Below are 57,671 nucleotides of genomic sequence, written 5' to 3'. Positions count from 1 at the left end.
GTGCTGGCTGTTTTGGCGCGCGCCCTCTCCAAGGAGAACTTCCGCGAGTCGCTGCGCCGAGCTCACGACGCCGAAGTGATTTCAGAACTGATCAACTCCACCCCGGTGTTCTCCGAGCACTAGCTCGTTTAGCAAAGGTGTTCAGCGGGCGTTTAGGGTTGTTCCGAGATCAGGACGGCGCGGGTGTCCGGCTCAAGAGCGCTAAAAATATGCGCCAGATCGCCAGGGTAGCTGAGGTAATCGCCTGGAAATAACTCCACCGGGTTATCGACCGGCCCAACCATGGCCCTGCCACTGCTGAGAATAACGTGTTCCACGACGCCGGCGTTATGCGGCTCGGATTGCCGGTCCTTACCGGGTTGGGCGAGTAGCTGATAAATATCTCGGCGGGTATTGGGTGGGCTGGACGATAGTACGGTGGCTAAATAGTTGGCCTTTTCCGAGCTGACCACAGCGCCTTCACCGGCGCGAATCAGCCGAATCTGCGGTCGGGGCGAGTCGATCATATCGGCGAAGGTGATGCCTAGGGCGACGCTGAGCGCCCAGAGCGTCTCAACGCTCGGATTGCCCTGACCGGACTCGAGTTGGGAGAGCGTCGATTTGGAGATTTTTGCTCGCCTAGCCAATTCGGTCAAGGAAATATTGGCACGATGCCGTTCGCGTTGCAGGCTATTGGCAATCATGGCCAGCAACTGCGCGCTCTGTGGCTCAGCCATTGATCTGCAGTCCTCTCCAGCGTTCGATATAGAAGTCGATCGTTCTGTTTGACGAACATTACGATATGTTCCATTATATTAGACATGCGTTCGATAAGACGAACCCTCGGTTCAATCTGGCAGAACTACCAACAACACCGCAGTCTGGTGCGGGATATCGCTTTGGTGTGCCTGGCTGACACTTTAGTGGGAGCTTCTTTCGGTGCGATTGCGGTGAGTTCGGGACTTCCTTTCTGGCTACCCATATTGCTCTCAGTGGTGGTTTTCGCCGGAGCATCGCAGTTTATTTTCATCGCTCTGGTGGCCTCGGGTGGTAACCCTTTTGCGGCTCTGCTGGCCGGCGTCTTGGTCAATCTTCGACATATTCCGCTGGGCTTGGCGGTGGCCGATGTACTGGGCGAGAAGCGATCTCACCAGCTCTGGGGAGCCTATCTGATGGCGGATGAGACGGTAGCTTTTAGCATGGCGCAAAATACTCTGCAGCGCCGACGGGTGGCTTATTGGACCTGCGGCATTGGGCTCTTCCTGTGCTGGAATCTGGGTACTTTGCTGGGTGTCTATGCTGGCGGATTCATCAGCGATACTTCGGTCTTCGGCCTCGATGCGGCGTTCCCAGCGGTGCTTTTAGCGTTGCTCTTGCCCTCGCTCAAGGATTCTGCGCTGTTGCGGGCCGCCCTGCTGGGTGGTTTGATTGCTGTGTTGAGCGCGCCAGTCTTGCCCGTGGGGTTGCCGGTTTTGCTCGGATTAGCCGGAATGTTTACCGCCTGGCCGCGCAAAGAAACACCGAATACAACGACGCAATCCAGTGAGGGTCGTAATGGCGAAGCGGGGTTGCTGCCATGATCGGTCTGGTTTTGGCAACCGTGTTCTTGGGCCTTGCCACCTTTGCCTTCCGCTTCGGCGGGGTGGCGCTGCGCCAACGAATGAAGCTTTCGGCACGAGTTGAACGCTTGATGACCGTCGCCGTCGTGGTGCTCTTTGGCGGTCTGGTGCTCACAAGTGCGTTTGTAGAGGGGCATGGCTTTGCCGGTTTTGCCCGCCCTGCGGGTGTGTTGCTGGCTGGTATTTTAGCCTGGCGTAAGGCACCCTTCGTGTTGGTGGTGCTGGCCGCTGCGCTGACTGCGGCTGGGCTTCGACTGCTCGGGGTGCCCTGATCCCGATGGAGTCCGTGAGCTGACTACTCAGTCCGCCAGGAGTTCCACAGCGCGGCGTAAGAGCCGTTCAGCGCCAGCAGTTCGTCGTGCGAGCCGAGTTCGGTGATCCTGCCGCCTTCCACCACCGCGACCCGGTCGGCGTCGTGCGCGGTGTGCAACCGGTGCGCGATCGCCACGACGGTGCGTCCGCTGAGCACCGCGTTCAACGAACGCTCCAGATCGCGGGCCGCTTGCGGGTCGATCAAGGAGGTCGCCTCGTCTAGTACCAGGGTGTGCGGATCGGCGAGCACCAGTCTGGCCAAGGCGATTTCCTGGGCTTGCGCGGGAGTCAGCGCGAAAGCTCCGGAGCCCACCTCGGTCTCCAATCCTTCGGGTAAACCTCGTGCCCATTCCAAGGCTCCGACGTCGGCCAGTGCGGCCTCAACCTCGGCGAGTGTTGCATCCGCTCGGCCGAGTCGCACATTGTCCGTCACCGAGCCGACGAAGACGTGATGCTCCTGGGTGACCAGCACCACCTCGGTGCGCAGCTGATCGAGGGGCCGGTCCACTAAGGGAACGCCGCCGACGGTGACGCTGCCCGCGGTGGGCGGATGGATCCCGGCGATCAGCCTGCCCAGAGTGGATTTACCCGCGCCGGAGGGGCCGACCACGGCGAGTCGCTCGCCGCGGCGCAAGCTCAGATCCACGCCGTGTAGCACATCATGGCCGGCGCGGTAGGCGTAGCGCGCCCCGGAGACCACGATATCGTCGTTCTCCGGCACCGCGTCCGTGGTGGTCCTATCCGGTGGAACCTCTTTGATGCCGGTGATCCGGGCTAACGAAGCGGTGCCGACCTGAAGCTCATCGAGCCACATGATCAGGGTGTTCACCGGATCCACCATCTGCACCGCATAGAGTGCGACGGCGGCCACCACTCCGGCGCTGACGATTCCCTGCGAGGCGAGCCAGCCGCCCCAGACCAGGACCACGGCGACGGGCAGCCAGAAGGCGAATTCGGTGATCGGGAAAAGCCAGCTACGCAGCCACAGAGTGTAGCGCTCCGCGTTGAAGGCCCCTTTCAGTCCGGCATTGATCTTCGTGCGCCGCTGCTCGCCCAGACCCAGCGCATCGACCGTGAACGCGCCTTCCACGCTCTCCGAGATGGCTCCGTTGATCGTGGAATAGGCTTCCCGCTCGGAGGCATAGCCGACCGCTGATCTCTTCAGATACCAGCGGGTGACCGGGATCAGCAAGGGCAGCCCGACGAGCAGCGAGAGTGCTGCAATGGGCGAAACCACCACGGCCGCCACCAGGGTGAGCAGCAGGGTCACTGCCCCGACCAGGATCTGCGGCACCGCGAAGCGCACCGCGAAGGACACCGCCTCCACATCGTTGGTGGTGCGGGAGACCAGATCGCCGGTACCTGCTTTCTCCACGGTGGACAGCGGAAGTGAGGTGACCTGCTCCATGAACTCCTCACGCAGCTGCGCGAAGACCTTCTCGCCTTGAATCATGCTCGCGGTGACCGCAAATCTCTGCAGTACCGCTTGCAGCAGGACGAAGATCAGCAAGAGGACACCGATCAGCACCACATGCTCCATCGTGGTGCCCGCACTGATGTCGTCGATCAGGATCCGCAGCAGAGCCGGGCCCGCCAAACCGGCCACCGCGGCCAGCACGAAGAGCGTGACCATCTTCACCAGGGCGATCCGGTGCTGCTTGAGTAACCGCCTGGCTTCCGCCCGCACCTGCGTCTGGTTCGAGATGGGCAGCTTGGAATCACCCAGGCTGCTCGAATCCTGCAGTGGGGCGTTCTCGGCATTGAGCTGATCGACGTCGTCCACAGAATCGAGCCGATCTGTCATATTGTTATTCACCACGGATCACCACCCCTCGGTATTCAGCTAGCTGCAGCAGTTCGCGATGCGTTCCCCGAGCCGAGATCTTCCCGTCGACCATGAAGAGCACTTCATCGGCGACCCCGAGTAGCAACGGGCTGGCTGTAACCAGCAGTGTGGTCTTCCCGGCGCGAGCCTGGTGCAGATTGGCGGCGATACGGGCTTCGGTATGGGCATCCACCGCACTGGTCGGTTCCACGAGCAGCAAGGTCTCAGCATCGCTGAGCAAGGCCCGGCAGAGCGCCAGCCGCTGCCGCTGACCGCCGGAGAAACCACGGCCGCGTTCGGTGACCTGATGATCCAGGCCCTCGGGCAGGCCATCCAGAATATCCAGCGAACTGGTGTTCTCCAGAGTTCCTAGGATCCGCTGGTCGGAGTTCTTCGCCGCCGGGTCGAGCAACTCGCGCAGTGAGCCGGAGAACAACTGAGGGTCAGCTTCGCTCAGCACAATCCGCCTACGCAGCTCGGCCAATCGGATCTCACGGGTGTCAGTGCTGCCCCAGAACACCGGGTGCTCGGTGAGCACGGCGTCGTCGAAACGCCCCAATCGTTCGGCTAGCTCGGCTGAGGCTGCGGGAAGCTGGCTGACCAGGGCGGTCAGCCGCCCGGGGTGAAGCGTCGCTCCGCTCGCGCTGTCTCTGAGCACGGTGGGCTCCGAGGGGGCAGCCGTAATTCCGACGTCGTGGAAGGCCGGGGGAGTGGAGAGCACCGCGATGGTCTTGCGTGCACCGACGTAGCCGCGAATCGCGGCTGAGACCATCTCGGAGAGAATCCGGACCGGGGTCACTAAGAACACCGCGAAGCCGTAGAGCGAGATCAGCTCGCCAGTGCTGATCTCTCCGCGGAGCGCCATAGCGGCACCCAGCCAGGTGAAGAGCACGCTGAAACCGCCGGTGACCAGCAGCTGGGTGCCTTCCAGGGTGGCCACCGAACGAGCTACCTTGTTCCCGCTAAACCGGGTCTGCTGGGAGCGCTCACGATAGCGGGAGACGAAGATATGCTCACCGCCGATACCGCGTAGTACCCGCAGGCCGGCCACGGTATCCGCGCCGACCGCGGTCATCTTGCCCGCCATCTCGCGCTGCTCCCGCTGGCGGGCCTGGAGCGGGCGGATGATGAACAGCAAGAGCGCACAGCAGACCGGCACACCCAGCAGTACGGTGAGCCCGAGCCCCCAGGAGATCTGCCAGATCAGCAGGGAGACTAGCAGATAGGAGAGCAGTGCTCCGGAGAGCCTGGCGGTCAGATCGTAGATCTGGCCGATTCGGGTGGCATCTGAAGCCGCGGTATTAACCAGCTCTCCGGTGGAAATCGCCCGGGGCAGCGCAGCCCCGGTTCGGCTGATCTTATGCCCGATCAGCTGCACCGAACGGAAAGAGGCCTGCAACCAATTGGAGACCGCGATCCGGTGCCGCAGCACCGCGAAAACGGCCTGTAGGGCACCCAGTAGCACGATACCTGCGGCGCAGAGCAGCAGGGTGTTCCAGTTCCTCTCGTTGATGCCGTAGTCGATGGCCCAGCCGAGCACCAAGGGCATCAGGGCCTGAGCGAGCAGCCAGAGCGATCCGAAGAGCACACCGGCGGCCAGACTCGGGAGTTGTTGCAGCCCCAGCCAGGCTAAATAACGGACCGGAGAACGGACTTCCGTCGGATCCGCCATTGGATAGGGGTAGCTGCGCACAAAGATCAAGCCTAGTCTTCTGGGTGAGGAAAAGGGAGGCTCTCAGCCGCTCCGTTCGTTTTTCCATAGCCTGACGACGTACCGTTAAGAGGTGCTCAAAACAGCCCTGAAGCCCCGATGGATGGCCGCCCTGCTCTTGGCGCTCGTGGTATCCACGGTTTTCGTGCTGCTGAGTCAATGGCAATTTTCCCGGTCAACACAGAGCTCCGAGCCGCCCGCGGTGGCCACTGAGGAACTGAAACCTTTGCTTTCGGTGTTCGCCCCGGGGCAGCAGATGCCCGCCAGCGTGGCGGATCGCTTGGTGAGCCTGAACGGCCACTTCGATGCCTCCAAACAGGTTCTGGTCAAGAACCGCTTGCAGGACGGCGTCAGCGGGTACTGGGTGGTGACGGCTTTCGTGGTCGACGGCGCCCCGGTGCTCAAAGCTGGAGCGAGCGAATCCACGACCGTCATCCCGGTGGCCCGGGGCTGGCTGGCCGACCCCGGTCAGCTCGACAGCCCGCCCGTCGGGCAGCTCAAGCTGACCGGCAGATTGCTGCCTCCCGAGGCTCCCGTGCTGGACAAGGAACTCGCCGCCGGGCAGGTAGCTGCGCTGTCGACCGCCGAGTTGATCAACCTCTGGCAGGTCAATAGCTACTCCGGCTTCATCGTCTCCTTCACCGAGATCGGTCCGCAAGGAGACCTCGGTGCGCACGCGGTCGCCGGTGATCTCAAAGGGATCTCGGTGGGCCCGCAGCCCGTGGAACAGCCGGTCAACTGGCTCAATATCTTCTACGCCGTCGAGTGGGTAGTTTTCGCAGGCTTCTCCATCTTCATGTGGTGGCGCTTGGTCGCTGATGACTATCGCCGGGCCACTGAACCCGAGTTCTATGACGAAGAAACAGACGAAGAAACAACAGCGGAAGCAGAAGAGGTAAAACAGTGAGTTCAAGCAGTGCCGGAAAGCGGCGATTCGGCGGCACTGTCGCCCAGATTCGCTCCGCCCTGGGCTTCTACAAGGTCTTCGCCTACACCACTGGCGTGCTTTTGCTGCTGCTGACCGCCGAGTTGGTGATCCGTTACGGGTTCCAATCAGTGCTCATGGTGGGCGGCACCGATGCCACAACGGGCGCTTCCCATGGCTTCGGCTTCGCCTCGGTGGCTCAGGACGGCTCTTTTTCGGTGACCGGCGGTTTCAACCTCTCCACTGCAGTGCTGATCGTGCACGGCTGGATGTACGTCGTCTACCTGATTTCTGATTTCCGACTGTGGTCTCTGATGCGCTGGCCTTTCGGTAAGTTCATCCTGATCGCCCTGGGCGGGGTGGTGCCGTTCCTCTCCTTCTTCGTGGAGCGAGGGATCCACACGCAGACCCTGGCTGAGCTGGAAGCCAATCCGCAAGCCACTAAACGCTACTGATAAACGCTACCGAGTTCCGAGACGTTGCGAATTGCTTGCCGCGCCACGGGCTACTTAGCGCGACAGAGCCAGGATCTCAGCTCCCTCGCGGCGATCGCCGGCGTGCTCGGGCTCTCCCTCGACGCGGTGTCGGCTGAGATCAACCAGCTCGGATTCCGCCATGCCGGATCACGGTGCAGCTGAACGTCTGGCCTCCCAGTCTCCTAGCCTTGAGGTGGTTTCAAGCCCGCAACGGTGTTGCGAGCACCCGGGACCGAGGGCAGTGCTCGGTCAATCTTTGAGGGGATGGCTAGCGATCTAGATATCCAGCTATCTAGATTTGGGTAAGATTGACTGGTGACTACGACTCCGGCGACCGCCTCGCCCGCAGAGCCCCAGACCGCACACCGCCCCGTTCTTGTGGTGGATTATGGTGCACAATATGCTCAGCTGATCGCCCGTAGAGTGCGTGAAGCCAAGGTGTACTCCGAAATCGTGCCGCACACCCTGAGCACCGAAGCGCTGCTGGCCAAGAATCCGGCCGCGATCATTCTCTCCGGTGGGCCTTCGAGCGTCTATGCCGAAGGTGCTCCGTCAGTGGGAGCCGACCTCTTCGAAGCGGGTGTCCCGGTCTTCGGTATCTGTTACGGATTCCAAGCGATGGCCCGCGCGCTGGGGGGAACCGTGGCGCAGACCGGACTGCGCGAATACGGTGCCACCGATGCCACCAGCACCGGAGCGAGCCGTTCCATTTTGAGCGACATCCCGGAGCAGCAGAACGTCTGGATGAGCCACGGAGATTCGGTGCAGCAGGCTCCCGAAGGCTTTGAAGTGCTCGCCAGCACCGCGGGAGCCCCGGTCGCCGCTTTCGCGAATTCCGAGAAATGTCTCTTCGGGGTGCAGTGGCATCCTGAAGTCAAGCACTCGGCCTTCGGTCAGAAGGTCTTGGAGAACTTCCTGTTCAACGAGGCCAAGCTCGAGCCGAACTGGACCACGGGCAACGTCATCGAGGAGCAGGTCGCCCGGATCCAGCAGCAAGTCGGCAATGGCAAGGTGATCTGCGGACTCTCCGGCGGCGTCGACTCAGCGGTAGCCGCAGCCTTGGTGCAGCGCGCCGTGGGTGATCAGTTGACGTGCGTCTTCGTTGACCACGGCTTGCTCCGCGAGGGCGAAGCGGAACAGGTAGAGCGGGACTTCGTCGCCGCGACCGGCGTCAAACTCTATGTCGCCCGCGAAGCAGAGCGTTTCTTGGGAGCGCTGGAAGGGGTCTCCGACCCGGAGACCAAGCGCAAGATCATCGGTCGTGAGTTCATCCGAGCCTTCGAAGAGGCCGAAAAGGTGCTCATCGAACAAGCTGGCAGCGAAGGCGAGCAGATCAAATTCCTGGTGCAGGGCACGCTTTACCCCGACGTCGTGGAGTCGGGCGGCGGCGAAGGCGCTGCCAATATCAAGAGCCATCACAATGTGGGAGGCCTGCCGGAAGACCTGCAATTCGAACTGGTTGAGCCGCTGCGGGCGCTCTTCAAGGACGAGGTCCGTGCGGTGGGCGCTCAGCTCGGCCTCCCCGCGGAAATCGTCGGACGGCAGCCCTTCCCCGGCCCAGGTCTCGGCATCCGGATCGTCGGAGAGATCACCGCTGAACGGCTCGAACTGCTCAGAAAAGCCGATGCCATCGCCCGCGCCGAGCTCACCGCAGCCGGACTGGACAGCGAGGTGTGGCAGATGCCGGTTGTGCTGCTGGCCGACGTCCGCAGCGTGGGAGTGCAAGGGGACGGGCGCACTTACGGGCATCCCATTGTGCTGCGTCCAGTGTCCAGCGAAGATGCGATGACCGCTGACTGGTCCAGGCTGCCCTACGATCTGCTGGCCCGGATCTCCAACCGGATCACCAATGAGGTGGACGGCGTCAACCGGGTGGTGCTGGACGTCACGAGCAAGCCGCCGGGAACCATTGAATGGGAGTGAGAATGGCTTTCCAGCCGTTCAGCGAAGTCATAGACAATGATTTTCGCCTCCTTCAGTGTGCCGCACCGGGTATCGTGAACTAAGCGAGATAGCCTCGAAAACATGGCGGTATGGTCGAGATTGCAGCGTTCCACGCGGCAGAGCCCTTCAACGAACGATGCCGTGCGCGCCGAGGTGCCTGAGACGACGAGGGATGCACAGCAAGAACCCACCGTGAGCGAGAGCAAGGCTGCCCGAAAGCCGGGCAAATCAGAGAGCGCGAAAAACAAGGCAGAAAAGAAGGCCAAAGTGTCCGAGAAAGCGAGTCAGCCCGAGAGCTCAGAGCAATTGAATGCCTGGCTCGACGGACTGCAGCCTTCTGCGGAGAGCAATACCCTGCTCGCCTTCAACCCCGCCGGAATCGGCGCCGTCGATTTGACCCATGCGCATCCCTCAGGCCTGGCTCAGTTGCTGGCTGGCCGCAAGACCAGGCTCTCCACCCTGATCCGAGAAACCGTCCAGCTCAACCGCGCGATGCAATCCACCAGGTTGTTGCGGGCCAAGATTCAGGAACTCAACTCGGATCGTGGTCTCGACGTCGGCTATCTGGCAGCGGGTACCGTCAGCTGGGGGACCTCCGCTGCGGGAACCCACCGGCAGCTCAGCGCTCCGGTGATGCTCAGTTCAATCGCGCTCAGCGCTCGTCCCGGGCAGGACGACTACGAGCTGCAGCTCACCGGCCAAGCCAAGCTCAACCCCGCCCTGGTCAGGGTGCTGCAAAGTCAGTACGGAATTTCCTTTGACCCGCAGGCCGTCGCCAGGCTGGCTTACAACACGGCGCGCTTTGAACCCGCGCCGGTGCTGGAACATCTCCGCGTGCTCACCACCACCATCCCCGGGGTGACAGTGGATCATCAGCTATTGGTTGGCAGTTTCGCCGATTTAGCAGAGAACCTGGCCGATCCTGCGCTCCGGGCTGCCGAGGGCCTGGTCGCTGAGCTCTGGAAAGCCGTGGAGAGCGATCTTCCAGTGGAGGCTCCGGAGCCGGTGGACCCGCAGCGCTTCGAGCCCTTGGATGAACGAGATCCGCGCCAGGAATTCCTGGTGCTCGACGCCGACGCCGAGCAGCAGTTGGTTCTTGACGCCATTCGGGCCGGGGAATCCCTTGTGGTCGCTGCGCCGCCCGGAACCGGCCAGACGCAGACCGCCATGAACGCCATTGCCACCCTGGTCTATGACGGAAAGAACGTGCTGGTGGTGAGCGAACGCCGTGCCGCGCTCAACGAATTGGCGCAGCGCTTCGCGGGCCTGTCGCTGGATAGCATGTTGCTGCAGTTGAGCGCCCAGACCGGGGCACATCAACTGAAAGCTCAATTGGTGCGCGCCATTGTGCGTAATGAGAAGTCGGCTGAGCCGCGACTGGAGAACCTGCACTCCACGTTGACCACACACCGTCATCAGCTGCTCGACCATGTGGCTTCCTTGCATAATGTGCGTCAGCGCTGGGGATGCTCGCCGTATCAAGCCATGCAATCACTCGCCGAGCTGACCTCTATTCATCCGGCTCCGGCCACCACAGTGCGGCTCAAACGCAGTGTGCTGGATGCCATCAAGGATCGCGCAGAACTAGGCGGTCGCCTACGCCGGGCTGCTGAACTGGGCAGTTTCAGCAAATCCTCAACGGACAGCGCCTGGTACGGAGCGCGGCTGGTGACCCGCAAAGAAACCGAAGAAGCCCATGCGCTCGCGGTCTCATTGCTCAAAGATGTACCCGCTTTCGCGCAGAAGATGGATGAAGTCGCCGAATACGCCCAGATCACCCACGGCAGCAGCTTCGCGCAGTGGGGCGAGCAGCTGAATCTGCTGGTCGCCGTCCGGGAAAGCCTGGACAAATTCATGCCCGACATCTTCGATCGCCCGGTGACGGATCTGATTTCGGCCACTGCCACCGCGACCTGGCGGCGGGATCGTGATCTCGAGATGCCTTCGATGCAGCGTTCTCGGTTGCGCAGAGTGGCCAAAGAGTATGTTCGACCAGGGGTGCATATCGATGATCTGCATACTTCCTTGTTGTTGGTGCAGGAACAACGAGAAAAGTGGGCGGAGGTCACCACGAGTCAGCGGCACCCAGCGGTTCCCTCGGGGCTCGCTGAGCTGCGGAACCGCTACCAGGAACTGATGGCTGAATTGCTCAAGCTGGATGCGGTTCTAGAACGTACCGCGCAGGGCGGGGCATTGGAAACCACTGATCACCGTGAACTGGTGGCACGATTGGCCGCTCTGGCCGATGATCGGCAGACTCTGGAGAATTTACCTGAGCGAACCCTGCTGGAAGAGAACATGCGGGAACACGGGCTGGGTGATTTGCTGGACGATCTGGCGGCCCGTGAAGTAGCCCCTGCACAGACTCGGGCGGAACTGGAACTCGCCTGGTGGCAATCCGCGCTTGAAGCGATGATCAGCGGCGATGATTACCTGGCGATGTCCGACGGCGAGAGCCTGCGAAAACTCGAAGCTGAATATCGGCTGGCAGATCAAGCGCATATCGTCTCCGGGGCGTCGCGGTTGCGTTGGAAACTCGCTTCGAAGTGGCGTGAAGCGGTTTCCTCGCCCAATCGCTCCAGCGAATTCTTGAAGAATATGCTCAAGGACGGTCGGATCAGCCTCGATCTGTTGAGCACCCACGCCATTGACCTACTGGATCTGCTGGTGCCGGTCTGGACGGCCAGCCCGCATATCGCACCCACGGCACTGCCTGAGCAGATGCGTTTCGACACCGTGGTGCTGCTGGACGCTGAGTCGATTTCCTTGCAGGCTGCGCTGCCCGCGATCGCCCGGGCTAAGCAGGTGGTGGCCTTCGGCGACGATAATCTGCCAGCTCCGGTGCCGTTCACGGTTGCCGTGAGCGAAGTCGCCGAGGGGGAGGGGAAAGCGGATTCTCCAGAACTGAGTGCCTTTGCCGCCTTGCGTAAGATCAGGCCGACGCTGCACCTGAAACGTAATTACCGCAGCATCGATGAAGAGTTGAGCCGTCAGCTGAGCCAGGACTTCTACGAAGGGGCGCTGCAGTTCCTGCCCGATGGCAAGGCGGTTACCGGCCTGGATCGGGCGGTTCAGGTGGAGTATCTCGCCGACGGCACTGGGCTGCCGGGCAGCGATGGATCTGGAGTCGAGTCCGTGGCGGCCGAGGTGAATCGCGTGGTCGATCTGGTGTTCGAGAGCGCTCGGACGCACCCGAGGTCCTCGCTCGCGGTGATCACTGCGAGCGCGCGTCACGCTGCACGAGTGGCTGAGGCGATCCGGATCAATGTGGCCAATCATCCCGAACTTCAAGACTTCTTCAGTGCTGGTACCGAGCCTTTCAGGGTGGCGCACCTTGACCGCGCCGCTGGACTGAGCCGAGATCGGATTATTTTCTCCCTGGGCTTCGGCAGAACGCCACACGGGCGGGCTTTGCATCATTTCGGCTCGCTTTCGGCAAGCGGTGGGCGGGGCAAGTTTGCGCTCGCAATGACTCGGGCCAGGGAGCAGTTGATCGTTCTGAGTTGCTTCAGGCCCGAAGACCTGGACACCGGCAAGCTCAATCATGGTGCTCAAGACTTTTATCAGCTGCTGGAGCGAGAGCTCGGGGGCAAGGCGTCCCTGCACAACCCGGTCTCTCGTGGTGCAGCCGCCGAACGGACCCTCGAAGAGGATCCCTTGGTAGCGGATCTGGCGGATCGCCTGCGGGCCCGGGATGCCCGGGTCTGGTACAACTATGACGGCGTGATAGATATCGTCGCGGCTGCTGACCCCTTGCGTTATCTCGGCTTGCCCGATGAGGAGATTCCGACTCCGGTGGCGGTGGAATCAGACGGCTCTGCCAGCTACCGGCGGATGAGCGTTCGGGAGCGCAGCAGGCTGCGCCCGCAACTCTTGGAACGACGTGGCTGGCGGTATATGCCGTTGTGGACCATTGAGGTATTTACTGACCCTTCCAGTTGCGCTGATCGAATCGGCGGTTATCTCGGTTTGGAGCCCTCGTTGAGCACCGGAGACTTTCCTTCCCTGCACGGTAAAACCGGAGAGACCCTCGGACCCTCGTCCTCGGATCCCTTCGCACCGGAGATCTCAGTCACCGCGGGCCCGGAACAGCCGCTCAGTTCTGCGGACGCCGGAAAAGGCGCCAAGACCGCAGCCAAAGCAGTGGTCACCCCGAGTACTCCGGTGATTCCGCTGCGAGCGGCAGAGGACGAGCCGCAGAGCTGGGGAGACCGAGAAAACTCTGATCATGACGCTTGGCTTCGCGAACAGAAACCTCCCCACTGGGGCTAGGCTGTGCGGAGCTCAGCGGAGCACTCTAGCCGGTGACCAGAACCAGGGAGACCTTGCCGCGGCTGGCGGCAGTGGCAAGGGCTGTGCTTTGCTGGGCTGTCGCGCTGACTAGTACCAGGCCGTCGGTGGAATCGTCCTTATTCGTTAAAAGAGTCGACGGGGCATCAGCCTTGGCTGGAATCCAGAGCACTGGAATCGCTTGGGCCAGCAACTGGCCGCGCTGGTAGCCGCCGCTCGCGTCTTGAGGGCTCAGCAGCACATTGACGAGTTGGCCCGGTGCCAACCAGCGGGTCGTCGAAGGATCCGAGACGCGCAGTGGAACGGCCACATTACCCGGTGGGGCGCCGACTAAGAGCTTTTCCCCCACTAGTGAGGCATCGGTGAGAACCTGACCCCGTCTGACCGGGGCAGTCAGCTGACCACCACTAGCTTGTTCCACCCGGTTGAACGCCGAATCCGGCACCGCCTCAGGAGGTAGCCTGACTTCTGTGAGTTGCTCCGATTTCAGTACTGTTCCGCTGGGCAGATCCTGGTTCACCGTCAGAACCAGTTCGGTGAGCGGACTGACCGGGGTGAGTTCGCTCACCGCGATCGCCGCGGCCGTGCAGAAAAGCAATGCCGAGATGAGTCGGCGTCGTCTGCGGAGTAGACGAAGTGTTTTGATCAGCAAAGGCAGTGCAGCAGGGCGACTGAATTTCATCTGCTGAGATTAGATCGAGAGCTAGCGCCGAATCAGCTAAAAAGGCAATTCGAACCTGGATGTGCAGAAATCATGCACAGAGATATTGAGTTTCACTCCGCGGTGCAGGACGATTCATTCCGCCATGGGGAATGGTGCCGCGGGAACTACTTGGACGCTGGAGTGGAAGTCTTGGTTTCTGAAGCGGGCGCGCTGGGGCTTGTGGCGGGTGCCGCAGGAGTGCTGGCCGAACTGCCGGAACGGGAATCGGTGCTGTAGAAGCCCGAACCCTTGAAAGAGATACCCACTGAGTTGAACTTCTTGCGAAGCTGCCCACCACACTCAGGGCAGACCGTCAGGGAGCTATCGCTGAACGACTGCTGGATATCGAAATTGTGCCCACAGTCTTTGCAGGCATACGCATAGGTTGGCAACGTTGGATCCTCCGGACAGCTAAACGAGACTAGCTCACGTCTCGACTGATGATTCTAACACTCAAGACGACTGAAGAATTCCGGAGTGAGGACGTAATCCACCGCCTGATCGTGCTCTTCTTTCGGCAGAGAAGCTTCCGAGATGAATTCCTGAGGATAAACCACCGCGGCTGTGACTGGCCGGTCAAGGCCCGGCGTCCTTCGCTCAGTCGAAGAATCCAGGTTTTGCAGCGAGCCGAGGAACCTGTCGTAATAACCCCCGCCTTGTCCCATCCGGGTTCCGCCGCTGTCCACGGCCAAGGCGGGCAGCAGGATCAAGCCCACCGAGTTCATCACCTCGATTCCCCGGGGTTCGCCGACCGGCTCCCAGACGGGAGCGAAGCTGCTGCGCCGGAGCGGAACGCCTGGCTGCCAGGAAACCCAGCTCAGCTGGAAATCCGGTTCGCACACCGGCAGATAAATAGTGCGGCTCGAGAGTTCGAGGGCGGTGAGCAGCGGGATGACATCTGGTTCGTCACCGAGCGGCAGATACCCTGCAATCGCTTGACGCGCACCGGGGAGCTCTAGGGAATTGAAGAGCTCCAGGCCTGTGGTGCGCAATCCTTCAGCCGAAACCTGACTAGAAATAGCTGCAGATGAGGAGCGGGCGGCTCGTAAAAGCCTTCGTTGTGACGTTTTTTCCTTCGCCAATTTCCCAACTCCTTTAAAACAGAGTTCTCCAGTAATCTAAGACAATGACAAATGCGCAAAGAATCCGCAAGGCCGTTATTCCGGCCGCAGGTTTGGGGACCAGATTTTTGCCCGCAACTAAGGCCATGCCGAAGGAAATGCTCCCCGTGGTCGATAAACCAGCAATTCAGTACGTGGTTCAAGAAGCGGTGGACGCCGGCCTTGAAGACGTGCTGATGATTACCGGCCGCAATAAGCGTGCCCTGGAAGACCACTTCGACCGGGTGCCCAATATCGAACGTCTCCTGGAAGAGAAAGGCGACGAAGAGCGCCTGGAGGCTGTGCAGCACGCCACCGACCTCGGTGAAATTCATTACGTCCGTCAGGGCGATCCCAAAGGCCTGGGGCACGCGGTGCTGCGCGCCAAAACCCACGTCGGCAATGAGCCCTTCGCGGTGCTGCTCGGTGATGACCTGATTGACGAGCGTGACGAACTGCTCAGCACCATGCTGGAAGTGCAGGAAAAGACTGGCGGCTCAGTGGTCGCTTTGATTGAAGTAGAGCCTTCCAAGATCAGTGCTTACGGCTGCGTCGATATGGAAGCCATCGACGGCGAGGATTTCGTCCGGGTCCGCGAACTGGTGGAAAAGCCGGCTGTGGAAGATGCTCCTTCAAATCTTGCGGTGATCGGCCGCTATGTTTTGCACCCGCGGGTCTTTGAAGTGCTGGAGAGCACCGCGCCCGGCCGGGGCAACGAAATCCAGCTCACCGATGCGCTTCAGACCCTGGCGACGGCCGACGGCGAAGGCTCCGGGGTGTACGGCGTGGTCTTCACCGGACGTCGCTACGACACCGGAGACAAATTGAGCTACCTCAAAGCAGTTGTCACTCTGGGCTGCGAAAATGACGAACTCGGTGCCGATCTGCGTGGCTGGCTCAAGGAGTTTGTCGTAGGACAGGGCAAGTAGGTCGTGTGGGGGGTCGCTAGCTGGCCGGTGACGTTGGAATATGGCCCTGTCATCCTGCGACCCCTTAAAAACCGAGACAAGCAGAGCTGGCAGGAAGTCCGGGCCCGCAACAGGGATTGGTTGCAGCCCTGGGATGCCACGAATCCGCAGCCGAGTCTTGGCCTTCCCAGCTTCAGAGAGATGGTGCGTTCGCTCAACGAACAGGCCAGAGCCGGCAGTGCGCTGCCTTTCGCGATCACCGTCAGGGACGACGACGGCGTCGCCCGCTTTGCCGGTCAGCTCACGGTGAGCAATATCATCTGGGGCTCCGCCATGATGGCCACCGCTGGATACTGGGTGGACCGGGCCAGAGCCGGGCAGGGCATCGTGCCGGCGGCCTTGGCGATGGCTACGGATCACTGCTTCCAGAGCCTGGGCCTGCATCGGATGGAAATCAATATCCGCCCGGAGAACGGTCCGAGTCTGCGGGTGGCTGAGAAGCTCGGCTTCCGCGATGAAGGAATCAGGAAGAGGTATCTGCACATCAACGGCGACTGGGCCGATCATCGTTCTTTCGCGCTGACCGCAGAGGAAGTGCCCGGCGGTTTATTATCGCGTCTGGGGTACTGAGGGCCCTCAAGGTGCCGGTGTGAGGTAGATTCAAGCCGACACACCGCCGCTAATGCGGGGCCGGGGCGAACCTGGATTTTAAAGTTGAGATGTGAACATCCCACTCAATACATCAGTTTTCTTAGCGATCCTGGTCGCTCTGTGGCTGATCTGGGTGGGACCTTATGTTTTACGGCTGCGAAAAGCACGAGTCGCGGTGGCGAGCGAGAGCGTCGTCCAGCGTTTGAAAGACGCCGGCTCATCGACAGTGCTGATGGAATCCAATATTGCCCAGCCTCGGGAGGCTGCTATGACTGCAACGGTTCAAGCTACGTCGGGTTCTTCGGAGCAGGCGGCACAGCGGCCTGATCGTTTCAAGATCCGTTACGAGCGGCTGGCTATTGCCCTGCTTGGTGTGCTGGCTGTTGTGGCGGCCGTCGTCACCATGGTGCTGCGCGCCTTTGGCTTGGTCTCGCTGTGGGTTCCCGTGATCTCGGCAGTGGTTTTCCTGCTGAGTGTCGTGGCGCTTCGCTTCCTGGCTTTGCAGGACCGCAAGAAGCGGCTGGAGCGGGTGTTCCAGCAGGCCATGGGCAATCAGCCGATCGTGGCGTCTAAGCCTTTGCCGGAAGCCAGTGAGCCCGAAGCTCCCGCCAAGGAGACCAAGCTTTTCGATGCGCAGCCCGCAGCCGATGCGCAGCAGAACGTCGAACCCAAGAAGCTGAGTGCCGCCCAATTGCGGCAGGCCGCGATCGCTGTTTCCCAGGGCGCGGATGTCAAAGACGATGGCAGCTGGGAGCCGGTAGCGGTGCCTAAGCCGGTCTATGTTGAAGCGGCCAAGGCTGAACGTCCGGCTCCTGCACCCTTGGATCTGCCAGAAGCTCCGAAGGCCAGCGCTAAGACCTCTATCAAGCAAAGCGAGGCAGGGATTGCCGGAGCTGCCGCGAAGCCCGAACAGGCCGCTGGGCTCAGCAACCTCGATGGTGTCTTGCAGCGCCGTCGCGCCTAATGCTGATCGCCATCGCTGGGGGTACCGGAACCGCTGGCCGGGCTGTAGTTGCCGAGGCGCTGAGCCGTGGGCATCAGGTGAGAGTGATCTCCCGCCATCGACCGGAAGCCTTGCTCCCCGGGGTGAGCCATGCGATCGCCGACGCCAATGACGGCGGCGGTTTAGTTGATGCGGTTGCGGGTACTGATGCCCTGATCGATACTCTGGATGCCAAGTTCGGTAAGGCTCTCAGAGCGCTGCCAGCGGCTTCGGGGCGATTGAGGGAAGCGGCTGTTCAGGCGGGGATGAGCAGAACCGTATTGCTTTCGATCCTGAACTGCGAGCAGTCCGACTACGGTTATTATCGGGCGCAAGCTGCCAGAGCTGCGCTCTACTCTGATCCGCGGCAGCCAGGCTCCGTGGTTTACGCCACCCAGTTCCACAACCTGATCGGGTCCATCCTGGGTGCGCTTCCCGGCGTCATACCGGTGTTCTCAGGGGTTTCCTTTCAGCCGATCTCGGTAGAATCCGTGGCGCGAGCGCTCGTGGATGCTGCTGAATCGGGAGCGGCTGAAACCAGGGTCGCCGGGCCAGAGGTGCTCAGCATGGCAGAGCTCTCCGAGCAGTGGAAAGCAGCGGGGCATCGCGGAGCGCGGCTGAAGATGCCTTTACCGGGCGCTTTTGGCGAATTCCTCAGAGCTGGGAAGAACCTGGAGTTGGGCTCAACGGTGCCGGGGGAGCGCTTTGCCGAATGGGCCGCGCGCTCTGGAGCAGGGCACTAATCCTCTGAGATCGACGCGCTCAGAGCTGGGCCGCCGCATCTGCCTCGTCGAGTAAGCGCTCACCGAGCGGGCTCGGGTTCCAGGCGATTTCCCAGCGGTAACCAGTGGGGTCGCTGAAATACCCGGAGTAGCCGCCCCAGGCTCGAGCGGTGCCCGGAACGAGTAACGTCCCGCCAGCATTCACTGCGGTTCTCAGCACGGAATCCACAGCCTGTGCGCTGCGGCAATTGTGCGCCAGAGTCAGCGGAGCCTGGCCCAGCTTCACCGGACCCACCTCTGCCTCGAACTCGGTGACGTCCCAGAAGGAGAGCATGACGCCGGGAGCCACCTGGAGCATCAGAACCGTTTCGTCCTGATAGCTGGCTTCCCAGCCGAGCGCGGCGAGGTAGAACTCTTTGGTGGCTGTCAGATCTGCCACCGCCAGGGTGACGAAAGTGATTCGCTGATCCATTCGCTCAGATTAGCGTGAGCCGAGGGCGAATCGCTGTTTTGAACTGTCTCCCAGGGTGGCGTAGGCTAGCAGCTTGGAATGAATTTATCCGGGGCATTGGCGCAGTTGGTAGCGCGCTTCGTTCGCATCGAAGAGGTCAGGAGTTCGAATCTCCTATGCTCCACCGTTTTGACGTAGTCGAACCCCTGGTGTGGGTGTTTCTTGATTTTCGCGATGGCGAATGGTTCTGTTGAGCAGAGGATCGCTTCCTCGTTGGTCTAGGTGCCCTATCTTATAGAGTCTGGTTTGCCAGGTGTTTCCTGTGGTGTTGGTTCTCCGGTAGAGCCTTTGGCGGTCGATATCGATCAGAATTGCTCTGATGCAGGCTTGGTAGTGATCGAGCCTGGTGAGTCGATGGTCTACTTTCCTACTGTTTTCCTACTGTCTATTCGCATCCTCGCTCGGTGCGAGATTGCTCCGGTTTCTGTTGGTGCGGGGTTTAGGCCGCTATAGACTCGGTCTGGTTGTTTGTTTCATACTCGGTGGGTATGAGTTTCCTCGGCCGCCCTTGCCGTCGTCGGTGATGGTAGGTTGTTTCGATCCAGGTCGTGATGGCAAGTCATAGATCCTGTCGGCTACGCGATAAGAACCGCTTAGGCAGATTTGTATTTGATAGGCCCATAGATGATTGACAAGTGACTTTACAAAAGTAAAAATTGTATCGAGTGAGTCATGAGATATAGCTCTCATGGTCTGGATGCCTGTAGCCGGACTCTTTTAAAGAGTGGAGGCATACTCACTTTAGGTAATATTTATCCGATAAAAATAAGAAGGTGGGTTCTTATATGATCTCCGTAAAGCGCAAGTTTGCTCGCATCTCAACTGTGTCTGTTCTCGTAGGTGGAGCTTTCGCCGCATCACTGTTTCTTGCTCCTACCGCTCAGGCGGCAGGTCCTGATTTCTCTAATGTCAAGAGCGGTGTTACTACCACTGAGAAGTTCACCAATGCAATTGATGTGCACGCTATGTGTAGTGGTCTCTGAGACCTACTAATCGGTTGTTTTAATTACCACCGACAAGCCCTTCTTCATTTCGATCACAGTGGTCTATCTCCAAATTTTCAGAAAGCGCGGGGCAGATTCGTAAGTTAGGTTGTCGAGGTGGGCGATATTGAAGTTGGGCTTGTCGGCGGTTCATCGGAGCATGGGGGCCACCGAGCTAGCGGATTTCTGCGCTGGCTCTGGCTCCGCGATCACACCGTAGACCGCGGGGCAGCCAACGGACATAATTGGGTAAGTCCGCAAGCAACTCGAATAACACTTGAGGCGGAGCTGCGACCTCAGCTGTGTAGAGCTTGTGCCATTGGGAGACGGTCATTCTGCTATCTTGCTGGATGCTGTAGACAGCCACCAATGGTGTGAGAGCACCGCATCATCTGCCGAATAGCCGCTGGCGTGGGCCCGCCCTTATTTATGTGCCCACCACGCCGCGGGAGCCTGTTCCGGCGTCTGGTAGGACTTGAAAAGGGTGCAGACCCGTGGTCCGGTCACCAGGATCTCGTTGAACTCCGGTCGCCGGGCCACGGCGTTGAGCAGCCCCATGTCCCCGACGCCCAGATTTCCAACGGAGCGACCCCCGCCGCCACGACCTCTCACACCGTCCGTTGCCGTGGGCAGTCGAGGGGTTATCTCCTCGGCCATCGCCCCGAGGAAGCGCAGCATGGTGGTCCGGTCGCCGCCGATCAGACCCGCGTTGAGCAGTCGCTGCTGGCCGTGATCGTCCAAGATCTTCTGAATGAACGGAGCCGGATGGTTCTGCCGCATCCACGGGGTATCGAGGATTTCCGGCTCGTAGCCGAGGTAGAGCCTGCCGGGTTCCATCTCAGGGAACGGGTCGCGAAACATCTCGACATCGCTGCCGTCGACGCACCAGGCAAAACTGATCCAGGGATTCTCCGCCAGGTAGCGGTAGGCCGACAGATGCCGCTGGAAGTACGGATTGCAGGTGGGCGGGGTGACCTCGGCGATGGTCAGGTCTGGCTCGCTGGTCGGTGCTAGTTCGTCGGCCAACACGGTGAGTCCGTGACCGAGATTGGACAGAGAGCCGCGCAGCTCGTCGAGCACCGTGACATCGGGTTCCCAGGCCACGGTGCGCTGCGGATCAGGTGTGCCGGTCAGCAGTGACGTGATGATCACTTCGCCGGCTGCCCGACGTCGGGCCAGCGCATCAGATCCGGGTTGCCGGACCCAGCCCTGAACCTGATCTGAAACCCGGCCCGGAACTCGATTCGGAGTCGCGGAGCGCAGCTGCTCGTCAGTTGTCCAGAGCTTGCGGAGAGCGTTGCCGCAGTAAATCACGCGATCGGTGTGCGAGCCTCGATGAGCAGCCAGCAGCTGATCGAGGAACTCGCCGTCAGGGTGCTCCTCGTCCAAGCCGCCGGTACGGATAAACGCCGCGCGCGTTACCGCCAGCGCACTGTGCGGAGAGTCATCGACGTCGTGCCAGATAGCTGATCGCAGTGCGGCCCCGCTGTCCTGGAGAATCTGCTCGGTGCTCGCTCTGCTAGCCCGGGTGACCTGGTCATGTAGCCTGACGAATGGGTAGTGCACGGTACGGGCGACGCCGAAGGAGATCGCCTCGGGATCGGGTACCTGATCCGCGTCGGCCAGGAAGAACAGCTGGCCCTGGGCGCGCGCGGCGGCGTCGTTCAGAGCGCGTGCTCGAGAGAAGGCCGCTGAGCTGAGTGGATCGTGACCGATCACCACCTCGTCCACTATGCCCCGCTCTAGTGCTCTCTGCCATTGTCTCCGGCACCATTCCCAGACTCCCGCCCGCGAGCTGCCTTCCACCGAGTCGTCGGGGTGCAGCGGAATGAGGACCGAGATGCTCGTCACGTCTCGAGGTCTTTCGTGAACCGGTGCACCGCGGTGCGCACTGCGCCAATCGCCGCCGAGCTCGTCGCAGCCAAGCCTGTCACTGGCTGGGCACCTGTACCCGGGGGAGTGACCAGAGGGTGCGTTCCGGGAGGGAAGCGAACAGCTCATCCCATGCCGCATCGTCGCCCTCCCACCGACCCGGCAGCAGCGGCACCTCGCGGTAGGCAATACCCGGCGGCAACTCCTCGACGTGCTCGGGCGCTTCGCGCCGCAGCCAGAGGATCGCGAACCGGTGGCCGGGGAAGCGGCGCGCAATGGTCTCCTGGAGCCGCCGCAGATCGGTGACGTTCTCGATTCCTTCGGGATCCTGACGAATGTAAAGAACGCGCGCATCGGAGGCGGCCATAGCGCGCCACCGCTCGGCCAGGAAGATGAACTTCTCCCGGACTTTCGGAAGCTGCTCCTCCACATCGTCGAGGGTGAGTGTGGCGCCCGGCTGAGGAATGAAGTCGTGGATGTAGCTGAGCCAGGTGTCGAGGTCACGGGCGCCGCGCCCATCGGGTTTCGGGACCACCCGACCCGAGCGCAGTAAGACGGGGAAGTCCGCGTCGATGATGCGTATTACATTGTCGAGGGTGACGCCGGTCCAGTCGAAGAAGTGGGCCTGCTGCTGCCCGGTGATACGGCGGATCTGGTAGCTTGACTCGCAGTGCTGACCCAGGCCGACGCAGAGGTCGTGGAGTGCCATGACAGTCCTTGGTATGTGTAGAGGTGTTCGTTAGGTTTGCGAGCTATCTGCGCCGCCCGCTCCGGTGACAAGCTGCGCCATCGCGCATGCTGATCTTAACACTGTTCTGCAGCGGTGTTTGCGGCGGGGTGAGGAGTTCTCCGTGCTGGAGCCCTTGTCTGCACCTGCTGAGAAAAGCTGATGATTCGCCTGCCCGCAGCGGTGGGATCACCACAGCATGGCGCCGCAGCCACTCGGAACGGCTACGCCACCACCGACAAGCCCTTCCTAATCCCGCCCGCAGTAGCCTCTCCCCCAATGTCCTGAAAGCGCGGAGCGCAGTCAGAAGTAGGCTGCCGAGGCGAGCGATATTGAAGTTGGGCTTGTCGATGGTTGATCGGAGCAACGGAGAACTTCGACGGAGTTTCCCCTCGAAGGCGATTCTCGGACGTTGCAGAGATCTGGATTAGTTAACCATATATACCGCAATTAAAACAAGAGAAATTTTCCGTAAAGATTTTTCTTCAATCATCGCTGTCTTTGAGGGTGGTTCTTTTCAGTGGCTCAATGCCGCTATTTCCCGGGTTTGACGACGTCATAGAAATTGCTGAGCGAAGTGTATAGCTCAACCGTATCGGCGTCCTCGAGCTCCACTAAATCACTGATCCAATCAGCGATGATGTTGAAAAAACCGCCGATCACCCCGCTTGCCACGCCCGCTTGGATGGCAACGCCAGGTAGTAGTCTCGACCAGATTTCGGTGAGAAAAGAAGCCGCCCATCGACGATTGATCCTTCGTTCTCTTTCGACCGCTGGTGTGGTGGCTGAACCCCTGCCGAAGAGCACTAGTCCGTAACGTTGGTCGTCGCCGAAGGCTGAGGCAAGAGCCTTGAGAAGCAGGGTTTCACTGTCTGCAGCTTCTGATATTTCGGTGTCCAGGAATTCCAGGAACTCTGATTTGATCCGCTGGGCGGTTCTGCGCATCAACAGCAGGTAGCATTCTTCGCGGTCTTGGAATGAGAGGTAAAAGCTCTTCGTGCTCACATGGGCGTGACGGCAAAGTTCCTCGATAGAGACACTGGAGTATCCCCGTTCGGCGAATAACGTGAGAGCAGCATCGAGTATCGACTCTTTGCGGAGTGTTTCACGCTGCCTGGCGTCCAGCCCATTGACTCTCCTGCCCATGTTCTGAATCTACCTCAGTCAGACCGCGAGAACAGGCCGCTACAGATTCGAAGTTTTCCGCGCAGTCAAGTCGCTCAGCTAACCCTTTGGTCACAATGCATTACATGACACTGGTGGCCAGCAGGGTTTCCCTATAGGCTCATGATGGCAATTCACAGATAAATCACAATCAGGGGTTTACTGACAGGGGGAGGATTGTCGAAGCCCCGATAGTAGCTTTTCTCAACACTGTGCACCCGGTGGAGCTATTCCTAAAAATCGGACCTAATACCGGGGGAGATCAAGGGAGTGACTAGAGTGAGTATGTTTACAGATAAGGGTTCAACGCCGGAAGCGGGAGGGAGAAGATTCTCTTCGGTCAAACGCTTCTGGCAGAAATTTGTTGCGCTCGCAGCGGCTTTGTTGCTTGCCTTGACGACGGCGGGAGTCTCAGGGCTGGTGCTCAGCTCACCCGCCGAAGCACAGCTGGTGATTCCAGCCGGTTCCGGAACTCAGGTTGGAAACACCTGGACCTTTGCCTACGGCCAAACCGGTTTGAACTACAACGTTTCCATTCAATCCAACGGCAAGCAGATGACTTTGGCGGCCCCGCGTAACGGGGTAGGAAGCGTGAATTTCACCCCGATCGGTCAGCGCCCTAGCACTTCGCAGGCCATCATCTCCGTGCAAACCGGTCCCACCGGCACAAACCCGGATGATAGTCCAACAACTTGTAAGGTCGGCACTGGAAGACTGTGTGATTTTGGCACGGTCACGATTAAATTCAATCAGCCGGTGACGAATCCGATTTTCAACGTCGGCGATATCGGCGGTAGTTCCGTTCGTTGTACTGGCGGTACATGTACAGATCCTGCTAATCAGGTCGTCGCGGCCACGACTGCGCAGTGGCAGCCGAGCATCGCGAGTGCTAGCAACGCTGGTGCCCCCGTTAACGCTACTTTCACTAAGCTCAGTGCAGCCACAAACCCAGATGGTACCGATCAGCCAATCATTACTCAGGGTGGCAAACGGCTTGAAGACAGCAATACCTTCAGCGACGCCGGTTGTGCACCAAATGTAGCCACTGATTCGGGTAGAAAAATTGGTGCTCAGACAGGCGGCGGCTGTGGCTCGTTCGTCGTCAATGGCACTCTCGATACTTTGGTCTTGGGCTTCGAGGTAGCCACCCAGAACCGAGTCGGTGCCGGCGTTGCTGCGCCAGAAGGCGTCCTGATCAGCTTCGACACCCAGCAGGACTACGGGGATGCACCAGCCAGCTACGATGCAGGCAACGCCGCCTACGCCACTGTTGGACCGCTCACCCTTGGCAGCACCTCCACCGTTGATGCTGCTGATAAGGGCATCGATCCGAACGCTAATATTGCGGCCAGCCCGAATGCTGGCGCCGCTGGTACCGGGGATAGCGATGACGCTTTCGGCCCGGCAGGCCCGCCATCGGTTAATATTTCGCAGCCCAATTACACGGTCACGGTTCCGGTCAGCGGAGTAACTGCTGCGGGTCAAGCCTGTGGCTGGATCGACTTCAATAAAGACGGCGCCTTCCAGGCTAATGAGCGTGCTTGTGCACAGCTTGCGCCCGGCGCCACCACCGCGCAACTGAGCTTCGCTGTTCCCGCTGGCACTACCGCGGGATCCAGCTTCATGCGGCTGCGTGTCGGCTATAACCCGGCTACCGGAACCAACCCCGCCACTTCCCCCACCGGTGGTGCCGGAGTCGGTGAAGTCGAAGACTGGCCCATCGCCCTGGCCTCGCAGAAGATCGGCGACACCGTCTTCAATGACACCAATCAGAACGGTGTTCAAGACGCTGGCGAGCCCGGTGTCAACGGCGTGAAGGTTGAACTCCTTGACTCTAACGACGCCGTCGTCGCCACCACCACGACCGCGAACGTCGGCGGCGTGGACGGCATCTACTCCTTCGACGCAGAACCCGGACAGTACAAGATCCGGGTGACCCCGCCGGCCGGTGCAGGCTTCACCACAAAGGGCACTGATCCAGCTGCTGATAAGGATTCCAATATCAATCCGCCAGCTCAGCTGGGTGATCCGGGTACCTCGGACGCCTTCACTGTGGCAGCCGGTGTTGACAATCTGACCATTGACGCCGGGTTGGTGTTCCCGAAGGGAACCCTCTCCGGAACGATCTGGACCGATGGGGACGGCAATCGCAGCAATAAGCCAGCGGGTGCTCCTGATACTTCATTGGCAGGGATCACCGTCGCTCTGTTGGATCAGAATGGAAATCCGGTCAACGGCCCAGACGGTAACCCGTTGACCCAAACCACCGATGCCAATGGCAACTACAGCTTCGCTAACATTCCGGTGGGCTCCTATAAGGTCAAGGTCAACAACCCGCCCGCAAATACGGTGCCTACCTATAGCACCGACACAGCGGGGCCGGGCAACGACGGGAACCCGGCAACGGCGACCCCAGGCACCACCTCGGGTGTTATCACCGTTGCCAAGGATCAGACCACTGGCAATGTGAACTTCTCCTTCGTCGCTCCGGCGAGCATCGGTGACACTGTATTCCAGGACACCAATGCCAACGGGGTGCTCGACGGCGGGGAGACCGGCGTCGCTGGAGTCACTGTCACGCTGACCGATGAGAACGGTCAGCCGGTCAAGGATCTTGCCGGTAACGATGTTGCTGCGGCGACCACCGATGCTAATGGCAAGTACAACTTCGGCAATCTGGCACCTGGTCTCTACAAGGTGAAGTTCGCTGCTCCGGCTGGACAGAGCTTCACCGTGAAGGGCACCGATCCGGCGGCAGATAATGATTCCAATGCGAATCCGGACGGTACTACGGACGTCATCACCCTGACCGCAGGAACGAATAACAATACTGTCGACGCCGGTTTGGTTCCGACGTCCAGCGTTGGCGATACGGTCTTCGTGGACAATAACGGCAATGGAACAAAGGACGCGGGTGAACCCGGTCTGGCCGGGGCAACCGTGGTTCTTAAGGATGCCAACGGGGCGGTGGTTGGAACTCAGACCACTGATGCCAACGGCAAGTACCTGTTCACCAATGTGCCACCGGGTCAGGGGTACACCATCACGGTGACGCCTCCCACTGCTGACAAGCCGTATAAGTTCTCACCCACCACGCCTCCGGCTGATGGACAGGACACCTCGGTGGTGAGCGGAACGGGCGTCAGCCAGCCCTTCGCCGTCGAACTCGGTAAGTCTCAGCTCTCTCTTGACGCTGGCGTTTACCAGCCGGCCACCATCGGTGACACGGTTTTCCAGGATGCTGATTCCAATGGCACCTTCGATAACGGTGAGCCGACTGTGCCGGGCGTGACAGTTGCTCTGTTGGATGGCAACGGCCAACCGGCTAAGGACGCTGACGGTAACCCTGTTGCTCCGGTGACCACGGGCGCCGATGGCAAGTACAGCTTCGGCAATCTGGCACCGGGTTCTTACCAGGTGAAGTTCACCGCGCCAGCTGGCACGGTGTTCACCACCAAGGGAACCGACCCGGCAGCCGATAACGACTCGAACGCCAACCCGGACGGCAGCACAGCTCCTGTGACGCTGACCTCGGGCCAGGACAACAACACCGTTGACGCTGGTTTGATCAAGGTCTCCTCGATTGGTGACCTGGTCTTCCAGGACAAGAACGGCAATGGTGTTTTCGACGACGGCGACACCCCGGTTCAGGGCGTAAAGATCAGTCTGCTGGACGGGGCCGGCCAGCCGGCAAAGGACGCCAATGGGCAGCCTGTACCGGATCAGACCACGGGTGCCGACGGCAAGTATTCCTTCGGCAACCTGTTGCCGGGCAATTACAAGGTGAAGTTCACCGCTCCTGACGGTCTGATTTTCACCAGCAAGGGAACCGATCCTGCAGCGGATAACAACTCGAACGCCAACCCGGATGGTGTCACCGACACCATTGAACTGGGGCAAGGGCAGACGAACAACACCGTCGATGCAGGCCTAGTGGAACCGGCGACCATCGGTGACACCGTGTTCACCGATCTGAACGGAAACGGCACCCTTGACCCCGGCGAGACCGGCGTCCCAGGAGTGACGGTAGCGTTGGTCGACAACGCTGGAAACACCGTGCAGACCGTGACCACCGATGCGGATGGCAAGTACAGCTTCACGAATGTGGTGCCAGGCACTTACACCGTGAAGTTCACCGCCCCCGATGGTTCCAAGTTCACTAAGAAGGGAACTGATCCGGCTGCTGATAACGATTCGAATCCGAATCCGGACGGCACCACTGATCCCGTGACGGTTGCTCCTGGTCAGGTTCTGAACACGGTTGACGCCGGGCTCATCCAGCCGACGTCGATCGGAGACCTGGTCTTCGAGGACACCAACGGTAACGGAGTCAAGGACGCCGACGAACCCGGTATTGCAGGTGCTAAAGTCGAGCTGCTGAACGCTGATGGCTCACCAGCCAAGAATGCCGACGGCGCAGATGTTGCGCCGATCACCACCGGCGCGGATGGTAAGTACAGCTTTGACAACCTGGCTCCTGGTAGCTACAAGGTGAAGTTCACCGGCCCCGATGGCACGGTGTTCACCAGCAAGGGAACCGATCCGGCTGCCGATAACGATTCGAATGCGAATCCGGACGGTACCACCGACGTGGTGACTCTCACTTCGGGTACGCCGAATAACACCGTCGATGCAGGTCTGGTGAAGCCGGTGACCATCGGTGACACTGTCTTCACCGATGTCAACGGCAACGGTGTGCAGGACGACGGCGAACCCGGTTTGCCGGGCGTCAAGGTCGACCTCCTGGACAAGGACGGCAACGTGGTGGCAACCACCACGACCGATCCGAACGGGGAGTACTCCTTCACTAACGTGGTCCCCGGGACCTATTCGGTGAAGTTCACTGCACCCGATGGTTCGTTCTTCACCAAGAAGGGCACCGATCCAGCCGCTGATAAGGACTCGAATCCGAATCCGAACGGTCAGACCGATCCGTTCACCGTGGTGAGCGGCGTCGACAATAAGACCATCGATGCTGGTCTGGTCACCCCGGCAAGCCTCGGTAACCAGGTCTTCGAAGACACCAACGGAAACGGTCAGCTGGACGATGGCGAGCCCGGTGTGGCGGGCGTGAAGGTGGAACTCCTGAACGCCGACGGCACCCCGGTCACCGATCTGTCCGGTCAACCGGTTGCTGCGCAGACCACAGGAGCCGACGGTAAATACTCCTTCGGCAACTTGGCTCCCGGCAGCTACAAGGTGAAGTTCACCGGACCTGAGGGTACGAAGTTCACCAGCAAGGGAACCGATCCGGCTGCCGATAATGATTCGAATGCGAATCCGGATGGCACTACCGATCCGGTGACGCTGGCCTCGGGAGAGCAGAACAACACCGTTGACGCTGGGCTTTTCAAGCCGGCGACCATCGGAGACTCTGTTTTCGAGGACAAGGATGGAAACGGCGTCAAGGACCCAACTGATCCCGGGGTACCGGGAGTTACGGTGCAGCTCCTCGATAAGGATGGAAATCCGGTCAAGGACGCTGACGGCAACCCGGTAGCCGACCAGGTGACAAACGCTGACGGGACCTACTCCTTCAGCAATCTGGTTCCCGGCACCTACACGGTGAAATTCATTGCCCCCGAGGGTACGAAGTTCACTAAGAAGGGCACTGATCCGGCTGCCGATAACGATTCGAATGCGAATCCGGATGGCACCACCGCTCCGGTGACGGTTGCTCCTGGTCAGGTTCTGAATACGGTTGACGCCGGCCTGGTCAAACCGACGTCGATCGGAGACCTGGTCTTCGAGGACACCAACGGTAACGGAGTCAAGGACGCCGATGAGGCGGGTATTGCAGGTGCCAAGGTCGAGTTGCTGAACGCTGATGGCTCACCCGCTAAGGACGTGGACGGTGCAGATGTTGCGCCGATCACCACCGGTGCGGAGGGCAAGTACAGCTTCGACAACCTGGCTCCCGGTAGCTACAAGGTGAAGTTCACCGCTCCCGATGGCACGGTGTTCACTAAGAAGGGAACCGATCCGGCTGCCGATAATGATTCGAATGCGAATCCGGACGGCACGAGCGATGTAGTGACTCTCACTTCGGGTACGCCGAATAACACCATCGACGCGGGTGTCTTCAAACCGGTCACCATTGGTGACACTGTCTTCACCGATGTCAACGGCAACGGTGTGCAGGACGACGGCGAACCCGGCTTGGCCGGGGTGAAGGTCGACCTCCTGGACAAGGACGGCAACGTGGTGGCAACCACCACGTCCGGCCCGAACGGGGAGTATTCCTTCACCAATGTGGTTCCTGGCACCTATTCGGTGAAGTTCACTGCACCCGATGGTTCGGTCTTCACTCCGAAGGGTACGGATCCAGCGGCTGATAAGGACTCGAATCCGAATCCGAACGGTCAGACCGATCCGTTCACCGTGGTGAGCGGCGTCGACAATAAGACCATCGATGCTGGTCTGGTCACTCCGGCCACCATTGGTAACCAGGTCTTCCAGGACACCAACGGCAATGGAGTTCAGGATGAGGGCGAGCCCGGGTTGCCCGGTGTGAAGGTGGAACTGCTGAACGCCGATGGCACCCCGGTCACCGATCTGTCCGGTCAGCCAGTCCCTGCGCAGACCACGGGAGCGGATGGAAAGTACTCCTTCGGCAACCTGGCGCCAGGAAACTACAAGGTGAAGTTCACCGGACCCGAGGGCACCAAGCTCACGGCCAAGGGCACTGATCCAGCTAAGGACGGCGACTCCAATCCGAATCCGGACGGCACTACCGATCCGGTGACCTTGAACTCGGGGATGACCGATAACACCGTTGATGCCGGATTCTTCAAGCCGGCCACCATCGGTAACCAGGTCTTCGAGGACAAGAACGGCAATGGAGTCAAGGACCCAACTGATCCTGGTGTTCCCGGAGTTACTGTTCAGCTTGTTGATAAGGATGGGAATCCGGTTAAGGACGCTGACGGCAACCCGGTAGCCGACCAGGTGACAAACGCTGACGGGGTCTACTCCTTCACCAACCTGGTTCCGGGTGCTTACACCGTGAAGTTTATTGCCCCGGACGGCACGAAGTTCACTAAGAAGGGTACTGATCCGGCTGCTGATAACGATTCGAATCCGAATCCGAATGGCAGCACCGATCCGATCACGGTGGACTCCGGAGCGATCAATAACACGGTTGACGCTGGGGTCTTCACTCCGGCATCCATCGGCTCTACCGTTTTCGACGACAAGAACGGCAATGGCGTGAGGGATGCTGATGAACCCGGAATCCCTGGTGCTACGGTGACCCTGCTGGATAAGGACGGCCAACCGGCGAAGGACGCCGATGGCAATCCGGTTCAGCCGATCACTACGGGTCCCGACGGTCAGTACAACTTCACCAACCTGCCTCCTGGCGACTATCAGGTCAGCTTCAAGGTGCCGGATGGTAAGGTTCTGACTCAGCCGAAGCAGGGCACCGATCCGAATAAGGACTCGGACGCCGTTCCTTCGCCGGGTAATACCAGCGGTATCGCGAAGGTGACTGTTGCCTCCGGCGATGCGGTCAAGAACATTGACGCCGGTGTGGTGCCTCCTGCGACCATCGGTGACACCGTCTTCTTGGATCGCAACGGCAACGGGGTCAAAGATCCCGGAGAGCCAGGCATTCCAGGAGTCAAGGTGGAATTGCTGGACAAGAGTGGAAAGGTTGTGGCTACCACAACTTCCGGCCCCGATGGCAAGTACTCCTTCACGAATGTCATCCCGGGAACCTACTCGGTGAAGTTCACCGCGCCGACCGGCATGGTGTTCGTCAAGAAGGGTACTGATCCGGCTGCGGACAATGATTCCAACGCTGATCTGAAGGGCGCTACAGCGCAGTTCACTGTGGCACCGGGAGAGGTCCAGAACACGATTGATGCTGGTCTGGCGAACCCCGTGGGCTCACTCACCGGAACTGTCTACGATGATCGCAATGGCAATAATAAGCAGGATCCGGGCGAGCCCGGGCTGCCTGGAGTCACTGTGATCCTGAAGAACAGCGACGGCAAGGAAATTGCACGGACCAAGACCGATGCTAAGGGAAACTACATCTTCACCAATGTTCCCGCAGGCGACGGATACACGGTCACAGTGACTGGCGCTCCGGCCGGCTCCAAGCCGACTCAGGTCACCGGACCGGTGAGTGTGCTGATCGGCCAGACCACCACCAACGTCGACTTCGGTTTTGTTCCGGCGGGAGTAACCCCGGTTACTCCGCCGAAGCCGAACCTGCCTGACACTGGTGCGAACGGAATCCTGCCGATGGGCATTGGTGCCGCTCTGTTCATGCTGGCTGGTGCATCAGTTCTCTGGTTCACCAGGAGGCGTCGCGCCTGACAACCACGGGTGAGCTAGCTGCTCGTTGCAAGTAAGTAGGAGAGGGTCGTGTACCGCTGGATCAACAGCGGCACACGACCCTCTTTTGTGCTGGACTCTCTGTCGACCTGATATCTCCCCTCTGATATCTCCCCCTGGTGCGGTTGATGTGGATACTCCCATGGGGTATATTTTCGACGGATGCCACTGCTGACTCAGGGCGGCATCACGAGTGATCGTCCGATGCTCGACCGCGCCCTATGAGAGCAGCAATAGTGAGATTCCTTCCCGAGAGTTCAGCGCCCCGGTTCGGGCAGCAGCTGATCTTCCGGCTGCTGGCCGTTATCGCCGTCAGCGTAGGACTGCTCGCGATGCACTCGATGACGATGGGGCATGGAACCAATACCAGTGCAGTGATGGCGGAGTCAACGGGACAGTTGACCGGTCACCTCTCACTGCTTGAAGGATCTGCTATCCCGGCTTCGCTGGAAAATGATTCGTGCTCTTGTGCTGCTCAGTGCGATGACCGGATGTCAGCCACACCTTCTTGCACGCCGCTCATCCCTTCCGGGCCTCAGCTGGCAGCCCCGGCGGGCTCTTCGTTCCCCGCCTACACCTCGGGGAGCTCACCAAACCCCGCGAATCTGCCCTCGAAGAGCGTGGATCCGCCGCCTCCCTCGTTACATCAGCTGTCCATCAGTCGTACTTAGACCGGCACTGCTTTAGAGCGGCACTGTGACCTTTTCAAGGGTCACTTTTTCACAATAGCTCTCATGGCCGTGGGCTCTCACGGCCCATCTCTTGGTGAACCATCAAAGAGATGGCTTCTGTCTGTTTACCCTCAACTAAGGATTCTGATGAACAAGAAAATTACCTTGCTGTCCATCTGTTTTGCAGCTGCCCTTGGCTTAGCGGCCTGCTCTACCGGCTCCGCTGGATCATCCATGCCGGGTATGGATCACAGCTCAACTCCGATGAGTAGCAGCAGCTCGCCGACAAAACACAACGGTGCTGACACGATGTTTGCGCAAATGATGATCGTGCATCATCAGCAAGCAGTGGAAATGAGCGACACGATCCTCGCGAAAGCTGGGATCGATCAGCGAGTGCTGGATCTGGCCGCCGCGATTAAAGCTGCTCAGGGGCCCGAGATCGCGAAAATGAAAACCATGCTCGCTTCCTGGAGTGAACCGGAAGCCATGACAGGAATGATGGCAATGCCGGGAATGATGGGCGACGCCGAGAAGAACGCCCTGTCTGCGGCGACCGGAACAGCCGCCACGAAGCTGTTCCTGACTCAAATGATCGCCCATCACCAGGGAGCCGTGGAGTCAGCAAAAGCAGAACGGAGTGATGGCCAAGATTCCGCCGCTGTGCAGTTAGCTGAGAACATCATCAAAGATCAGCAACTCGAAATCGACAAAATGAAGAAGATCCTCAGCAGCCTCTGAGCGATTGCGAGACCTTGGCCGAGGCCACTCACCCCATCAGCCGCTCTGGATGATGGGGTGAGTGGCGGGCGCACTGCGAGGCAGCCGTCCCACCACTCGGGTCGCTGAGGCAGGGGTAATCAACCCAGCGCGTCGGAGTTCGCTGCTGCAACGGCCAGGGCTACCGATTAGTTCATTCGGTGGTGAGGCACGGCTCGGGCAGCGGAAACCAGCGAAGTTCATCGAAAGCCGGGTCGATGACTGCTTGAGCGGGCGTGGCTAGCGGAAGGCTGCTCAGCAATAACTCTGCCGCGGCGAGCTGTTCGGCGAGCCCGGGCAGCTCAACCGCCGGAGTCTCCGCTGAGCTGCGCTCAGCCGGTTCGTAAAACAACTCACGAAGTTCGCTTTGCGAAGGCTTGACTGCATTGCGATGGGTCCAGCTACCGGAGCGGGGATTGAATCGATACTCGGTGATCAGCCTGTCGCCATAGCGTGCGAGCAGCTCAATCGAGGCGATGATGTAGTCGATTTCCTCGGCGCTATGTTCTGCTGCGGAAAGGCTCAGCCGGGTCCAGCCCGGCTTGATTCCTTCCAAGCCTTGCAAGACGACCTTTTCGAAAGCCGCCGATCGCTGGTCGTCAACGTCCAGCAGACGGTGTCCATAGGGGCCCGCACACGAGCAGCCGCCCCTTGCCTGAATGCCGAAAAGATCACTCAGCATCCCCACGACCAGATTGTGATGCAGGAAATGCCCGGAGTCGTTCGCTATCACGAACGAGATGATCGGGAGCCGCTCACTCGTTGGATTTCCCAGGATGCGAACTCCCGGAATCTCCTGAAGCCTTCGCATCACGTCCTGCACGAGCTGCTGCTCGCGGCATTCCATTCCCTCAGCGATCAGCTCGTCCTTCACCATGAAGGCCAGGCCGGCGCGGATCGCTCCGATGATCGCTGGAGTGCCTGCTTCTTCTTTTACTTCCAGACGTGATTCGTAATGATGATGGCGGGGCGAGACGAAGGTGACAGTGCCACCACCAGGAGTCGTCGGGATCTGCCGGGTCACCGCCTCCCGATTCACAATCAGTACGCCCGGGGTGTCTGGACCGCCGAGGAATTTATGCGGAGAAAGGAAAACAGCATCAAGGTGCCCCGATGTCTCAGAGCCCTGGACATCGATCGCCAGGTGCGGACCCGCTGCGGCGTAGTCCCAGGCGGCAAGTGCGCCGTATCGATGGAGCAGTCCGGTAATACCGGGAACATCGCTCAGCATGCCGGTGACGTTCGAAGCGGCGGAGAAGGAGCCCAGCAGAAGAGGATGGTCTCGGTGGCGGACGAGTTCGCGCTCAAGCATCTTCTGATCTATCCCGCCGTCGGCGTTTTCGCCGATCGGCACCACTTTCGCCCGACTTTCCCGCCAGACCAGCTCATTGGAATGGTGCTCGTAAGGACCGATGAATACCACGGGAGGCAGCTCTTCCTGAGTCACAGTATTCGTCAGGTCTATTAGCTGGGCGAATTTCGCGATCGCGGAGGTGGTTCCGGAGCCGGTGAAGATCACTGAGTGCTGAGTTTGATCGGCGTGCGTGGAACGGGCGATCGCGGTACGCGCCTGCTCCCGCAGTCGCGACATCTTCTGGGCGGCGAAAGCATCGGAATGAGTATTCGCATACCACGGCAGAACCCGTTCACGGATAAAGGATTCGATGCGCGGTAGGGGGCGTCCAGAGGCTGTGAAGTCTGCATAGAGCAAATGCTTGAGGCCAAAAGGACCTTCAACTGTGGCTGGGTAGCTATTTGATATTGGGGACTTGTCGGACACAGTCATCCTTGGCAGGGGCTCGCGTAGGGACTTTTCGGACCCACAAATTAACATGATGCATGAACAGTATTGGCTTTATTTGAATATCAGGCAAATCAGTCCTCAGGTTTACCGCCGCACATTCTCAGCAGAAGAGCAAGGGCGAATACTGCTGCCGCTACCTGGTTTAAAGCATTGTGGAAGACCCCGCTGATCCCTGTATCCACGGGGCCGCTCGGCTTTAAAAACAGAATCCAGCGTGTGTGAAAAGTTGCGCGAAGCACGTGCTGTGCGAAACGTGTGCCTGTTCTTCAGAGAGTCGGCGAGTCTGCAATGTCATCGAATTTAATTTTGCTTATCCATTCGAAAAAATCTGTATTTGCGAAAAATCGAAATCTATTTGATCGATAAAAATTGAATTATTGAAATTATCGATGAGTAGCCGTTGGAAGCCCCGGGGTGCGGATACTCGTTGGGAAAGTCTTGCGGGTGGTGATCTATCTGTTGAGGATCCGGTGGAGCGATTCAGTGGAAGGATGTTCAAGTTGCCCAAGGCGGTCGTGCACCGGCTCTGATCAGCCTCCGGATGCCCGAAGCACGTAGGCTATAACCGAAGACCGTCTTGAGGAAGGCTGAAAATGTCATCGAATCCGGGGTCCGCACCGACTCAGCAGAACGCCGTCGTCCGCTTCCTGAAAGAAAAATGGCTGGCCATAGTACTGGTGATTGTGGTGGTCGTCTTCATCTTTCAGAACACCTCGACCATCACCATCAGTCTGCTGTGGTGGCGGCTTTCCTCGCCACTGTGGGTGACCCTGCTGGCGGTTTTGGTGGTCGGTGCGCTGGTCGGCTATCTGGTCAGGAATCGGCGTCATAACAACAGATAGCGACTGAGCAGGAAGGCCAAGGCGCTCAGCCCGAGCAGCAGGCAAGCCGAGGCGCACAGCAGAGCAAGCCGGCCCAGGCCAGGTGGTGCCGCTGGTACCGGGCTGAGCAGCGCGTGATTCAGCGCCCGATAGCGCCGACCCGCTTCGGTCCACAGCAGTGAGACGATAACCAAGCCCAGGAAAGTCAGCGCGTACGAGGCGATGCCAATAACTGGCAGAAGCACCCTGCCGATGGCCACCGCGCCGACCGACAGGGTCAGGGCCGTACGCTGCCAAGCAAGTACGGTGCGTTCTGGTTGGAGGCCCGGGTCGAACAGCCGATCCGGCGGATCAGCTGTCATAGAAAGAAGCCCACGAGGACGAGGAGTCCGGCGATGACGACGACGGCGGCAAGCGGAGCGGAAAGCTTAGGCGCGGGCAGCGGGGTGGAATTGCGCAAGGCGCGTTCGTTGCGAAGCCAACCAAACCAGGCTTGGACGGGTGCGCCGATACCGGCAAGAATCAGGATGATCGCGGCTGCCAGCCGCAATCCGGAATGCACTGAACTGGCGAAGACCTCGATGGCGATGCCCGCCGCAATGAGCGCCACCCCAGTTCTGATCCACGCCAGAAAGGTTCTCTCATTGGCCAGCGAGAAGCGCGGATCCGGTTCCTGCCCGGTCTCGTAGAGAGCTTTGGGGAAACGGCGTTCGTTCTCGGAAGGCATCCCTGAACTCCTGAATCGCTGGAAGGAATTTAGACCACCAGCCTATCTAGAACCCAGGTTCCTGCCCGAAAATCAGCGAAGAATCAACGAAAAAACTGCCTGTTTAGGATTTTTGGGAGAGTTTTTTGAGCTTATCGGCAGGTTCTTTTCAGGTGCAGCGGCCTACAGTGAGCATCTCGCTTAACGGCGACCCCCGCAGTTAAGCGCTGGAATAACCCGAGTCCCAACGAACGAAGGAATGTCCACGATGAAATTGATCCGTCTTGCCGCTGCATTGAGTGCCGCGGCTGCGCTGTCCTTGAGCGGACTGGCTACCGCCTCAGCAACTCCGGTTGCGCCGCTGGCCAAGGCAGCGGTCAGGCCCGCTCCCGAGATCATTGCCGGCAGCGTCGCCGACTTTTCCACGGTCCCCTACGCGGCACAACAGTATGTCAACGGCTCGTTCAACTGCAGCGCCTCGATCATTTCCGCTACCTGGGTCTTGCTCGCCAAGCACTGCGTTGAAAATGTCAGCGCCTCGTCCATCACCTTCAAGCTCGGTAGCGCAACCCGCGGCCAGGGCACCACGATCGGCGTCAAGAGAGTGGCCCAGTGGAGCAGCGGTGACGTGGCACTGGCGGAGCTGAAGAGCGCCTTCCAAGGCAGCTATGCCACGCTCGGTGCGGGTAACCCGAGCGTCGGCGCTTCGGGCAATATCTACGGCTGGGGCCGGGAGACCGTGAGCGGCCCGGCAGCTTCTCAACTCAAGACCGCCGTGGTGCAGGTGACCGGCCTGGATAGCAGTCACTGGCCCGGCCCGGCGATCGCTCATAAGGGCATCGATGGGCAGGCTCTGTACGGCGACTCCGGTGGCCCGCTGGTGATCGGCGGCAAGGTGGTCGGCGTTTGCTCAGGCCCGGTGTCCTCCAGCGACATCGGTGATGCGCACGGTAATGTGCTCTACGCTTCGGTGCCGGCTTCGGCTTCCTGGATCCAGAGCGTGAGCGGCGTCTCCGCGCAGTAGCTCAGCTTCGCCAGGGAGGGGTGTCGGCTCAGGCCGGCGCCCCTCCCTGGCTTTCTCTGTTGTGTTTGCCGACTCAGCGGTGAATCAGTTCTTCCCAATTCACCGGCACACGGTCTGCCGGGGCGGGAACCGGCTGATCAACTGGGTGCGACTGAGGGTCGGCCAATCGGGGGCCATAGCTGAAGGCCTCCGTGGTGAAGTCATAGAACCAGTCTTCCCCGGGTTCAAAACTGGTGATCACCGGATGCCCGGTCTTAGCCACGTGAGCGCTGGAATGCTGGGCTGGTGAGCTGTCACAGCAAGCGATATGACCGCACTCGGCGCAACGGCGCAGATGCACCCACCAGCCTTCCGGTTCCGAGAGGCATTCCGTGCAACCGGTGCCGCTGGGTTCCGCTTGCGGATTGATGCCAGGAATCAGATCTGAAGCCATTGCGATTCTCCTTTGAAGCGAGCGCGAACTCGAATGAGCTCAGGGCAGTCAGCTAGCTGACGGCGTCGCCAGCAGGCTGTCTCTTCAGCCTAACCAATCCGTCTCAACTCGGCATCGGACTGCACCACGGGGAATCAGCGATCACCGGGTGGCTCATCAGGGCCTAGGCTCGGGGACGGGCCAGGGGAGGGACTGCTAGGCGGCTTTCCGGCGTCGTCCGTGCTGGAAGGTTTGGCGGTCACCCAGACGGTACTCGGGCTGGGGCTCGGAACGCTTGGCCGGGCAATCAGCAGCACCACGGTTCCGCCGACCGCGACGGGGGAGGCCTCGGCAGGGCTGAGCCCGAGAACGGTTCCCGCTGCCGCGGAACTGGCTTCGAACTTCTCCTGGACCACGAGTCCAGCGGCTTTGAGGATCTCGCCTGCCTGGTCGACGGTGCCGCCCACCAGTGCACCCGGGACCACCGTCCAGCCCGAGGCCAGTAGCAGCGAGACCTTGCTGCCCCGGGGCACTCTGCTGCCACCGGGCGGGGAACTTTCCAGGATGCTTCCCGCCGGAAGCGATGAGTTCTGAGCCGAGGGCTGACCGATCGCCAGCCCGGCCTGGGCGAGCATCTGCTGTGCGGCTTCCAGGGTCAGGCCCTTCAGCGCTGGAACCTCGGTGAGAGCCGGGCCGGTTGAGACCAGCAGACTGACCACAGCGCCTTTGCCGAGCAAGCTCCCGACCGCTGGTTCGGTGCCTGCGACCTTTCCGCTTTTGACGCTGTTACTGCTGACCCGGCTATGGCCACCCACTTTGAAGCCCTGGTTTTCCAGCAGTTCGGTGGCCTCTTCCGGGCTCTGACCGTTCACAGCTGGAACCGCGAGCAAGGAGCTGGCACCCGCTGAACTTGCGGCCAGGAAGGGCGCGAACCAGCCATTCAGAGTGCCGGTGACGGTCAGGGCGAGCGCCATGATCAGTGCGCCGAGCAGCAAGGGAACGCCCCAGCGCCGCTTTGTCTTGGAGGAATTTCTGGCTTGGGAAGTTCTGGCTTGGGGAGTTCTGGCTTGGGGAGTTCGGGTTCGGGGCGGCCTGTGGTTTTGCCGCCTCACGGTAGCTGGCTGCGGCGTCGCTGCGAACGAAGCTGCCGGGCTGATCGGAACAACCGGTAGCTGGGCGGTGATGGGCACGATGACGGGTAGCTGATCTGTGCTGTCCTTGACCATTTCAGCGGCCCTCCGTGCTCCCGGCGAACTGCGCGTACACCACATAGTTCTTGCCGGAAAAGAGAGTGGTGCTGTATTGAAAGCAAGTGATCAGGACGAGCCGCCCGGGGTGCTTTTCCCAGAGTTCGGGCTGCTGAGCCACTGTTTTCTGGTCGTATACGGTGGTTGAGCTGACCAGATATCGGTAACTGCCCTGTGCTGTGCTGACGACGATTTCATCGCCTTTCCGAACCGCCCCGTTGTGCTTCTGCAGATCCAGCAGGGGGTTGAAGACGGCGTAGCCATTCCCTGAGGAATGGGCGATCAGATATACCGTGTTCTCGCTCTGGGCACTGGGTGCGCCGTAATCGGACATCCAGTACGTGTAGGAGACGGTGGGCGGATTGAAGCGGCCACCGGCAGGGTTCGATTGCGGGAGTATTGAGGAATCCAAGCCCAGGCGGCCCAACTGAACCCTGAGCGGCTGGTCTGCGGCAGGTTGTGGAGCTGCGGCGTCGGGCCGCGAAGGGCGTGGGACGGCAGGGCCCGCGGAAGGCTCAGAGGCGGTAGCAGAAGACGCGGACGGCCGCTGCGTCGAGATGTTCGACGTCGCGGTGGCACTCGGTTCCGCCGCCGGTGCCAATAAATTCCAGCAGACCACAGAGAGCGCCGCCAGGGCTATGGCGAGTGTGCCGATCAGTGTTCCCCGCCCCAACAGTCGGAGCGAGCGCGGGCGGTTCATCGAGCGAGTTCCGCATAGAGATCGGCGCGCTGCAGAATGCTGTGCAGATAATCCTGCGAGGGGTTATAGGCCAGAATGGCAGCGTTCCAAGCCTCAGCATTCCTCAGATCGGTACCCGATGCGCAGAGATAGGCCGCGGCGCTCCAGGCGGCGTCGTCAATGTTCTGCGGGTCGGCGAGGCCATCGCCGTTACCGTCCTTTCCATACTGTGCCCAGGTCGCCGGGAGGAATTGCAGCGGGCCGATGGCACGGTCAAACACTCGGTCACCGTCCAGGGCGCCGCCGTCGGTATCGAGTACTTTGGCGAAATGCTCGCCGTCCAGCGCCGGACCGATGATCTTTTCGGAGGCACTGCCGTCGGGACGCAACTGCTTACCGCCGATTGTCGCATCAGCGGACTCCAGATAGCCGATGGCAGCCAGCGTGTTCCAGCCCAGGTGGCAAGCCGGGGAATGCCACGCCTGATTGAGTGTCGCCTGACTATAAGCCTTGAGCGCCCGGGGAGAGATGCCGGTACGAGCTGAGATCTGCTGCAACCACTGCTGATCGACGTACAGCACCTTGTGCTGTGCTCCGGCTGAAGCCTGCGGCGCGGCCGCCGAGATATCCGCGGACTGGTCCGGAGCCGCTGGATCGCCGGAGCCGGGCATCCCGGAAGCACCGATCGCCGTCGGAACGGGGTGGCTTGACGCCTGTTGAAGGGTGGCGAGCCAGACCCCGGCGGGCAGCACGACCGCGATGGCGAGCAGCGTGGAGAAAACAGCTTTCATCCGCTGACCTAGCCGAAACGACCGTTGACGTAGTCGCTGGTTCGCTCGTCCCGGGGGTGATTGAACATCGCCTGGGTGTCTCCGTGCTCGACGATCACGCCCGGGGTGTTCTGGGCAGCCAGGAAGAACGCGCAATGATCGGAGACACGGGCAGCTTGCTGCATATTGTGGGTCACGATCACAATGGTGACTTGTTCGCGCAGCGATTCGATGGTTTCCTCCACGCGTCGAGTGGAGGTCGGGTCTAAGGCTGAACACGGCTCGTCCATGAGCAATACCCGGGGAGCCACCGCGAGCGAGCGAGCGATGCAGAGTCGCTGCTGCTGGCCTCCGGAGAGCCCGCCTCCGGGTTGGTGCAGCCGGTCCTTGACCTCTTCCCACAACGAAGCTTTGCGCAGCGAATCCTCGACCAGCCAGTCCTTTTCATCACGGCTGGCTTTAAGACCGGTCAGTTTGAGCCCGGCGATCGTATTATCGTAAATGCTCATTGCCGGGAACGGATTGGCTTTCTGGAAGACCATGCCGATATTGCGCCGGGCCGCAGTGACCCGTCGGCCCGGATCATAGATATCTTCGCCGTCCAGCTTGACCTCACCGGCCAGGGAAGCACCGGGAATCATCTCGTGCATCCGGTTGAGAATCCTCAGGAAGGTCGATTTGCCGCAGCCCGACGGGCCGATCAGTGCGGTGACCTTGCCCGCCGCCATCGTCAAAGAGACTCGGTCGAGCACATTGTGATCGCCGAACCAGGCACTGATGTTCTCCGCGCGCAGCTCAGCCGGGCCATTGCCATCTGCGCTCTCCTCTGTCCAGAGATCCTGATCGTCGAGCATCAAGGAGCCGAAGCCCGGTGCAGGCTGCTCAGCAACGATGCTCTCGGAGGCTGGGACGGCGGCGGGCGAGGGAAGTTGGTCGTGGTACGGTTCAGCTCTGCGCATGGGTTTCCTTTCTAAGTGCCGGTGCACTGGGCGAAGTGACCGGGTTCGGTCACAGCAGGTTCGGCAAAAGCATATTGATCTGCCCTCCGGTGAGAATGCTGAGCAGCAGCAGGATGGGGGTCATCACGAGCCAGGTTTGCCACTTTCCCCATCGCTTCCAGCTCCAGACGGCGGCTGCTGCGGCCGCGGTCAGGAGTTGCAGCAGCAGGATCATGCCGAAGAGCCCCGAGGTATCCTGCGCCATGGCTTGCTCAGAGCCTGGCAGAGCTTCGGCGGAAATGGTCTTGGCCGGCCGGGGCGCGGGTTCTGAGACGAGTTTCGCGTCCACTCGCAGTATCTGGCTGGGCAGGAACGCCGGGCCTGAGGCTGAGATCAGAGTGATCCGACCTTCTGCCTTGGCGAGCTTGGGCGGCAGCGGATCTCCCGGCAGCCGGGAGCCCATCACCTGATAGGTGAACTTGCCTTGACCGGTGGTTACCACGAAGCGATCCCCGGCTTTGAGATTCCGAAGGCTGGAGAACACCCCGCCATAGGCTCCTGAACGGCCCATCAGAACCGCTGTGCCGGATTGCCCGGGAAGCACCGAATCTCGACGGTGGCCGACGCCGACCGCCGTCTGGGAAGAAGTCGTTCCTTCGACGATGACCTCGGACAGATTGAGCTGGGGAATTTCCAGCAGTGCCACCGGGGTGCCGGGGACAACCCATTTCCCCTCGGAGTCCTTCTCACCCACCGGAACCGAGCCTTCGGCAAGGCTCAGCCGCAATTGATGGAAAAGCGAGGTCTGAGAAGTGGTGTGCTGCAATTGCGAGACAAAGACCAGGTTCAGCAGTAGGCCGATGATGACGATGGCCAGCATCCTGAGGCCCAGCCCGAGGTCCCACTGCCATTTCTGAGTCACCGGGGCGGGTTGTACCGCGGCGGCTCGCACCGGTGGGGTCTGGCTCTCGTGCTGAGGCCGGTCCAGCAGTGCCGTCATGGTTTACGACTTCCGGAGCCGGAACGCCGGCCGGCTACCAACCGTGCGGTCAGCGGGGGAGCCAGCAGCAGGCCCAAGAGGATGATGCCCGCCACGATGAGCATGGTCTGAGGGGATCCCCAGCCATTTTCCCCGGCGAGCACCAGGGGCACTGCGGCTACCGGCTCACCCGATCCGGAGTCAGTGGTGCCGCCGCCGGAGCACTCTCCGGTATCCGGATCGCAATTCCCCGCAGCGGGTGCACCGGCTGCGGTGGGGGCTTTGGAGGTCTTCGAACCCGCCGTCGGACCATTGGTGCCAGCCGGGCCATTGTTGTTCTTGGGTCCAGCGGGAGTGTTGTCCTGCTTTGTGGCCCCGGGGCCGGATCCGGGACCGCCATTGGCCGCCGCGGACGCCCCGGTCCAGGGCGCTTGGCAACGCGCATCGCAGCCGTCGGGGAATGGCGCCGTGCGCACCAGCTGATTGATGTTCGGCTTATCCCCGGGTTTGAAGGTCGGGTTATTGCAGGGGTTACCGGAGCTCGTTTTAGCGCTCTGCTCGGTGGCGGAGATTTTGGCTGTCGTCTCAGCATCGATTCCGGGAATCTTCCGTACCTGCTCCATGGCCGCCAGCACTAGGTTCATCGGCAATGGCGAGTAGCCAAGACTGCCCATCGTGCGTTGCCCTTCGCAGAGCGAATAACTGGCGAATCTGGCGAGCGCTGCGCCCTTACCTTTACTGAAATTCCCCTGTAGCTGAGCGGGCGCGATCATATAGGAGTAAGCCGAGATCGGATATGTCCGAGGATCTCCGTAGGAGTACACCTGAGAGAGATCCTGGCTCAGGTAATTCGCGGAATTCGGGTCATTGTTGATCACCGCTTTGGTGAGCGCCACGGCGACCGCGGTATCGGTCGGTACGGTGTAGAAACCTGCGGCGTTCTGAATATTCGCCACCGGGAAGCCAACGCCCTTGGCGTAGGAGAATTCGTCGTAGTTAATCGTGTACGGGGTGTTCGTGGTGTAGGTGGTCACTCCGTTGGAGCCCGATTGCGCGGTGAAGTTGGCAAGACCCTGATAGGGGAAATAACTCGTGGCAGCCTTCGGATTACAGTGGGTTTTTGCGCAGAGCGCAGCGTAGTGCTGCGGGTACTGGCGGAGCATCCAGAGCGTGAACTGCGCGGTGGCGCCCGAGCCATCGGAGCGAACCACCACGGTGATGCGTTGCGCAGGCAAGGCGATGCCGGGGTTCGTCTTGGCGATCGCCGGGTCGTTCCACTGGGAGATCTGCCCGCTGAAGATCTTTGCTAGGGCCTCCTGGGAAAGCTTGAGATTCTCAAACCGCTTACCCCCGACATTGACGTTGTACATAAAGGATGTGCCGCCCGCAACCACGGGCAGCATGGAGTATTTGAAGTTCGGGAAATTGGTGTCCTGCTTATCAGCGGTATCTCCGCGGTAAGGAATTTCCGAGATCGCGAAGTCACTCAATCCGGTGGCGAAGTTCTTCCGGCCCGAGGAGGAGCCATCCGGAGTGAAGTCGACGGTCTGGCCTTGAGCTTTGACGTCGGTGACCCATTGGTTCACCGCGTTACCGGCCCAGGATGAGCCGTTTCCGGAGACCCGATCCAGGGCCGCCGCCGGGGGCGCGAGCACCACACCGAAGGTCAGGATCACGGTCAGTGCGGCGAGCACTCCGGCTGACTGACGATTGAACCGCTGAGAGCGCGAAGATGATGTCATGACGTTGGTTCCTGTGATTGCCGGGCAGAGAGATGCGGAGCAGAGGGGTCTTGCTGGGACGGACTGTGTGCGTCCTGGGCGGATTGCTCAGCCCAGGCGAGCGCCGCGGCCTCCTCGATCCTGGAAAGGGTGGCCCGAGACTTGCGGGCGCGACGTCGTCGTTGGCCGTTGCTGAGCTTGCCAGCTTCCTGACCGCCGATGATGCGGGCAATGATGAACATCACGAGCACCACGAAGAGCAGGAAAGCCGCTGTGGCGAAGCCGCGGGCGATCATATTGGGCTGTGGAGATTTGACGAATTCCAGAGCGGCCAAAGGCAAGGAGGTCTGCGGGCCGTTGAACGGATCGAAATTGAGATTGTTCGTCACTCCGGAGGTCAGCAGCACAGGAGCGGTTTCACCGATGCCGTGGGCGGTGCCCAGGATGATCGCCGTGGTCAGGCCGGAGCGGACCGTGGGCAGCACCACGTGTAAGACCACTCGCCATTGCCCCGCCCCGAGAGCTATTCCGGCCTCCCGTAGATTGCCCGGTACCAAGCGCAGGACGACGTCGGCCGAGCGGATCATAATCGGCAGCATCAGTACCGTGATGGCCAGGGCGGCCGCGAAGCCATTGAATTGCTTGGTGATGCCGACGACTACCGCGGCGTAGATGAACAGACCCGCGACCACGGAGGGCAGCGCAGTCATCGCTTCCACGATGGTACGAACCAGGCGGGCGAACTTTCCGCCCACCTCGTTCAGGAAGATGGCTGTGGTCAGGCTTAGGGGAACACTGATCAGCAGCGCGATGCTGATCTGTTCCAAGGTGGCGACCAGGGCGTGCAGGATGCCGCCCTTGTCCAGTCCGGCCAGTGGCCCTGCGACGCTCATATCCTGGGTGAAGAAGTTGAGGTTCCCGAAGACATCCCAGCCTCTGGTCGCGGTGAAACCGATCACCAGAGCCAACGAGCCGACCACGATTGCCGCCGCCGACCAGAGGATCACTGCCCAGAAGCGGTTTTTCACCGCCGGGCCGCGGTCGGTCAGGAAGACCAGGCTGGTGTAGATCAGGAGGAACCAGAGATAGCTGATGATCGGCGCCCAGCCCAGCGGTACCAGGCCCAGGCCCGCGCTCAGCAGCAAGCCGATAGCGACGCCGGCTAGAAGCGAACCGATCGAAGTCAATAGGTCGTTCCGAGAGAGCCCGACTTTGACTCTTTGCTGAGGCGGAGCCTCAGCGGGCATGGTCTCGCGGGGAAGCTGGGTGCTCACCAGCTTCGCCGCAGCAGAGTCGGAGCGTACTTGAGTGCTGGTCATCTCAGCCTTCGCTTTCTGCGCCGGAGCGGGATTTAGCGATAATCGCCGAGGCGGTGAAGTTCACCAGCATGGTCAGGATGAATAGGGTCAGGCCGGCGGCCATCAGCGCTGACATGGTGAACTGATTCGATTCGGCATAACGCAGCGCGATCAACGCGGCCACCGAGTTCGAGCCGTTCTGCAGAATATGAAAGTTGATCTGGAAGATCGGCGAAATGATCAAGTAGATCGCGATGGTCTCGCCCAGGGCCCGGCCCAGGCCGAGCATCGTGCCGCCGATAATGCCGCCTCGGCCGAAAGGCAACACCACTGAACGGATCACTCCCCAGCGGGTGGCGCCCAGGGCATAAGCACCTTCCCGTTCGCCGATCGGGGCTCGGGAGAAGGACTCGGTCATCATCGAGGTCTGGATCGGCACGATCATCAGGCCTACGACCAAGCCTGCGATGAAGGTCGAGGAAGTGTAGAGCGCGTCGTTGGGGAGCGGATTGGCGGGGTCTGCGCCGTCCACCCGGAAGATCGGTATCCAGCCGAACCAGGTGGAGAGCCACTGGCTGAAACCCACGATATTGACCTGCAGGAAGGCTAGGCCCCAGAGCCCGTAGACCACCGACGGCACGGCGGCCATCAGATCGATGATCGAGGTGAGCGTCCGCTTGAGTCCGGCCGGGGCGATCTCGGTGATGAAGAGCGCGGTGCCCAGCGAGAGCGGAAGCGAGACGATCAAGGCCACTATTGCCACCAGGACGGTGCCGGTCAGAACCGCGGCGATGCCGAAGTTATTGGTTTCCGGAGCCCATTCCTGGGTCGTGATGAATTCCACCAGCCCTCGTGAGCCGATCGCCTGGATCGCATTGCTGGTCAAGAAAAAACCCACCAGCACCATCACGGTGAGCACAATCACTCCGCCGCCGCGGGTGATGCCTCGGAACCGCCGATCAGCGGGTTCGCGTACCTGACGGAGCGTTCGAGCTTTTACTGCGATCTCTTGTGCTGGATATTCAGGGAGTAAGGTCACATCAACCCCGTTTGTTCTTCTGTGCGCGACCGATCCGGCTGAGCAACGGAGAGGCCAGGCCCGCCAGCAGTCCAATGCCGAGCGCGATGATCAGGGCGTATTGCAAGAAGCTGTTCGCCGCCCCCTGGGTCGATCCTGCCTGGCTCAGGTCTTCACTGCCCGGTGCTGCGGCGTTCCCCGGGGCGTCCTTGACTTTCCCGCCGTCGGTCGGCGCGGAAGGCGCGTCCGCTGCCGGTCCCGGGGCGTTACCGGTATCTGACTTGCCCGAGCCCGAATCTGCCGGATTTCCGGCTGCGGGTTTGCCACCGGGTGGAGGCAATTGCGCCGCCGGATCTGTGATGGATCGCAGTTTGCTCACAACAGCGGCCGTCTGGGCTTGTAAGGAGGCGGTGAGCGGTGCATAGCCGGGGGGCAGTTGCCCTGGAGCGGTGCCCGAGGCCTGCCCTTTGGTGCTGACATAGTCGAGCATGCTGGCAAAGGCCTTGGCATCTTTTGCCAGCAGTCCAGCGGGTTTCACGGCGGCGTAGACCGGCAGTGCCAGGGGGTAGGCTCCGGCGGCGTAGTCGGCGCTGACCGCGACCTTTTGGACGCCGTCGCCATCGGCCTTCTGCAGGCGTGCGGTTTCTTTTAGCAGGCTTGAGCTACTTGCTCCCACGCAGGCGTCGCCTTGGGTGTTGCACAACTTCGCCGTGGGCAGCTGATAACGAGCTGCCGTTGCGGCATCGGTGATGGAGAGCGAAAAGCGGTAAGGCAAATCCGCCGGTGTCGAAGTAGTCGAGATCCACTTTCCCACCGCGGGGAAGTCCGGAGCTACGCAGCCGCCTACTTTGCCGCACCATTCCTTATTGCTCGGGGTGATCGCCCGGAAGGCGTTTTTGCCGGTCACCGACATGCTGTCTTGCCGCGGATAAACATCGGGCATAGTGAGCGACAACTTGTTCTGATCGATCTGAGGTTTGCCGTCGGGGCCGGGGATCGGGCCATTCGCATCACGCACAATCGGCACGGATTCGTACCAGCCCGGCAGCGGATAGCTCGCTGAGTCCGGCGGGTAGCTGGCGGGGATATCGGCATAGGTGCTCGGTTTGACGGTCTGCTGCCGGCGCAGCTTGGCGGTGCTCTCCAGGGCCGTAGCTTGTGCCTGGCAGCCTTGGTAGCTTCTCGTCGAGTAGAAAGGATTGATCACCTGTCCGTTCTCATCCGGGCAGCCGTTGAGGAAGGCTCCGGCGTCGGGATCTGCGACCAGCCACTCCCAGAGCCGGTCCGCGGCGTCTGAGCGGAGTGATTCCAGCTGGATGTTCCCTCCGGTGAAGCTGCCTTTGTCGATTTTGCTGCTCAGTCCGGGATTCAGCTTGATGAACTCTGGATCGGAGACGATCGAAGCGGGGTAGTTCTGTGCCCAGGGCACTTTACTGGCGAATTCCTTTCCGCCGTCGCTATTAGCGTCCAGGCCCATCCCCGCCTGGTAGGACTGGGTGAGCAGCTTGGCCACCAGCCGGGCGTTGAGCTTGAGTTCCGGAACAGGGCCGAGATAGTTTCCCTGCGCGTCATTCATACCGATGTTGAAAGCCAGCACAATGCCGCTGAGCGCAATGGGGGCGTGCCAGGAACCGGGGGAGGGCTCGGAGGTCAGCACCATGGGCTGATTTCCCTCGGCCTGCTGACGCCGGGCCTGGGCATCGGAGAGTTTGGTGTACCCGGTAGCGAGTTTCTGGCTGCTACAGAGCGCCGGAATCCAGGAGTCCATTGCCGAATCGAGGAGTTCCGAGCCGGCCGAGAGGCTGCGGGCTTCACTGCCAGAGCAAGCCCCCGGTGCGTTGCGGAAGCCGAGCTTGACCTGCAGACGCTGGGCCCAGAGCGAGGGGCTCAGTGCGGAGCCCCAGGCCTCAGGGTAGTTATTGATATTGATCTCCGGAGTGCGCGGTACGGCAACCAGCCAGCAGTTCGAGGTGCTCGGACCGCGAGCCAGACCGCAGCCCATGAAATTCGCCTCCGCGCCGGTCTGCGTCTCGAAGACGGTTTGTGCTTTGCCCTCCGAGTCGAAATAGAGCCGATCGATCTCATTGGTCGTGGTGCTGGAGAAAAAGGTGTTGTGAGGTGCGTCCCCGGGAGTGCTGGAACCATCGATTCCCAGCACCGGGACCGCCGTCTTAGCCTCGTATTCGGCCCAGTCTCCGCCGCTGAGCAGAGGATCCCGCAGCGGAACCCGGCTGCCGATCCCTGGGTCACCGGCGCTGCCGATTCCCGCTGTTCCCAGCTGGCACGTCGCAGGATCGGGTGACGTCGCCCGAGGATCGGGCTTGCCATCGCTTCCCGGGGCGCCCCAGCATTGGAAGATCTGCAGATAAGGATTATTGGCGGCGTTTCCGCTCAGACTCTTGGGCCCGCCGCTGACCGTGAGCTGAATTGCCTGGTTCACCAGGCTCTCGGTCTGCGACACCGTGAGCTGAAGTCCGCCCTGACCGTTATCCGCGCCGAACTGAGAAGCGTATTTGTTATTGATCAGCGGAGCGATATCCAGGTAGTTCTTCCCCTTGGTGTGCAGAATCTGCTGGGTCTGATCCCTCGGGACCGTGGCATTCGCAGCGTTATTCCGGTTGTCCCAACGGACTGTGACGGCGGAATCGGTGCTGACCTGGCCGAGCTCGCTCCAGTTCGAGGCGTCTGAGCTGGCTTGAACCGGTAGCGCGGCCGCTACCGTCAGACCGAGAACTGAGACCAGCGCACAAGATAGCGAGAGCAGCCGGCGTGATGCAGTGAATGAAAGGCGCATGGTCTTCTTTCGAGATCTCAATGCTGGCGGCTGGGACGGCGTTTGAGCATCAAGTGCCAGATGATGGCGATCACGGTGACCAGGCCAAGAGCCAGGGCGAAGAGGCCCGCCATCCCAGCGGGAGTAGAGGCCGCTGTGCTAACCCAGGCGGTGAGCGGAGTGAAGGGGCTGTTAGTGCTCCCTCCCGGAGCAATCACTCGGACTTTGAGCGAATACGTCTTTCCCGAGGGAGTGCCGGTCAAGACCAAGGTGTGGTCTCCCGCCGGCAGGACCTGCGGGGCGGTAAAGGTGTACACCGCAGAACCATCAGCTGCCGCGCTCGCTGTCTCGGTCAAGCTGATCGGATCGGAATGGATCACCCCGGCCACGGTATCTCCCTCGGTGAAGCTGCCCGCGGGAGCCGAGACGGTGTAAGTTCTTCCGGGTTCAAGTTCGCCACCATCCGCCAGGCTGCTGCCCGCCGTTGGAGTGCCGGAGTCGGTCGTCGTTGGTTGTTCGCTGGGCGAAGGGCTGCCGGTGGGGGCAGCGCTCGTGGTGGTGGAGGTGGCGGTCGAGGTGGCCTGACCGCTGCCCGTGGTGAGGCTGAGCTCGGCGGAGAGCGGCGAGGCGTTGTACTTGGTGTCTTCCGGCGAAGGAGTGTACTTCGCCGTGTACTTGTATTCGGTCAGTGGCGTGAGCCCGCTGTGCTTGAAGCTGGCCTTCCCCCCAGAAACCCCGGAACTTCCGATTGACAAGCCATTCGCGAAGAACTCTATGCTGCCTTTGGCGTCTGAGGAGAGTCCACCGGCAGCCTCTGAGTCGACCTCCGCGCTGAGATCAATGGTGCTGCCGCCGTTGGCGTTGCCGGTGAGCTTGATCGTGGTGTCGGCCTTGCTGGCTGGCGCGGACCAGTTCTTCTGCGCATCGGTCTGGAAGGTGCTCCACACCGCGACCGGTTTGCCGCCGTCCAGAGTGAACATCAACTGGTAGTTCTCATCCAGGGCAGCGCAGACCAGTCCGAAGCTGTAAGTGTGGTTCGCAGCGAGTGCGGTGCGCACATCGGCGAGGTCTTCGCTGGGGGTGGCGTAATTGGAATACGTGGAGATCGCGGTCCGGATCGGGGTGAAAGCCGGGTCCGAGTACTGCTCAGCGTAGTTGTAGTTGGAGATCGGGTACTTGCTGCGCACCTCGGTCGTCGTGGTTGCCTGGGGCAGCTCGCTCCCGGGTTCGGTGATGAAATACACCAGGTTGGTCGAGCCGGTGGGGCAGGAGAAATTCGCCTCAAGATTCGTGGCGATCACCAGATCACCCGGATTACCCGATGCCCAGGTTCCCGAGGAAGGCGAGAGCACCAGCTTGCCCGCTCCGGTTCCTTCGACGGCGGCGCTCGCCGATCCGCTCACGGTCAAGCTAAGAGCCAGCGCAAGAACGATCGCGCCACCGGCGATCAGGGGTTTCACCTTATCGGCAATTCGGGAGAACATTGAGGCTGCTTTCTGGAAGTCTTCGGGCGAGTGCGGAGTCAGAGCCAAAAATGAGGTTCTGGTGTGGGTGACGGCGATCGTCACCCACACCAGAAGGGACTGCTAGGGAGTACTAGTGCTTGAAGGCGCCCTGGTGTGCGACAAGGGTGCCGGCACCGTTGATGGTCGGATCGCCGACGTAGCCCAGCGGCAGGAAGCCGTAAGAGCTGATCTTGGCCTTGGCAGCCGTGGTGTTCAGTCGGCTCTTCAGCACGGTGGTGGTGAGGGTGCTGTTTGCGGTGTAGTCGCTGGTGGCAACCACGCTGTAAGTATCGCGAGCGAAGGTGCCGACCGCGGTGGAGGGCTCGGTGCTAGCGGATCCGTAGAGAGTTCCCGGCTTGAGTGAGGGAGCGGTTCCGGTGGTGGGGTCCAGGATGGTGCCGCCGTTGTTCACCGAGGCGAGCAGCTCGTCTGAGCTCACCGTGTTGCTGGTCACGCCGTTCTTCTGCGCGATGAACTGCGCTGCGGAGAAGGGAATGAGGTCGCCGTTAGCGGTCAGTTGGCTGCCATCGTTCTCTGCGCCGACGGTGGTGACGCAGCTACCCGGGGTGCTGACGCCGATAGCGGACAGGAAGAACTTGCGGGTACCCGAGCTGGCCTGGGGAAGCTTGGGGTTGACGGTCACCGTGCTGCTGCCAACGGTGACGGTGTTAGCACCGGCAACGCAGTTGTAGATATTGGCGAGCTGGCTCGCGGTGACCACGAAGGCGCCGGTCGAAGAGGTCTTCACCAAAACGCTCACCGCATCGCGGAAAGCCGGCAGGTAGGTCAGTGCGGAGCCGTCTTTGGTCGGGCCTGAGGAGGTGCGAGCGAACTGCAGCTTGCCCGCGATGTTAACGTTGCCGCCCGGTCCGGGGTAACCGTTACCCGCGGTAGCAGCCCAAGCGGTATCTGCCGAAGCACTGAGGGCCTTGACGCCGTCGCCAGAGCCAGCGGGCCGATTGATGGTCACTCCGTTGAAGCTGATGGTGCTGCTGCCGAAGGCGTCATAAGAAGCGACGTTCGGGTTGGCGGCTCCGGTTCCATTGGACAGGCCGTTCCAGACATCCTGGATGGTGTCCGAGCCGGTGGCCGTGTAGGTGCGGTCTCCGGCCGGGCTGGGATCAGCGATAGCAGCTGAGGAGGTGGCCAGGCCGAGTGCGAGGACGCCGATTGCTGCGGCACCGCTGAGGGAGAGAACTGACTTTTTCATTCTTGGAAAGGCTCCTTGATAGAATGTTTTGTTACTACAGTTGCCGATTACACCTGTAGTTGTGGTCCGCCCCGGTGCTGTCGGGGCGGACCCTCCTTCTCGAGGCGCAAGTCAAACGCGCTCCTGAAGGAAGTCTGAAAGATTGCTGACTTTGTGCTGTGCAACCAAGTTCAATTCTGCTGATCAGCATTCCGGTTGCGTTGACGCAAACAATAAGCAGCTTTGGCCGTTCGGTGAACATTGGGTGAATCGATCCGCGAGGCTTGCGGTCTAGCGTCGCAGGCCCGCAGCGTGCGCGCTCTCCGGCAGCCGGGCTGTCTCGAGCGCCAGCAGGGCGCTCTTGAGAGCCTTGTCCCTGTCCCGTTCCATTCTGAACCAACGGGCCCCCATCACCTGCGGGCGGGCATCCGATGCGGCGAGCCAGGTATGAGTGCCCTGATCGGCGTCCACCACCGAACGATGTTCCCATCCCGGCGCCAGCTGCTGAGCTAGCTGCGCGTCTTCTTGGGCCGCGGAGAACTTCCTGAAAATCGCGGCGCTGCGAGCTAGCTCTCGATTATTCGAGGTGAGCAGGCGCCAGACGAAAATATGGTCTTCCTGGTCGAAGCCGTCGCCTCGCTCCAGGGCTTCACCGCAGTGCTGCTCGCCCAGAACCCTGTCTCGATGCAGCAGCCAGCTATGCAGCACCGGATCCCGGGCGCTATTGAAGGAGGCCACCATGAGGCGCACCACAGACATTAAAGGCCTCCCGGCCATACGAGTTGATTTAGCCACGTCTTAAAAACAAAGCCACCCCCAAGGCTTGCTTTGATCCTTGGGGGTTTGGCTGAAATCCGGCTCAGCAATACATGAAGAAGAGGTGGCTAGGCGGTGAACTTTAGTTGAGGTGGGCTGGTTGCCCGGCGGCAGCTCAGTCGGGCAGCCGGGTGCCGGTGAGTTCTTCGGCTGCTTTCCAGAGTCTGCGTGCCACCTCATCATCGCGCATTCTGCGATTCAAGCTGGCCGGACCGGTGGGGCCGACCAGGCCGAAGCGGCCAACCGGGCCGTAGTAGCCCTTGGAGATCGCGTCTGGGCTGGTGGCTGCGTAGAGCAAGGGCTCGGTGCCTTGTTCCGGCTGCTGGGAGGGCAGTAGGTTGTCCAGGAGACTCTTCTGCCGGGGAGTCTGCCTGCCCAAGCTGGCGCCTGCGGTCTGCAAATTGGTCTGGGTGTAACCGGGGTGGGCAGCGTTGCTGATCAGTGTCCAATCCCGTTCCAGAGACACCTCGGCTAAGGTCCTGGAGAGCATCAGATCGGCGAGTTTCGACTGTGCATACGCCGCAACTCGACGGTATCTGCGTGACCAATTCAGGTCGTCGAAATGAATTCTGCCGAAGTTCGCCATTCCGCTGCTCATGGTCGTCACTCGCGGAGCTCTGGCTTTCAATAGCAAGGGGAGCAGCCTGTTGGTCAAGGCGAAAGGGCCGAGGAAATTACTGCCGAACTGCAACTCGAAGCCGTCTTTGGTCTCAATTCTGGACGGCGGGGTCATCACCCCGGCGTTATTCACCAGGACGTCAAGCGGAGTGCCTTCGGCGAGCAGGCCTTCGGCAAAATCCTGAACGCTGCCCAGATCCGCCAGATCGATTCGCCGAATCTCCAATGCGGCCCCGGGGTGGGCAGTGAGAATCTCCTGCTTTGCGGTCTCGCCCTTTTCAACGGAGCGCACCGCCATGATCACTTTCGCCCCGGCGCCGGCCAGCCGTTGGGTGGCTTCTTTGCCAGTGCCGGAGTTGGCTCCGGTGACCACGATCAGCTTGCCGCTCTGGTCTGGAACTTGATACATCGGTGCTCCTTCTAATTGCATCTAACTGGTTGGTTGATAACCATTGAAAACCCTCTGTGATTGATTGTCAACTAACTGGTTGGTAATATATTTCCATGGCACGTGATGCACAGGCAACCAAAAAGCGTCTGCTCGTTGCGGCATCCGAGGAATTCGCCGAACGCGGCATTGCGGGAGCGCGAGTTGACCGGATCGCCGCGCTGGCGGGTTCCAATAAGGCACAGATCTACACCTACTTCGGTTCCAAGGACGCACTTTTCGACGCCGTCTTCGATGAGATGGTGACTTCCACCGTGGAAGAAGTACCGATCGACCCCCAGGACCTGCCGGGTTATGCGGGCAGGCTCTTTGACTATGCTCTGGAGCATCCGCAGCAATTCCGGCTCATCTTATGGGATCAGCTGGAACGGCAGGGCAAAGGCGTTCGAAGTGCTGAGGTGCAAGAAGCTTCGAGCCGTAAAAGCCTGCTGATCAGCGCTGCGCAAGCGGAGGGTACGATTGCCCGGCACGTTCCGGCTGAGCTCCTGCACCAGGCCGTGAGTATTCTGAGCACCCAGGCTGCCTTCCAGTTCAGTGCTGGATTCAGCGCGGAATCCAGTCCGGAGCAGCGTGCTCAGCTCAGGGAATCAGTGGTTTCGGTGGCCCGTTTGCTCAGCAAGCCCTGATCGGACTTGTCTTGGAGTGCACTCCAAGTCGTAGCCTGAGGGAGTGGCACGACATGCGAAAGGACGGCCAATGAAAACGATCAAGCTTGGTTCAACCGGACTCGAGGTCTCTCGCTTAGGCCTGGGTTGTATGGGAATGAGCGCCTTCTATACCGGCAGCGGTCAGGACGACGCCGGTGCCATTAAGACCATTCACCGCGCCTTCGACCTAGGGGTCACCTTCTATGACACCGCGGAGATGTATGGCCCCTACACCAATGAGGAACTACTTGGCCAGGCCGTTGCTGACCGGCGTGATCAGGTGGTGCTGGCGAGCAAATTCGGCAATATAGACCATTCCAAAGGAGGGGTACGAGGGCTCAACGGCAGCCCGGCCAACCTCAGAGTGGCGGTGGAGGGATCACTTAAGCGCCTGGGCACCGACTACATCGATCTTTACTACCAGCACAGGATGGATCCTGGGATTCCGATCGAGGAAACCGTCGGGGAGTTCGTCAAGCTGATCGAAGAAGGCAAGATCCGGGGCTATGGTCTGTCCGAAGCGGCTCCGGCCACAATCCGCCGGGCGCACGCGGTGCATCCGGTGACCGCGCTGCAAACCGAGTATTCACTGTGGAGCAGGGATCCGGAAGCCGAGATTCTGCCGACGACCCGTGAACTCGGTATTGGCTTCGTGCCCTATTCACCCTTGGGCCGAGGTTTTCTGACCGGCGCGATCCGCTCGCTGGACCAGCTCGACGTCTCGGATTTCCGGCGTCAGAATCCGCGCTTTGCCGGGGAGAATCTGGAGGCCAATATCCGGCTGGTGGAACGAGTGGATGCGGTGGCCGCAGCGGCTGAAGCCAGCGCCGCGCAGGTCGCCTTGGCTTGGTTGCTCGCGCAAGGGGACGATATTGCGCCGATCCCGGGCACTAAGCGAATCAGTTATCTGGAGGACAACCTGGGAGCTGATCAACTGGTGCTCACCGAGGCTCAGTTGGCTGACCTCGGCTCGTTGCCGACTCCAGCCGGGGAACGCTATACCGCGGAGGGTATGGCCGGGCTCAATAAATAGCCCTGGGTCTGAGTGAAACTCCCAACGAAGAGGCGGTGCCACCCCGCAGGGGTGGCACCGCCTCTTTACTCGCTGGAGACCGTAGCTTTAGACGACGTTGAACTCATCGGGGTTCGGGCCGATCCGCCCGCCCTTATCGAGTGCTTCAATCGTGGCCAGCTCGGCGTCGCTCAATTCGAAATCGAAGACATCGATATTGGCTGCGATTCGCTCCGGAGTCACCGACTTCGGAATGACGATGCTGCCGATCTGGATATGCCAGCGAATGATCACCTGTGCGGTGCTTTTGCCATGGGCTTCGGCGATAGCCGTCAATGACGCATCGCCCAACAGCTCTCCGCCTTGCGCCAGCGGGCTCCAGTCCTCGGTGTGAATACCGTGAGCGGCATGGAACGCACGCAACTCCCGCTGCTGCAGATTGGGGTGCAGCTCGATCTGATTGACCGCGGGCACGGTGCCGCCCAGATCGATCAGGCGCTGCAGATGGCTCTGCTGGAAATTGGAAACCCCAATGGCCTTGGCCCGGCCCGAGGCATAGATCTCTTCAAAAGCGCGCCAGGTGTCCAGGTAGCTGTCCTTCTCCGGGACCGGCCAGTGGATCAGATAAAGATCGACGTAGTCCAAGCCGAGCTTTTCCAAGCTGGCGTCGAAGGCGGCCAAGGTCTTCTCATAGCCCTGCTCCGCGTTCCACAGCTTCGTGGTGATGAACAGTTCGGAACGATCGGCTTCTCCGGTGGCCAGGAATTCCTTGATGGCCTTCCCCACCCCCGCTTCATTGCCGTAGATGGCTGCGGTGTCGATGCTGCGGTAGCCGGACTTCAGCGCGCTTGCGACGGCGGCCGTCGCTTCGTCGTCGGGCACTTGCCACACGCCGAGGCCGAGCTGCGGCATGCTGTTGCCGTTATTGAGGGTCACGTTAGGAACGTTGACGGTCACAGGGATCTCCTTGAGTTGGTTACTTCTGCGGCAACCGGCCGCATGGGTGAGTTATTCCTGGTGGAAGTGATGTGCGATTTACAGCCACTTTTTCTTTTTGAAGATCAGGTACATGCCGGCCGAAACTAGGATCATCAGCGCTATCGCATAGGGATAGCCCCATTCCCAGGTCAGCTCCGGCATCACCTCGAAATTCATCCCGTAGACACCGGCCACGAAGCTGGGGGCGAAGAGGATAGCGGCCCAGGAGGAGATCTTCTTAATCTCCTCATTCTGTGCCGCGCTCGCTTGATTCTGCCGGTTCGTGGTGAGCGTGCTATCGACGATGAGCGCGTTCTGTAGCAGAGCACGGAAGGCGTCGGCGCGGCCCGAGAGCCGGGTGACATGATCTTCGACATCCCGCAGATTACGCTGCAGTTCGATATCGACGTCGTACTTTTCGAAGCCTTTGTGCAGCGAAGCCATAACGCCCAGCAGCGGATGCAGTGCGCGCTGGAACTGGATCACCTCGCGGGAAAGCTTGTAAATGCGCTCCGAGACGTGAGAGTCACCCGCGAAGAGTTGATCCTCGATCTCATCGATATCGTTTTCCAGGCCAGCTGCCACCGGGCCGTAATCGTCCACTACCTGATCCAGGATGGCGTAGAGCACGGCTTCCGGGCCGAGAGCCAGCAGCGCTGGATTGGCTTCCATTCGTTGCCGAACCTTGGCGACCACGGGCGTCTCCGCGTGTCGAATGGTGATCACGAAATTCTTACCGGTGAAGACGTGGAGTTCACCGAACTCGACTTCTTCTGTTTCGTCGAGATAGCGCGCTGGAAGCAGCACAGTGAAGAGGTTGTGGTCGTACCGTTCGATCTTGGGGCGCTGGTGGGCGGAGACGGCGTCCTCGACCGCGAGCTCATGTAGATCGAATTCAGCGCCGATCGAAGCCATCTCTTCGGCGCTCGGGCGGTAGAGGCCGATCCAGGCCATACCTCCGCGTTCGGTCAGGGTTTCGTAGGTCTGCTGCAGGCTGCTCGGGTCGGGGGTGCGCTTGCCCTGCACATAGATGGCATTGTCGATAACGGTCACAGATTCATTATCAGGGTTCAGGTGTGAGGGAAGCCACT

47 protein-coding genes and 1 tRNA gene (1 of these 48 running past the window's edge) are annotated in these 57,671 nt (G+C 60.7%); 19 read left to right on the top strand and 29 right to left on the bottom strand.

Annotated features, from left to right (window positions below):
• Window positions 1-123 carry the 3' portion of a PTS sugar transporter subunit IIA gene (locus tag ABDK06_RS04525; protein WP_394939352.1) on the top strand. The gene continues 375 nt to the left of window position 1, outside the view, so the window shows 123 of its 498 coding nt (coding positions 376-498); its start codon lies off the left edge, out of view; it ends in the stop codon at window positions 121-123.
• A 29-nt stretch (window positions 124-152) separates the two neighbouring features.
• On the opposite strand, the gene ABDK06_RS04520 is transcribed toward ABDK06_RS04525, so the two are convergent.
• Window positions 153-716 carry a helix-turn-helix domain-containing protein gene (locus ABDK06_RS04520; RefSeq protein ID WP_394939350.1) on the bottom strand — a complete coding sequence of 188 codons (564 nt, stop codon included), beginning with the start codon at window positions 714-716 and terminating at the stop codon, window positions 153-155.
• 84 nt (window positions 717-800) lie between these two features.
• Here ABDK06_RS04520 and ABDK06_RS04515 point away from each other — a divergent pair, with 84 nt between their 5' ends.
• Together ABDK06_RS04515 and ABDK06_RS04510 are read left to right on the top strand one after the other, a co-directional pair.
• Complete coding sequence (locus ABDK06_RS04515) at window positions 801-1,559, top strand: AzlC family ABC transporter permease (RefSeq protein ID WP_394939348.1); 759 nt, start codon at window positions 801-803, stop codon at window positions 1,557-1,559.
• Entirely contained in the window at window positions 1,556-1,870 is a 315-nt protein-coding gene (locus ABDK06_RS04510) for an AzlD domain-containing protein (protein ID WP_394939346.1), read from the top strand. Before ABDK06_RS04515 ends, ABDK06_RS04510 begins: the two co-directional genes overlap by 4 nt.
• 23 nt (window positions 1,871-1,893) lie before the next feature.
• Here the strand turns inward: ABDK06_RS04510 and ABDK06_RS04505 are convergent, their stop codons facing one another.
• Window positions 1,894-3,714: an ABC transporter ATP-binding protein gene (locus ABDK06_RS04505; RefSeq protein WP_394939344.1), complete on the bottom strand. Its 1,821-nt coding sequence runs from the start codon at window positions 3,712-3,714 to the stop codon at window positions 1,894-1,896.
• 4 nt (window positions 3,715-3,718) lie between these two features.
• On the bottom strand, window positions 3,719-5,407 hold the full coding sequence (locus ABDK06_RS04500; RefSeq protein ID WP_394939342.1) for an ABC transporter transmembrane domain-containing protein: 1,689 nt from the start codon (window positions 5,405-5,407) through the stop codon (window positions 3,719-3,721).
• 112 nt (window positions 5,408-5,519) lie between these two features.
• On the opposite strand from ABDK06_RS04500, the gene ABDK06_RS04495 reads away from it, so the two are divergent.
• The 4 genes from ABDK06_RS04495 (at window position 5,520) to ABDK06_RS04480 (ending at window position 13,063) form a co-directional block, all read left to right on the top strand.
• Window positions 5,520-6,353 carry an SURF1 family protein gene (locus tag ABDK06_RS04495; protein WP_394939340.1) on the top strand — a complete coding sequence of 278 codons (834 nt, stop codon included), beginning with the start codon at window positions 5,520-5,522 and terminating at the stop codon, window positions 6,351-6,353.
• On the top strand, window positions 6,350-6,826 hold the full coding sequence (locus ABDK06_RS04490; protein ID WP_394939338.1) for a DUF3817 domain-containing protein: 477 nt from the start codon (window positions 6,350-6,352) through the stop codon (window positions 6,824-6,826). The genes ABDK06_RS04495 and ABDK06_RS04490 overlap by 4 nt, the downstream gene beginning before the upstream one ends.
• 336 nt (window positions 6,827-7,162) lie before the next feature.
• A complete protein-coding gene (guaA, locus tag ABDK06_RS04485; protein WP_394939336.1) occupies window positions 7,163-8,770 on the top strand; it encodes a glutamine-hydrolyzing GMP synthase in 1,608 nt (535 codons plus the stop codon).
• 102 nt (window positions 8,771-8,872) lie between these two features.
• Complete coding sequence (locus tag ABDK06_RS04480; RefSeq protein ID WP_394939334.1) at window positions 8,873-13,063, top strand: DUF4011 domain-containing protein; 4,191 nt, start codon at window positions 8,873-8,875, stop codon at window positions 13,061-13,063.
• Window positions 13,064-13,088: 25 nt separating this feature from the next.
• Here the strand turns inward: ABDK06_RS04480 and ABDK06_RS04475 are convergent, their stop codons facing one another.
• The 3 genes from ABDK06_RS04475 to ABDK06_RS04465 form a co-directional block, all read right to left on the bottom strand.
• Window positions 13,089-13,763, bottom strand: a complete 675-nt coding sequence (locus tag ABDK06_RS04475; protein WP_394939332.1) for an RcpC/CpaB family pilus assembly protein — start codon at window positions 13,761-13,763, stop codon at window positions 13,089-13,091.
• A 146-nt stretch (window positions 13,764-13,909) separates the two neighbouring features.
• Window positions 13,910-14,176: an FmdB family zinc ribbon protein gene (locus ABDK06_RS04470; protein WP_394939330.1), complete on the bottom strand. Its 267-nt coding sequence runs from the start codon at window positions 14,174-14,176 to the stop codon at window positions 13,910-13,912.
• Between the two features lie 54 nt (window positions 14,177-14,230).
• The gene (locus ABDK06_RS04465; RefSeq protein ID WP_394939328.1) at window positions 14,231-14,866 is read right to left on the bottom strand and encodes a 5-formyltetrahydrofolate cyclo-ligase; all 636 of its coding nucleotides are present in this window, start codon (window positions 14,864-14,866) and stop codon (window positions 14,231-14,233) included.
• Window positions 14,867-14,910: 44 nt separating this feature from the next.
• Here ABDK06_RS04465 and galU point away from each other — a divergent pair, with 44 nt between their 5' ends.
• From galU to ABDK06_RS04445, 4 genes are all read left to right on the top strand, one after another.
• The gene (galU, locus tag ABDK06_RS04460) at window positions 14,911-15,813 is read left to right on the top strand and encodes a UTP--glucose-1-phosphate uridylyltransferase GalU (RefSeq protein ID WP_394939326.1); all 903 of its coding nucleotides are present in this window, start codon (window positions 14,911-14,913) and stop codon (window positions 15,811-15,813) included.
• A 3-nt stretch (window positions 15,814-15,816) separates the two neighbouring features.
• Window positions 15,817-16,422 (top strand): GNAT family N-acetyltransferase, encoded by a 606-nt coding sequence (locus tag ABDK06_RS04455; RefSeq protein ID WP_394939324.1) that lies wholly within the window; start codon window positions 15,817-15,819, stop codon window positions 16,420-16,422.
• Between the two features lie 91 nt (window positions 16,423-16,513).
• Window positions 16,514-17,407, top strand: coding sequence for a hypothetical protein (locus ABDK06_RS04450; protein WP_394939322.1), 894 nt, complete (start codon window positions 16,514-16,516; stop codon window positions 17,405-17,407).
• The gene (locus ABDK06_RS04445; protein ID WP_394939320.1) at window positions 17,407-18,168 is read left to right on the top strand and encodes an SDR family oxidoreductase; all 762 of its coding nucleotides are present in this window, start codon (window positions 17,407-17,409) and stop codon (window positions 18,166-18,168) included. Before ABDK06_RS04450 ends, ABDK06_RS04445 begins: the two co-directional genes overlap by 1 nt.
• A 19-nt stretch (window positions 18,169-18,187) precedes the next feature.
• On the opposite strand, the gene ABDK06_RS04440 is transcribed toward ABDK06_RS04445, so the two are convergent.
• On the bottom strand, window positions 18,188-18,619 hold the full coding sequence (locus ABDK06_RS04440) for a VOC family protein (protein ID WP_394939318.1): 432 nt from the start codon (window positions 18,617-18,619) through the stop codon (window positions 18,188-18,190).
• Window positions 18,620-18,709: 90 nt separating this feature from the next.
• On the opposite strand from ABDK06_RS04440, the gene ABDK06_RS04435 reads away from it, so the two are divergent.
• Window positions 18,710-18,782, top strand: a tRNA-Ala gene (locus ABDK06_RS04435).
• Window positions 18,783-20,064: 1,282 nt separating this feature from the next.
• On the opposite strand, the gene ABDK06_RS04430 is transcribed toward ABDK06_RS04435, so the two are convergent.
• The 3 genes from ABDK06_RS04430 to ABDK06_RS04420 all read right to left on the bottom strand — a co-directional run bounded on the left by ABDK06_RS04430 (window position 20,065) and on the right by ABDK06_RS04420 (window position 23,386).
• Window positions 20,065-21,492 carry a glycosyltransferase family 2 protein gene (locus tag ABDK06_RS04430; RefSeq protein ID WP_394939316.1) on the bottom strand — a complete coding sequence of 476 codons (1,428 nt, stop codon included), beginning with the start codon at window positions 21,490-21,492 and terminating at the stop codon, window positions 20,065-20,067.
• Window positions 21,493-21,571: 79 nt separating this feature from the next.
• The gene (locus ABDK06_RS04425) at window positions 21,572-22,222 is read right to left on the bottom strand and encodes a DUF1796 family putative cysteine peptidase (protein WP_394939314.1); all 651 of its coding nucleotides are present in this window, start codon (window positions 22,220-22,222) and stop codon (window positions 21,572-21,574) included.
• A 552-nt stretch (window positions 22,223-22,774) separates the two neighbouring features.
• Window positions 22,775-23,386, bottom strand: a complete 612-nt coding sequence (locus ABDK06_RS04420; RefSeq protein WP_394939312.1) for a TetR/AcrR family transcriptional regulator — start codon at window positions 23,384-23,386, stop codon at window positions 22,775-22,777.
• 303 nt (window positions 23,387-23,689) lie between these two features.
• Between ABDK06_RS04420 and ABDK06_RS04415 the strand changes: the two genes are divergently transcribed.
• The 3 genes from ABDK06_RS04415 to ABDK06_RS04405 all read left to right on the top strand — a co-directional run bounded on the left by ABDK06_RS04415 (window position 23,690) and on the right by ABDK06_RS04405 (window position 33,159).
• On the top strand, window positions 23,690-31,729 hold the full coding sequence (locus ABDK06_RS04415; protein ID WP_394940796.1) for an SdrD B-like domain-containing protein: 8,040 nt from the start codon (window positions 23,690-23,692) through the stop codon (window positions 31,727-31,729).
• Window positions 31,730-31,983: 254 nt separating this feature from the next.
• Entirely contained in the window at window positions 31,984-32,418 is a 435-nt protein-coding gene (locus tag ABDK06_RS04410; protein WP_394939310.1) for a DUF6153 family protein, read from the top strand.
• 147 nt (window positions 32,419-32,565) lie between these two features.
• Complete coding sequence (locus ABDK06_RS04405; protein ID WP_394939308.1) at window positions 32,566-33,159, top strand: DUF305 domain-containing protein; 594 nt, start codon at window positions 32,566-32,568, stop codon at window positions 33,157-33,159.
• Between the two features lie 172 nt (window positions 33,160-33,331).
• On the opposite strand, the gene ABDK06_RS04400 is transcribed toward ABDK06_RS04405, so the two are convergent.
• Window positions 33,332-34,957 carry an aminotransferase class V-fold PLP-dependent enzyme gene (locus ABDK06_RS04400; protein WP_394939306.1) on the bottom strand — a complete coding sequence of 542 codons (1,626 nt, stop codon included), beginning with the start codon at window positions 34,955-34,957 and terminating at the stop codon, window positions 33,332-33,334.
• A gap of 617 nt (window positions 34,958-35,574) precedes the next feature.
• On the opposite strand from ABDK06_RS04400, the gene ABDK06_RS04395 reads away from it, so the two are divergent.
• Window positions 35,575-35,823 carry a lipopolysaccharide assembly protein LapA domain-containing protein gene (locus tag ABDK06_RS04395; protein WP_394939304.1) on the top strand — a complete coding sequence of 83 codons (249 nt, stop codon included), beginning with the start codon at window positions 35,575-35,577 and terminating at the stop codon, window positions 35,821-35,823.
• Here ABDK06_RS04395 and ABDK06_RS04390 read toward each other — a convergent pair.
• Together ABDK06_RS04390 and ABDK06_RS04385 are read right to left on the bottom strand one after the other, a co-directional pair.
• A complete protein-coding gene (locus ABDK06_RS04390) occupies window positions 35,808-36,164 on the bottom strand; it encodes a DUF202 domain-containing protein (RefSeq protein WP_394939302.1) in 357 nt (118 codons plus the stop codon). The two genes, ABDK06_RS04395 and ABDK06_RS04390, sit on opposite strands and share 16 nt — an antisense overlap.
• Window positions 36,161-36,529: a YidH family protein gene (locus tag ABDK06_RS04385; protein ID WP_394939300.1), complete on the bottom strand. Its 369-nt coding sequence runs from the start codon at window positions 36,527-36,529 to the stop codon at window positions 36,161-36,163. Before ABDK06_RS04385 ends, ABDK06_RS04390 begins: the two co-directional genes overlap by 4 nt.
• 247 nt (window positions 36,530-36,776) lie before the next feature.
• On the opposite strand from ABDK06_RS04385, the gene ABDK06_RS04380 reads away from it, so the two are divergent.
• Complete coding sequence (locus ABDK06_RS04380; RefSeq protein ID WP_394939298.1) at window positions 36,777-37,532, top strand: S1 family peptidase; 756 nt, start codon at window positions 36,777-36,779, stop codon at window positions 37,530-37,532.
• 73 nt (window positions 37,533-37,605) lie between these two features.
• Here the strand turns inward: ABDK06_RS04380 and ABDK06_RS04375 are convergent, their stop codons facing one another.
• The 14 genes from ABDK06_RS04375 to ABDK06_RS04310 form a co-directional block, all read right to left on the bottom strand.
• Window positions 37,606-37,965 carry a UBP-type zinc finger domain-containing protein gene (locus ABDK06_RS04375; RefSeq protein WP_394939296.1) on the bottom strand — a complete coding sequence of 120 codons (360 nt, stop codon included), beginning with the start codon at window positions 37,963-37,965 and terminating at the stop codon, window positions 37,606-37,608.
• Window positions 37,966-38,099: 134 nt separating this feature from the next.
• Window positions 38,100-39,170: a PASTA domain-containing protein gene (locus ABDK06_RS04370; protein WP_394939294.1), complete on the bottom strand. Its 1,071-nt coding sequence runs from the start codon at window positions 39,168-39,170 to the stop codon at window positions 38,100-38,102.
• A 1-nt stretch (window position 39,171) separates the two neighbouring features.
• On the bottom strand, window positions 39,172-39,891 hold the full coding sequence (locus ABDK06_RS04365; protein ID WP_394939292.1) for a class F sortase: 720 nt from the start codon (window positions 39,889-39,891) through the stop codon (window positions 39,172-39,174).
• Window positions 39,888-40,661, bottom strand: a complete 774-nt coding sequence (locus ABDK06_RS04360) for a lytic transglycosylase domain-containing protein (RefSeq protein ID WP_394939290.1) — start codon at window positions 40,659-40,661, stop codon at window positions 39,888-39,890. Before ABDK06_RS04360 ends, ABDK06_RS04365 begins: the two co-directional genes overlap by 4 nt.
• Before the next feature lie 8 nt (window positions 40,662-40,669).
• A complete protein-coding gene (gene pstB, locus ABDK06_RS04355) occupies window positions 40,670-41,494 on the bottom strand; it encodes a phosphate ABC transporter ATP-binding protein PstB (RefSeq protein ID WP_394940795.1) in 825 nt (274 codons plus the stop codon).
• Between the two features lie 154 nt (window positions 41,495-41,648).
• Window positions 41,649-42,578 carry a sortase gene (locus ABDK06_RS04350; RefSeq protein WP_394939288.1) on the bottom strand — a complete coding sequence of 310 codons (930 nt, stop codon included), beginning with the start codon at window positions 42,576-42,578 and terminating at the stop codon, window positions 41,649-41,651.
• The gene (locus ABDK06_RS04345; protein WP_394939286.1) at window positions 42,575-44,299 is read right to left on the bottom strand and encodes a substrate-binding domain-containing protein; all 1,725 of its coding nucleotides are present in this window, start codon (window positions 44,297-44,299) and stop codon (window positions 42,575-42,577) included. Before ABDK06_RS04345 ends, ABDK06_RS04350 begins: the two co-directional genes overlap by 4 nt.
• Window positions 44,296-45,597: a PstA family ABC transporter permease gene (locus ABDK06_RS04340; protein WP_394939283.1), complete on the bottom strand. Its 1,302-nt coding sequence runs from the start codon at window positions 45,595-45,597 to the stop codon at window positions 44,296-44,298. Before ABDK06_RS04340 ends, ABDK06_RS04345 begins: the two co-directional genes overlap by 4 nt.
• 1 nt (window position 45,598) lies before the next feature.
• Complete coding sequence (pstC, locus tag ABDK06_RS04335) at window positions 45,599-46,615, bottom strand: phosphate ABC transporter permease subunit PstC (protein ID WP_394939281.1); 1,017 nt, start codon at window positions 46,613-46,615, stop codon at window positions 45,599-45,601.
• A gap of 1 nt (window position 46,616) precedes the next feature.
• The gene (locus ABDK06_RS04330) at window positions 46,617-49,388 is read right to left on the bottom strand and encodes a hypothetical protein (protein ID WP_394939279.1); all 2,772 of its coding nucleotides are present in this window, start codon (window positions 49,386-49,388) and stop codon (window positions 46,617-46,619) included.
• A gap of 17 nt (window positions 49,389-49,405) precedes the next feature.
• Window positions 49,406-50,851, bottom strand: coding sequence for a hypothetical protein (locus tag ABDK06_RS04325; RefSeq protein WP_394939277.1), 1,446 nt, complete (start codon window positions 50,849-50,851; stop codon window positions 49,406-49,408).
• Window positions 50,852-50,963: 112 nt separating this feature from the next.
• Window positions 50,964-52,082 (bottom strand): hypothetical protein, encoded by a 1,119-nt coding sequence (locus ABDK06_RS04320; protein WP_394939275.1) that lies wholly within the window; start codon window positions 52,080-52,082, stop codon window positions 50,964-50,966.
• 270 nt (window positions 52,083-52,352) lie between these two features.
• On the bottom strand, window positions 52,353-52,820 hold the full coding sequence (locus tag ABDK06_RS04315) for a hypothetical protein (protein WP_394939273.1): 468 nt from the start codon (window positions 52,818-52,820) through the stop codon (window positions 52,353-52,355).
• A gap of 172 nt (window positions 52,821-52,992) precedes the next feature.
• Entirely contained in the window at window positions 52,993-53,904 is a 912-nt protein-coding gene (locus ABDK06_RS04310; protein ID WP_394939271.1) for an SDR family oxidoreductase, read from the bottom strand.
• Window positions 53,905-53,999: 95 nt separating this feature from the next.
• On the opposite strand from ABDK06_RS04310, the gene ABDK06_RS04305 reads away from it, so the two are divergent.
• Window positions 54,000-54,569, top strand: coding sequence for a TetR/AcrR family transcriptional regulator (locus ABDK06_RS04305; RefSeq protein ID WP_394939269.1), 570 nt, complete (start codon window positions 54,000-54,002; stop codon window positions 54,567-54,569).
• A 70-nt stretch (window positions 54,570-54,639) separates the two neighbouring features.
• Window positions 54,640-55,623, top strand: a complete 984-nt coding sequence (locus tag ABDK06_RS04300) for an aldo/keto reductase (RefSeq protein ID WP_394939266.1) — start codon at window positions 54,640-54,642, stop codon at window positions 55,621-55,623.
• Between the two features lie 87 nt (window positions 55,624-55,710).
• Here ABDK06_RS04300 and ABDK06_RS04295 read toward each other — a convergent pair whose 3' ends face one another.
• Both ABDK06_RS04295 and corA read right to left on the bottom strand, forming a co-directional pair.
• Window positions 55,711-56,514: an aldo/keto reductase gene (locus ABDK06_RS04295; protein WP_463401505.1), complete on the bottom strand. Its 804-nt coding sequence runs from the start codon at window positions 56,512-56,514 to the stop codon at window positions 55,711-55,713.
• Window positions 56,515-56,637: 123 nt separating this feature from the next.
• A complete protein-coding gene (gene corA, locus ABDK06_RS04290) occupies window positions 56,638-57,633 on the bottom strand; it encodes a magnesium/cobalt transporter CorA (protein WP_394939262.1) in 996 nt (331 codons plus the stop codon).
• Between the last annotated feature and the right edge of the window lie 38 nt (window positions 57,634-57,671).

It is taken from the genome of Psychromicrobium ferritrahens (assembly GCF_043789415.1).
Taxonomy (GTDB): domain Bacteria; phylum Actinomycetota; class Actinomycetes; order Actinomycetales; family Micrococcaceae; genus Renibacterium.
The sequence above is the reverse complement of the archived record's forward strand: the minus strand, read 5'-3'. Positions and strand labels throughout refer to the sequence as shown.

What these genes read in the sequence shown, in the direction of transcription:
- ABDK06_RS04505 (WP_394939344.1), bottom strand. Translation starts at nt 3,714, where the DNA reads ATGACAGATCGGCTCGATTCTGTGGACGACGTCGATCAGCTCAATGCC.
- ABDK06_RS04440 (WP_394939318.1), bottom strand. Translation starts at nt 18,619, where the DNA reads ATGGATCAGCGAATCACTTTCGTCACCCTGGCGGTGGCAGATCTGACA.
- ABDK06_RS04500 (WP_394939342.1), bottom strand. Translation starts at nt 5,407, where the DNA reads ATGGCGGATCCGACGGAAGTCCGTTCTCCGGTCCGTTATTTAGCCTGG.
- ABDK06_RS04515 (WP_394939348.1), top strand. Translation starts at nt 801, where the DNA reads ATGCGTTCGATAAGACGAACCCTCGGTTCAATCTGGCAGAACTACCAA.
- ABDK06_RS04445 (WP_394939320.1), top strand. Translation starts at nt 17,407, where the DNA reads ATGCTGATCGCCATCGCTGGGGGTACCGGAACCGCTGGCCGGGCTGTA.
- ABDK06_RS04405 (WP_394939308.1), top strand. Translation starts at nt 32,566, where the DNA reads ATGAACAAGAAAATTACCTTGCTGTCCATCTGTTTTGCAGCTGCCCTT.
- ABDK06_RS04360 (WP_394939290.1), bottom strand. Translation starts at nt 40,661, where the DNA reads ATGAAAGCTGTTTTCTCCACGCTGCTCGCCATCGCGGTCGTGCTGCCC.
- ABDK06_RS04305 (WP_394939269.1), top strand. Translation starts at nt 54,000, where the DNA reads ATGGCACGTGATGCACAGGCAACCAAAAAGCGTCTGCTCGTTGCGGCA.
- pstB (WP_394940795.1), bottom strand. Translation starts at nt 41,494, where the DNA reads ATGCTCGACGATCAGGATCTCTGGACAGAGGAGAGCGCAGATGGCAAT.
- ABDK06_RS04300 (WP_394939266.1), top strand. Translation starts at nt 54,640, where the DNA reads ATGAAAACGATCAAGCTTGGTTCAACCGGACTCGAGGTCTCTCGCTTA.
- ABDK06_RS04390 (WP_394939302.1), bottom strand. Translation starts at nt 36,164, where the DNA reads ATGACAGCTGATCCGCCGGATCGGCTGTTCGACCCGGGCCTCCAACCA.
- ABDK06_RS04480 (WP_394939334.1), top strand. Translation starts at nt 8,873, where the DNA reads ATGGCGGTATGGTCGAGATTGCAGCGTTCCACGCGGCAGAGCCCTTCA.
- ABDK06_RS04510 (WP_394939346.1), top strand. Translation starts at nt 1,556, where the DNA reads ATGATCGGTCTGGTTTTGGCAACCGTGTTCTTGGGCCTTGCCACCTTT.
- ABDK06_RS04325 (WP_394939277.1), bottom strand. Translation starts at nt 50,851, where the DNA reads ATGTTCTCCCGAATTGCCGATAAGGTGAAACCCCTGATCGCCGGTGGC.
- ABDK06_RS04520 (WP_394939350.1), bottom strand. Translation starts at nt 716, where the DNA reads ATGGCTGAGCCACAGAGCGCGCAGTTGCTGGCCATGATTGCCAATAGC.
- ABDK06_RS04380 (WP_394939298.1), top strand. Translation starts at nt 36,777, where the DNA reads ATGAAATTGATCCGTCTTGCCGCTGCATTGAGTGCCGCGGCTGCGCTG.
- ABDK06_RS04330 (WP_394939279.1), bottom strand. Translation starts at nt 49,388, where the DNA reads ATGCGCCTTTCATTCACTGCATCACGCCGGCTGCTCTCGCTATCTTGT.
- ABDK06_RS04475 (WP_394939332.1), bottom strand. Translation starts at nt 13,763, where the DNA reads ATGAAATTCAGTCGCCCTGCTGCACTGCCTTTGCTGATCAAAACACTT.
- ABDK06_RS04370 (WP_394939294.1), bottom strand. Translation starts at nt 39,170, where the DNA reads ATGGTCAAGGACAGCACAGATCAGCTACCCGTCATCGTGCCCATCACC.
- ABDK06_RS04345 (WP_394939286.1), bottom strand. Translation starts at nt 44,299, where the DNA reads ATGACATCATCTTCGCGCTCTCAGCGGTTCAATCGTCAGTCAGCCGGA.
- ABDK06_RS04415 (WP_394940796.1), top strand. Translation starts at nt 23,690, where the DNA reads ATGTTTACAGATAAGGGTTCAACGCCGGAAGCGGGAGGGAGAAGATTC.
- ABDK06_RS04315 (WP_394939273.1), bottom strand. Translation starts at nt 52,820, where the DNA reads ATGTCTGTGGTGCGCCTCATGGTGGCCTCCTTCAATAGCGCCCGGGAT.
- ABDK06_RS04350 (WP_394939288.1), bottom strand. Translation starts at nt 42,578, where the DNA reads ATGACGGCACTGCTGGACCGGCCTCAGCACGAGAGCCAGACCCCACCG.
- ABDK06_RS04340 (WP_394939283.1), bottom strand. Translation starts at nt 45,597, where the DNA reads ATGACCAGCACTCAAGTACGCTCCGACTCTGCTGCGGCGAAGCTGGTG.
- ABDK06_RS04420 (WP_394939312.1), bottom strand. Translation starts at nt 23,386, where the DNA reads ATGGGCAGGAGAGTCAATGGGCTGGACGCCAGGCAGCGTGAAACACTC.
- ABDK06_RS04425 (WP_394939314.1), bottom strand. Translation starts at nt 22,222, where the DNA reads ATGGCACTCCACGACCTCTGCGTCGGCCTGGGTCAGCACTGCGAGTCA.
- galU (WP_394939326.1), top strand. Translation starts at nt 14,911, where the DNA reads ATGACAAATGCGCAAAGAATCCGCAAGGCCGTTATTCCGGCCGCAGGT.
- ABDK06_RS04365 (WP_394939292.1), bottom strand. Translation starts at nt 39,891, where the DNA reads ATGAACCGCCCGCGCTCGCTCCGACTGTTGGGGCGGGGAACACTGATC.
- ABDK06_RS04320 (WP_394939275.1), bottom strand. Translation starts at nt 52,082, where the DNA reads ATGAAAAAGTCAGTTCTCTCCCTCAGCGGTGCCGCAGCAATCGGCGTC.
- ABDK06_RS04310 (WP_394939271.1), bottom strand. Translation starts at nt 53,904, where the DNA reads ATGTATCAAGTTCCAGACCAGAGCGGCAAGCTGATCGTGGTCACCGGA.
- ABDK06_RS04395 (WP_394939304.1), top strand. Translation starts at nt 35,575, where the DNA reads ATGTCATCGAATCCGGGGTCCGCACCGACTCAGCAGAACGCCGTCGTC.
- ABDK06_RS04295 (WP_463401505.1), bottom strand. Translation starts at nt 56,514, where the DNA reads ATGCCGCAGCTCGGCCTCGGCGTGTGGCAAGTGCCCGACGACGAAGCG.
- ABDK06_RS04385 (WP_394939300.1), bottom strand. Translation starts at nt 36,529, where the DNA reads ATGCCTTCCGAGAACGAACGCCGTTTCCCCAAAGCTCTCTACGAGACC.
- ABDK06_RS04375 (WP_394939296.1), bottom strand. Translation starts at nt 37,965, where the DNA reads ATGGCTTCAGATCTGATTCCTGGCATCAATCCGCAAGCGGAACCCAGC.